A 57,671-nucleotide genomic window follows, 5' to 3' on the forward strand; every position below is an offset into this window, starting at 1 on the left:
GGAAACGCCCGGTCCCATTCCGAACCCGGAAGCTAAGCCCTCCAGCGCCGATGGTACTGCACTCGACAGGGTGTGGGAGAGTAGGACACCGCCGAACACCCGTTGTAAGAAGGGGACCCACCTGGTGGGTCCCCTTTTTGCGTTTGTACCGAAATCCGAAAGGACGCCCGTGTCGGAAGACAACAACGATCGTCGCCCCTCCCGAGGGGACGGCGGCAACCGCCCGAGCGAGTCCCGAGACCGCAACCCCCGCGCTCAGGACCGCCGCGGAGACCCGCGTCGCTCGGACGGTCCTCCTCGCAGACGCGGCGGTGAAGGTGGATTCTCCGGAGATCGGCGCGGAAACAGCGCATCGTCGGACCGTCGACCGCCGCGTCCCGACGAACCGGATCTGCCCGACGAGGTCGAAGCCGGGCAGCTCGAGCCGGCAGTGCGCCGAGACCTGTTGAGCTTGGACAAGAACAACGCCACTGCTGTGGCCCGTCACCTCGTGATGACCAGCAGACTGCTCGACGACGATCCGCAGTTGGCGCTACTGCACGCGCGCGCTGCTCGTCAGCGTGCCGGTCGTATCGCTGTAGTCCGTGAGACCGCGGGAATCGCGGCGTACCACGCTGGTGAGTGGGCCGAAGCGTTGTCCGAGCTTCGCGCTGCCCGACGCATGGCAGGCGGGCCGGGTCTGATCGCTGTGATGGCCGACTGCGAGCGCGGACTGGGACGTCCCGAGCGTGCTATCGAACTCGGTCGCAGCGACGAGGCGCGTGAGCTGACCGGTGAGGAAGCGTCGGAGCTTCGAATCGTCGTGGCAGGTGCGCGGATGGACCTGAACCAGTACGACCAGGCCGTCGTCACGCTACAGACCCCGGACCTCGACGCGTCGCGATCCGGAACCGCTGCCGCGCGCCTGTTCTACGTCTACGCCGATGCGCTGGTTGCGGCAGGTCGCGTCGATGAAGGTGTGAAATGGTTCCTCAACGCTGCCGCGGCCGATGTCGATGGTGAGACCGACGCCGAAGAGCGGGTCGAGGAGCTGTCCGGAGGCAGTCAGTGACGTTGCTACGCGACGCCCACGACGTTCTGCTGCTCGACCTGGACGGCACCGTCTACGCCGGCAAGGATCCCATTCCCGGTGCAGTCGAAGCATTGTCGGGTGGGGCCGAGAAGCAGTACTTCGTCACCAACAATGCCAGTCGTGCTCCCGAGGACGTCGCCGAACATCTAGGTAGTCTCGGCTTCGCTACCTCAGCAGAGTTCGTCGTCACCAGTTCCGAGGCGGCCGCTCGGGTACTCGCGGGCAAGGTGGACCCGGGTTCACGGGTGCTAGTCGTCGGCACCGACGCATTGGCGAACGAGATCACCAAGGTCGGTCTGGAGCCGGTCAGGTCTGCCGACGACGATCCCGTGGCCGTGGTGCAGGGGCACTCCGTCGATACAGACTGGAAGATGCTTGCCGAGGCTGTCCTCGCCATCCGTGCGGGTGCACTGTGGGTGGCTACGAATATCGACGCCACCTTGCCGACCGAGCGAGGACTCGTGTTGGGGAACGGCTCGATGGTCGCGGCGGTTCGCAACGCCACCGATATCGAGCCCATCGTGGCAGGCAAGCCGGCCGCCCCGATCATGCACGACGCCATCGAGCGCAGCGGAGCACGCGCGGCCCTGGTCGTCGGAGACAGGCTCGACACCGACATCGCTGGTGCGAACGAAATCGGTCTGCCGTCGCTGCTGGTGTTGACCGGCGTCAGTACCGCTGCAGAGTTGCTGCATGCGCCTCGGCATCTGCGCCCCACTCACATCGGCCTCGATCTCGGAGTCCTGAACAGGGACGAAGTGACGTCGAGCGTCGGCAGCAAGACCGGTTGGACGGTCGCCGTCGACGACGAGGTGCTCTCGGTGCAGTACGGCGGGGACGGTACGCCCGATGCGTTCGAGGGTGCGCTTGCCACACTGCACGTCGCCTGGTCCGGCTCGGCCTTCTCGGATATTCGCTTCGAGGGGGATGGACTTGGCGATCTGCGTTCGCTGCTCGGGTGCTGATACCGCGTTCGACAGCAGTGTTCCGAGAGCGGCGGCGATCGGGCGTACGTCGGACCCATCCGATAGCGTGAGAGGCGATGAGCGCGTCTATTCCACTACCAGGACAGCACCGGCCGAGCGGTGCAGGCGATGAGTCGTCTGCAGATCCGGACACTGTTCGCACCGAAGTTACCTCGCTGCTGAATCAACTCACGATCGAGTCGACTTCCCACGAGGAATCCGAGGCTGTGGATTCCGACGCCCTTGCGCGCGACGCGAGTCTGCTCGACCGCGCGCACGAGGTACTCGTGCGCGCGCTGACCACCGTCGACAAGACCTGACGTGGCTCGTCGCGCACGGGTCGACGCCGAGCTGGTTCGTCGTGGACTCGCCCGATCTCGCGAGCACGCTTCGGAGCTGATAGAAGCGGGCCGGGTGAAGATCGCCGGGACCGTGGCCTCGAAGCCCGCGACCGCGGTGGAACCGGGCACACCGCTGCTGGTGGCCGAGGAAGACAACGAGGTCTCGTGGGCCTCCCGCGGCGCGCACAAATTGCTCGGCGCTCTCGACGCATTCGAGCCACTCGGGTTGACCGTCGAACGTGCACGTTGTCTGGACGCCGGTGCATCCACCGGTGGCTTCACCGACGTGCTTCTCAGTCGAGGTGTGCGTGAAGTGGTCGCCGTCGACGTGGGATACGGGCAGCTGGTGTGGCGTCTGCAATCCGACGACCGCGTTCATGTCATCGACCGCACCAACGTTCGGTCGATCGATGCGGAGACGATCGGTGGACCGGTGGACGTGATCGTCGCAGACCTGTCGTTCATCTCGCTCAAGCTCGTTCTTCCCGCATTCGTTGCTTGCTCGAAGTCGGGTACCGACATGGTGTTGATGGTCAAGCCACAGTTCGAGGTCGGCAAGGACCGAGTGGGTTCCGGAGGTGTGGTGCGCGATCCTGCGCTGCGCGCCGAGGCCGTCGAGGACGTGGCGAAGGCGGCCGTCGCCTCGAATCTCACGGTGCAAGCTGTGGCGGCAAGCCCACTGCCGGGGCCGTCGGGCAATGTCGAGTACTTTTTGTGGCTGAGGGCAGGTGTGGGCGAGGACTCGCCACGCGCCGACATCACGGAACTCGTCCGGCTCGCGATCGAGGAAGGACCACAGTGACTCCGTCCCAGTCAGTACCGGAACGGGAGTCGACTCGAGAGATTCTTCTCGTCGCCCATCCAGGTCGACCGGACATCGCCGAAACCGCGCGTCGGGTGGGCAAGGTCTTCGACGAAGCGGGCATCTGCCTTCGTGTGCTCGTCGACGAGGTCGAGCCATCGAAGATCGAAGCCTCCGATACGGAGGAACACGACCATGTGTTCGTCGCGGACATGAAGCTCAACGTCGTCGAGTTCGGACCGGACGCAGCCGCCGGCTGCGAGATGGTCCTCGTGCTCGGTGGTGACGGGACCTTCCTGCGCGCAGCCGAGCTCGCGCAAGCGGCCTCGATACCGGTGCTCGGCATCAACCTCGGGCACGTCGGGTTCCTGGCCGAGGCCGAGGCCGACCACCTCGAAGGTGCCCTCGCTCGCGTCATCGCCGGGGATTACCGCATCGAACAACGCATGACGTTGGACATTGCGATTCGCGTGGGCGATCAGGTGGTCGATCGGGGCTGGGCACTGAACGAAGCGAGCATCGAGAACGGGTCGCGGCTCGGGGTGCTCGAGGTCGTGCTCGAAGTCGATGGGCGCCCGGTGTCCGCATTCGGGTGCGACGGCGTTCTGATCTCGACGCCGACGGGCTCGACGGCCTACGCGTTCTCGGCCGGTGGGCCTGTGGTCTGGCCGGAACTCGAAGCGATATTGGTCATTCCGAGCAACGCGCACGCTTTGTTCGCGCGGCCGCTCGTCACCAGCCCCGAGTCGATCATCGCGGTCGAGATCGATGCGGGTGGACACGCAGGATTCGTATTCTGCGATGGCAGGCGCACACTGAGCCTGCCGGCAGGTGCTCGCGTCGAGGTGGTGCGGGGAGCGTCACCGATCAAATGGGTTCGACTCGATTCGGCACCGTTCGCCGATCGCATGGTCAAGAAATTCGAACTGCCCGTTACCGGGTGGCGGGGGAGAGCGAGGTAGGAATGCTCGAAGAGATTCGGATCGACAGCCTTGGAGTCATTTCCGGTGCCAGCGCACAGTTTCACGAGGGGCTGACCGTGCTCACCGGCGAGACCGGTGCGGGTAAGACCATGGTGGTCACCAGTCTGCACCTGTTGTCGGGTGCCCGCGCCGACGCAGGCCGGGTTCGGCTCGGCGCACAGCGTGCTGTCGTGGAGGGGCGATTCAGTACCGACACCGCGTCGGAGCAGGTGATCGACGACGTCGACAAGGTGCTCGAGTCCTCGGGAGGTCAACGCGACGAGGACAATTCGATCATCGCCGTGCGTACCGTCAACTCGGACGGTCGCTCGCGTGCGCACCTCGGTGGGCGCAGCGTGCCCGCATCGGTGCTGTCGAACTTCACCGACTCGCTGCTGACCGTGCACGGTCAGAACGACCAGCTGCGGCTGCTGCGTCCCGATCAGCAACTCGGCGCGCTGGACAGATTCGCCGGGGATGCGGTGGCGTCCCTGGTGTCGAAGTACCGCACCGCGCGCAAGACGTGGCTCGACGCGCGCAACGAGTTGATCGATCGCACCGAACGCAGCCGCGAGCTGGCGCAGGAAGCCGATCGGCTGCAGTTCGGCCTGCAGGAGATCGATTCTCTGGCACCGGAGCCGGGTGAGGATCGCTCCGTGGCCGAGGATGTGCGTCGGCTGGGCGATCTCGATTCGCTGCGTGAGACCGCGGAAGGTGCCTCGGCAGCACTCGTCGGGAGCGCCGACGAGGCGTCGGACACGGCGTCCGCGCTGTACCTGCTGGGCGAGGCTCGCTCTCGCCTCGAGCATGCCGAGGACGCAGCACTGACCGAGCTGTTGCCGCGACTGAACGACGCGATGGCGATCGTGGGCGACATCGGGGCAGACCTCACCTCGTACTTGACGGATCTGCCGTCCGATCCGGGTGCCCTCGACACGATCCTGAACCGGCAGGCCGAGCTGAAGTCGTTGACGCGCAAGTACGCCGCCGATGTCGACGGCGTCATCGCCTGGGCGGAAGACGCCCGCGAGCGACTCTCGCACATCGATACCTCGGCCGATGCGCTCGCCGAGTTGAGCGCCAAGGTCGACGCGGCCGCGATCGACGTCGCGGCGGCTGCGTCGAAGCTCAGTGCGGCTCGAGCGAAGGCCGCCGTGAAGCTCTCGAAGGCGGTCAGCGTCGAGCTGGCGGGCCTGGCGATGGGAAAAGCCAAGCTGCAGATCGATGTTCGCGCACTTCCCGCCGGACCGTCCGACACTGCCCCGATCGTCGTCGACGGCACCGAATTGCATGCGGGCAGCAACGGCGTCGACGAGGTCGAGTTTCGTCTGTCCGCGCACGACGGTGCCCAGGCGCTTCCGATCAGCAAGAGTGCGTCGGGCGGTGAGCTCTCGCGGGTGATGTTGGCACTGGAAGTGGTGCTGGCGGGCTCGGACAAGGGTGCGACGATGGTCTTCGACGAGGTCGACGCCGGAGTCGGTGGTCGCGCGGCCGTCGAGGTCGGGCGCCGACTCGGCCGGTTGGCTCGCACACACCAGGTCATCGTGGTCACCCACTTGCCGCAGGTCGCTGCGTTCGCCGATACCCACCTGGTGGTCGACAAGACCGACGCCAAGAAGGGCGCGGCGAACAGCGGCGTCAGAACGTTGTCGTCGTCGGAGCGGGTCGTCGAGCTCGCGAGAATGCTCGCGGGGTTGGACGACACGGAGACCGGACGTGCGCATGCCGAGGAGCTGCTGGCCACGGCAAACGCCGATCGAGCCGCGTTGTAACTTTTGGTGCTGATGTGATCAGTGTGGTAGTTGTTTCGGCGCGCCTCCGTCGCCGGGCGTGTCGATCGGGTCATCATGGTCCTCATGAAGATGCCGGCTCTGCTGTCACGTAGTCAGGATTCGCTGCCCGGAATCACCGGTATCGCGCGAGTCGATCGCAACACGGCCAAGCTCCTCAAACGGGTCGGCCCGGGCGACATCGTCGTGCTCGACGAGCTCGACCTCGATCGCCTGACCGCAGATGCGCTCGTCGAGGCGGGGGTGCTGGCGGTGGTCAACGCGTCGCCGTCGATCTCCGGGCGCTATCCCAACCTCGGTCCCGAGGTCATCGTCGCCAACGGAATCACCTTGATCGACTCGGCCGGCACCGAAGTCTTCAAGAAGATCAAGGACGGCACCAAGATCCGCCTCAACGACGGCGGCGTCTACACCGGCGATCGTCGTCTCGCCAAGGGCGAGGAGCAGAGCGAAGCCGAGATCTCCGACAAGATGATCGAGGCCAAGACGGGCCTGGTCGACCATCTCGAAGCGTTCTCGGGCAACACGATCGAGTTCATCCGAACCGAGAGTCCGTTGCTCATCGACGGAGTCGGCGTGCCGGACATCGACATCGATCTCGAGGGCCGTCACGTGGTCATCGTCGCAGACGGACCCGGTCACGCCGAGGATCTGAAGAATCTCAAGCCGTTCATCAAGGAGTACTCGCCCGTCATCATCGGCGTCGGTGCGGGTGCCGACACCGCGATGAAGGCGGGTCATCGCCCCGACCTCATCGTCGGCGATCCCGAGGACGTCACTGCGCAGACGCTCAAATGCGGTGCAGAGGTTGTGCTTCCGGCGGATTCCGACGGACACGCGCAGGGTCTCGAGCGCATTCAGGATCTCGGTATCGGTGCCATGACGTTCCCGGCCACCGGTGCCGCTGCCGACCTCGCGCTGTTGTTGGCCGATCATCACGGGGCCTCGCTCATCGTGTCGGTGGGTAGCCCGGCCAGCCTGGACGAGTTCTTCGATCGTGGTCGACGCAACACCAATCCGGCCGCATTCATGACGCGTCTGAAGGTCGGCGCCAAGTTGGTCGACGCCAAAGCTGTTGCGACGCTGTACCGCAGCCGTGTGTCCGGCGGTGCGATCGCGCTGTTGATTCTGGCGGCGCTCGTTGCCGTAATCGTGGCGTTGGCCGTGTCCAACATCGGCGGTGAAGCGTTGGATTGGGCAATCGATCTGTGGAACCGGTTCGCTCTGTGGTTCCAGGGGTTGCTTTCGTGATTTCGCTTCGCCAACATGCCATTTCGCTGGCAGCGGTCTTCGTGGCCCTGGCCATCGGCATCGTGCTCGGTTCGGGTCTGCTCTCGAGCGGTCTGGTGTCGGGCCTTCGAGACGACAAGACCGGCCTCGAAACTCAGGTGGACGATCTGGAGGCGACCAACAATCGCCTGGGTGAGCAGCTCAACTCGGCCGACGGCTTCGACGCCGCGGTTTCGGGCCGAGTGTTGCGGGATACGTTGGTCGATCGCAGCGTCGTGGTGATCACCACCCCGGACGCCGACCCCGGGGACGTGGACGGAGTCACGCGGTCGATCGGAGCATCGGGCGCCACCGTCACCGGTCGGGTGTCGCTGACCGATTCGTTCGTCTCCGCTGCGAACGGCGACGATCTTCGGACGCGTTTGACCAACGTCATTCCGGCCGGCGTGCAGTTGCGCACCGGCGCGGTGGACCAGGGCAGTCTCGCGGGGGACCTGCTGGGTTCGGTGCTGCTGCTGAACGCCGAGACCGCCCAGCCGCAGTCGACTCCCGAGGAGCTCTCGCTGGCACTGGAGACGCTGCGCAGCGGCGGGTTCATCGCGTACGACAACGGTGCCGTCGCACCCGCTCAGTTGGCTGTGGTCGTCACCGGTTCCGGTACCTCGGACGTGGAGGACGGCAATCGCGGGGCCATCGTCGCCCGCTTCGCGGGAGCCCTCGATTCACGTGGTGCAGGCGCGGTACTGGCCGGTCGCTCCGGTGCGGCCGAGGGCAACGGTTCCATCGCTGTCGTGCGAGCCGATTCGGCGCTGTCGTCCGCTCTCAGCACGGTCGACAACGTCGACCGTGAAGCAGGACGGATCACCACCGTTCTCGCCTTGGCGGAGCAGCTGGACGGCGCGTCCGGCCGTTACGGCACCGGAGCCAATGCCAACGCCGTGACCGTCGGAGCGCCGGCGAGCTGATCGTCGGACGAACGCGCGTGTCGTTGGCGGTGAGGTAGGTACTGGTGTTACCGTGAAGTCCCGTGGGTAGCAGGCCCAATTTCCACGCTTCACCTCTCTTATCAGCCCCCTGATAGGAGCAAGCCCTGCAGACTCGTCACGGGAGCCTCATTGTCACGCCTTCAGTCGCGTTCCGACACCAAGCACATTTTCGTCAGCGGGGGCGTCGCGTCCTCGCTCGGAAAAGGCCTGACGGCATCGAGCCTCGGCCAGCTACTGACCGCACGCGGACTGCGCGTGACCATGCAGAAGCTCGATCCTTACCTCAACGTCGATCCCGGCACGATGAACCCGTTCCAGCACGGTGAGGTCTTCGTCACCGAAGACGGCTCCGAGACGGACCTCGACGTCGGACACTACGAGCGGTTCCTCGACCGTGATCTGTCCGGTTTCGCCAATGTCACCACCGGCCAGGTCTACTCGACGGTCATCGCCAAGGAACGCCGCGGTGAGTATCTGGGCGACACCGTTCAGGTCATCCCGCACATCACCGACGAGATCAAGCGTCGCATTCTCGCGATGAACGGCCCCGACCTACAGGGTCACCAGCCGGACGTCGTGATCACCGAAATCGGCGGCACCGTCGGCGATATCGAGTCGCAGCCGTTCCTCGAAGCCGCGCGTCAGGTGCGCCACGACGTCGGCCGAAACAATGTGTTCTTTCTGCACGTGTCGCTGGTTCCGTTCCTGGCTCCGTCCGGTGAACTCAAGACCAAACCAACCCAGCACTCCGTCGCGGCGCTGCGCAGCATCGGTATTCAGCCCGACGCATTGATCCTGCGTTGCGATCGCGACGTACCGCCAGGATTGAAGAACAAGATCGCGCTGATGTGCGACGTCGACGTCGACGGCTGCATCTCCACGCCCGACGCGCCGTCGATCTACGACATTCCCAAGGTGCTGCACAAGGAAGGCCTCGACGCGTACGTCGTTCGTCAGCTCGGTCTGCCGTTCCGTGATGTGGACTGGACCATCTGGGGTGGACTGCTCGAGCGTGTTCACCAGCCGCGTGAGACCGTGCGCGTCGGTCTGGTCGGCAAGTACGTGGACCTGCCCGACGCGTACCTGTCGGTCACCGAGGCGCTGCGTGCAGGCGGATTCGCTCATCGCGCGAAGGTCGAGATCAAGTGGGTCCCATCCGACGAGTGCTCGACGCCCGCCGGGGCGCAGGCCGCGTTGGGTGATGTCGATGCCGTGCTCATTCCCGGTGGCTTCGGTATCCGCGGTATCGAGGGCAAGCTCGGGGCCATCGAGTTCGCACGTACGCGCAAGATTCCGTTGCTGGGGTTGTGCCTCGGGTTGCAGTGTGTCGTCATCGAGGCGGCTCGTTCGGTCGGTCTGACGGACGCCAACTCCGCCGAGTTCGACCCGGACACCAAGGATCCGGTGATCTCCACGATGGCCGATCAGGAAGATGCCGTCGCCGGTGATGCCGATCTGGGCGGCACGATGCGTCTCGGTGCCTACCCGGCAACCCTGCAGAAGGGTTCGGTCGTCGCGGCGTCGTACGGCACCGAAAGCGTTTCCGAGCGTCACCGTCATCGCTACGAGGTCAACAACGACTATCGGGATCGAATTGCCAAGAGCGGCTTGGTGTTCAGCGGTACTTCTCCGGACGGCCACCTGGTCGAGTTCGTCGAGCTGCCTGCCTCCGTGCACCCGTTCTTCGTGGCCACTCAGGCGCATCCGGAGCTAAAGAGCCGGCCCACCCGTCCGCATCCACTGTTCGCGTCGTTGATCAATGCCGCGCTGAAGTACAAGGCTGCGGAGCGTCTGCCGGTCGACGTGCACGGAGATACGGGTCAGACGGAGGAATCGGACGTCGCCGCCGAGACCGTCGGATGAGCGAGCCTCGGCACGAGTTCACCACCCTCGATTCGTCGGTGCCGTACTCCGGCGCAATTCTCGCGCTCCGGCTCGACCAGGTGGCGATGCCGAACGGTCGTCAGGCCGAGCGCGAGGTGATCGAGCATCACGGCGCGGTCGGGATCCTGGCCGTCGACGACCGGGATCGTGTGGTGATGATCGAGCAGTACCGGCATCCCGTAGGTCGTCGATTGTGGGAGTTGCCCGCCGGTCTGCTGGACGAGCCGGGGGAGCAGCCGGTGGTTGCGGCTCAGCGTGAGCTCGCCGAGGAGACCGGGCTCGCCGCGCAGACGTGGTCGGTACTGGTCGATGTGCTTGCCTCGCCCGGGTTCACCGACGAGGCCGTGCGGATCTTCCTCGCGCAGGGCCTGACCGAGGTCGATCGGCCCGAGGCACACGACGAGGAAGCCGACATCGAGCTGTCCTACGTTCCGGTGGACGAGGCCGTCCGTCGTGCGCTGTCGGGCGAGATCGTCAACGCATCCGCCGTCGCGGGCGTTCTCGCGTTCGCCGCGGCGCGCGCTACCGGTACCGAACTGCGTTCGGCCGATGCGCCGTGGGCGGATCTGCCGACTGCCTTCGAGAAGCGAAAGAGTTCGCGAAAGTAGCCACCGTGATCGGCCAGCAGATTCAGACGTACCTCGACCATCTGGTGGTCGAGCGCGGGTCGGCACCGAACACGGTGTCGTCCTACCGTCGCGATCTGGTGCGGTACGAGCGGTTCCTCAGCGGCTACGGCATCACCGATCTGGCGAAGGTCGCCGAGAACGACATCACCGAGTTCGTGCTCTATCTACGGCGCGGTGACGACGAATTCCCGGCACTCGCAGCGAGTTCGGCGGCCCGGACGTTGATCGCGGTGCGCGGTCTGCACAGGTTTGCGCTCGCGGAGGGGATGGTCGAGCGCAACGTCGCGAGCGAGGTCAAGCCGCCGCAGCCGGCCAAGCGGTTGCCGAAGTCGCTGCCCGTCGATCAGGTAGTTGCACTGCTCGAATCGGCGTCGATCGCCGGTCCCGATGCCCCACGCGGACTGCGGGATCGGGCTCTGCTGGAACTGCTCTATTCCACCGGGGCGCGTATATCCGAGGCAGTCGGGCTCGACGTCGACGACATCGACACCGAGGCTCGCTCGGTGCTGCTGCGCGGCAAAGGCGGCAAGCATCGCATCGTGCCGGTCGGGCGACCCGCTGTCGAGGCCGTCGACGCCTACCTGGTGCGCGGCCGGCCGGGGCTGGTCTCCCGCTCGAATCCTGCCCTGTTCCTCAACGTTCGGGGCGGCAGGTTGTCTCGACAGAGTGCGTGGCAGGTGTTGCAGGATTCGGCCGTGCGGGCCGGGATCACCGCGGGGGTATCACCGCACGTCCTTCGGCATTCGTTCGCCACTCACCTGCTGGACGGCGGCGCCGACGTCCGCGTCGTGCAGGAGCTGTTGGGTCATGCGTCGGTGACGACGACGCAGATCTACACTCTCGTCACCGTCAACACTCTGCGCGAAGTGTGGGCAGGAGCGCATCCACGGGCCCGGTAGCACGAGGCCGGCTGTCGTGCGTCAGCGTGTCCGGTGACGATGCGCGAGCGTCAAGCGGTAGCGTTTGCGTGAACTACTCGAAGACGAACGGGACAGGGGAGCGCTGGAACGTGTCGACACCGCAGCCGCCAGCGGCGGAGTCAGGCTTGAATCATCCGCATCTCGACGGTGCCCTGTTCCAGACGCGTCAACCGGAATCCAGTCGGGAGACACACGACATCATTCCCGCGCCGAACGAGCTCGGGCCCACCGGTCGCAAGACCAGGGCCGTCCCCGATCCACAACCGCTGGCCAGTCACGGCCCGGCCAAGATCATCGCGATGTGCAACCAGAAGGGTGGCGTCGGCAAGACGACGTCGACCATCAATCTCGGTGCCTCGTTGGCCGGCTACGGCCGCCGCGTGCTGCTCGTGGATCTCGACCCGCAGGGCGCACTGTCCGCGGGATTGGGCGTCGCACATCACGAGCTCGATCTGACGGTCTACAACCTCCTCGTCGAAGCGAAGGTCTCCGCCGACGACATCATCATGCGCACTCGCGTCGAGAACCTCGATCTGATGCCCAGCAACATCGATCTCTCCGCAGCCGAGATTCAGTTGGTCACCGAGGTCGGCCGGGAGCAGACACTCGGGCGGGTGCTGCATCCTATTCTCGATCGCTACGACTACGTCCTCATCGATTGCCAGCCGTCGCTCGGTCTGCTGACGGTCAACGCGCTCACGTGTGCCGACGAAGTGCTGATACCCATGGAGTGCGAGTACTTCAGTCTGCGCGGACTGGCGTTGTTGAACGACACCGTCGAGAAGGTGCGCGATCGGCTCAACCCGAGGCTCACGTTGGCCGGCATCGTGGTGACGATGTTCGACGCCCGCACATTGCACTCGCGTGAGGTGATGACGCGAGTGGTCGAGGTGTTCGGCGACGTCGTCTACGACACGGTGATCACCCGTACCGTCCGATTCCCGGAAACCAGTGTGGCAGGTGAGCCGATCACCACGTGGGCTCCGAAATCCGGCGGCGCACAGGCGTACCGCGCCCTCGCGCGCGAGGTGATCTACCGGTCGGGTCCGTGACCGTCGACGCTGCCGACGAGGCCCCGATCGAGGTTCCGGCCGACGCGGATCCGTCGAAATTCCGGGTGCGGTTGCTCAACTTCGAGGGTCCGTTCGATCTGCTGCTGTCGTTGATCAGTCAGCATCGAATGGACGTCACCGAAGTGGCGTTGCACACCGTCACCGACGATTTCATCTCGTTCACCAAGTCGCTCGGTGCCGATGTCGGCCTCGACCAGACGACGGAATTCCTCGTCGTCGCCGCGACGCTGCTCGACCTCAAGGCAGCACGGTTGCTGCCCTCGGGCGACGTGGAGGACGCCGAGGATCTTGCGCTGCTCGAAGTTCGAGATCTACTCTTCGCCCGGCTACTTCAATACCGGGCCTACAAGCAGGTCGCTCTGCTGTTCGGTGAACTGGAAGCTGCTGCGCTGCGACGTTATCCGCGATCGGTGTCGGTGGAGGACAGGTACGCCGATCTGATTCCCGAGGTGCTGCTCGGCGTCGACCCGGCCACATTCGCCGACATCGCCGCTGCGGCATTTCGACCCAAACCGATTCCGCAGGTGGGGCTCGATCACATCCATCAGCACGCGGTCTCGATCCCCGAGCAGGCGGCGTGGCTGCTCGACAATCTGCAGGGCCGAGGCCTCAACGAGTGGGCATCGTTCTCGGAGTTGGTGCAGGACTGCGAGGTGCAGGTCGAAATAATCGCGCGATTCCTGGCGTTGCTGGAGCTGTTCCGCCAACAGGTGATCGCGTTCGAGCAGCCCGAGCCGCTCGGCGATCTCCGAGTGAGTTGGACCGGTAAGGACGAAGGACCCATCGTGGTCACGGAAGAGGACTACGCATGAGTGTCGACCCGGAGCTCGAGCCCGAGGACGGCGAGAATTCCGAGGAGCTCGACGACGCCACCCTCGCCTCGGCTCTGGAAGCTGTGTTGCTGATCGTCGATACCCCTGCCTCGGACGAGCAACTCGCCTCGGCGGTGGGTGCGTCGGTAGCGCGCGTGCGCGCAACCCTGAACGAGATGGCTGCCGCACTGACCGAACGAACCAGCGGAATAGACCTTCGCTACGCCGGTGACGGATGGCGTTTCTACACCCGAACCGCCTATGCGCCGTACGTCGAACGGCTGCTTCTGGACGGGGCTCGGTCCAAGCTCACACGCGCGGCATTGGAAACCCTGGCCGTGATCGCATATCGTCAACCGTTGACCCGCGCACGAGTCAGCGCCGTACGTGGAGTCAACGTCGATGGAGTGATGCGTACGTTGCTCGCCCGTGGACTGATCTCCGAAGCAGGAACGGACCCGGAGACGAACGGCACGATGTACTGCACCACCGAGTTGTTCCTCGAACGGCTCGGGCTCGCATCGCTCGGTGATCTACCCGAACTGGCACCGCTGTTGCCGGGTGTGGACCTGATCGACGAGATCAGTGACAGCATGGACACCGACCCGAGAACGACCCGCTCCACCAAGAACCGCGGATCGAAACCCGATCCGGCAGCCGAGCTCGACTCGGACGACTGATAGGTAAGACAAGTGAACAAGCCCGCTCGCCGTGATGGCACACCGGACCGTAACAAGAGACAAGACCCACGCAGGAAGCCGACCGCAGGTAGGTCGGACACTCCGCGTGACGCGCGCCGCGGAGATCGCACCCGCGACGCAGCGCCCCGTGACGGCGCTCCCCGTACCGGAGCCCCTCGCGCTGGCGCCCCTCGTACCGGGGGACCCCGTGCTGGTGCACCCCGCACCGGAGCTCCTCGTGCAGGAGCCCGGCCGGCCCCGCGCAAGGGCGTCGAGCAGGAATCCTTCGATTACAAGCCTGTCGAGACCGGCATCAACGACCGCAGCAACGACGCCGTTCCTCGCAAGAAGCCCTCGCGTCCCAAGCCGCCGAAGCCGCAGAAGAAGCAGGTTCCGTCGACCACGATCAGCAACGCCAAACCGGCGAAGCATCAGCACACCGATTCCTCACCGCGCAAGCACGTACCCGCCGGTGAAGGCGTTCGGTTGCAGAAGGTGCTCGCGCAGGCAGGCGTCGCATCGCGTCGTGCCGCCGAGGAACTGATCGCCGACGGCCGCGTCGAGGTCGACGGACGCATCGTCACCGAACAGGGCATCCGCATCGATCCCAACATCGCTGTGGTCCGCGTCGACGGCACTCGCGTGGTCGTGAAGGAAGAGCTCGTTCACCTCGCGATGAACAAGCCGCGTGGATGGCAGTGCACCATGTCCGACGATCTGGGACGCCCGTGCGTCGGCGACATCGTCTCCGAGCGCGTGCAGGCGGGGCAGCGACTGTTCCACGTCGGACGCCTCGATGCCGACACCGAGGGGCTGTTGCTCTTCACCAACGACGGTGATCTTGCTCACCGTCTGATGCACCCGTCGTTCGAGGTCTCCAAGACCTACCTCGCGACGCTGTTCGGCACCATTCCCCGCACTCTGGGCAAGCAGCTGCGTGAAGGCGTGACCCTCGACGACGGCCCGGTGAAGGTCGACGGCTTCCAGCTGCTCGACATCTCGGACGGCAAGTCTCTCGTCAAGGTGACGCTCCACGAGGGCCGCAAGCACATCGTGCGTCGGTTGTTCGACAAGGTCGGCTTCCCCGTCGGACGTCTCGTGCGTACCGACGTCGGCAACATCGTGCTCGGCGATCAGCGTCCAGGAACACTGCGTGTCCTCGGACGCGGCGAGATCGGCAAGCTCTACGAATCCGTGGGCCTGTGATGAGCGCGCTCGTGGTGGCGATGGACGGGCCTTCGGGCACCGGCAAATCGTCGGTATCGCGCAGGCTCGCATCGGCACTCGAAGCAAGCTACCTCGACACCGGTGCGATGTACCGCGTGGCGACGGTGTGGGTGCTGCGCTCGGGCGTCGAGCCCACCGATGCAGACGCTGTCGCGAAAGCTGTTGCAGCACTTCCCCTCGAGATCGGCAAGGACCCGCTGTCCGAGACCGTTCTGCTCGACGGTGAAGACGTCAGCGGCGAAATCCGCGGCGATGCGGTCACCAAGGCCGTCTCGGCCGTCTCCGCAGTGCCTGCGGTGCGCGAGCTCTTGGTGCAGATGCAGCGTGACCTCGCGAGCTCGTCGACGCGAATCGTGGTGGAGGGCCGCGATATCGGCACCGTCGTTCTTCCCGACGCCGACGTGAAGGTGTTCCTGACTGCCTCACCGGAAGCGCGGGCACAGCGTCGCAACAAACAGAACATCGAACAGGGTCGCGACGACGACTACGAATCCGTGCTCGCGGACGTGCAACGCCGCGATCACGCAGATTCGACGAGAGCAGTGTCACCGCTTCGTCCCGCCGAGGATTCGGTGATCGTCGATACCAGCGAGCTGGATCTCGACGGCGTGATCGAGCGTTTGCTGCTCGTGGTGAACGACAGAAGTGGAGCAGTCCAGTGAGTGAAGAATTCTTCTCCGGCGCAGCGGAAACCGCGGGCGACGGAACATGGAGTGACGAGGGCGAGTGGGAGTACGTCGACCTCAACGAAGGTGAAGACGGCGAAGATGCCGTAGCCGTACCGACTCTCGCCGTGGTGGGCCGACCGAACGTCGGTAAGTCGACGCTCGTCAACCGCATCATCGGACGACGCGAAGCAGTGGTCGAGGACGTCCCAGGCGTCACCCGCGACCGGGTGTCGTACGAGGCGAACTGGAGTGGTCGACGCTTCCTGGTGCAGGACACCGGCGGTTGGGAACCCGACGCGAAGGGTCTGCAGCAATCCGTTGCGCGCCAGGCCGAGTTGGCGATGAACACCGCCGACGCGATCCTGTTGGTCGTCGACGCGCGAGTCGGTTCGACGACGACGGACGAGGCAGTGGCGCGAGTACTGCGTCGCTCGAAGACTCCGGTTCTGTTGGTGGCCAACAAGGTCGACGACGGCCGCACCGAGTCCGAGGTTGCCGCGCTGTGGTCACTGGGTCTGGGGGAGCCGCTGTCGGTCTCGGCCACCCACGGGCGCGGTACCGGTGATCTGCTCGATCGCGTGCTCGAGGCCTTGCCCGAGACGCCGCGTGAGGGAATTCCCGGTGGGGGACCCAGGCGTGTCGCTCTGGTCGGTAAGCCGAACGTTGGCAAGTCCTCGCTGATCAACAAGCTGTCGGGCGACGAGCGCTCGGTGGTGCACGATGTTGCCGGCACCACCGTCGATCCTGTCGACTCGTTGGTCGAATTGGGCGGCAAGACTTGGCGATTCGTCGATACCGCAGGACTGCGTAAGCGCGTCAGCCATGCCAGCGGTGCCGAGTTCTACGCGTCGCTGCGCACCAAGTCCGCCATCGAGGCCGCCGAGGTCGCGATTCTGCTTCTCGATGCCTCACAGGTGATCTCGGAGCAGGACATGCGTGTGCTGAGCATGGTCTCCGATGCCGGCCGCGCGTTGGTGTTGGCGTTCAACAAGTGGGATCTGGTGGACGACGATCGTCGTCAGCAGCTCGAGAAGGAGATCGATCGTGATCTCGCTCGGGTGCCGTGGGCGCAGCGTGTGAACATCTCGGCACAGACGGGCCGTGCGGTACAGAAGCTCGTGCCTGCACTCGAGACGGCTTTGGAGTCGTGGGACAAGCGAGTGCCCACCGGACGCCTCAACACGTGGCTCAAGGAAGTCGTGGCGGCCACACCGCCGCCGATGCGTGGCGGACGTCTGCCGCGCATCATGTTCGCAACGCAGGCCAGCACGCGGCCGCCGACGTTCGTGCTGTTCACCACGGGCTTCCTCGAGGCCGGCTATCGCCGATTCATCGAGCGGCGTCTGCGTGAGGAGTTCAACTTCGACGGCAGCCCCGTGCGTGTGTCGGTGCGTATCCGCGAGAAGCGGGAACGGCCGGGCAAGGGCAACAACCGCTGACGTAGTCCGGTACCGCCCCTGAGCAGGCGATTTCCTCTCAGGGGTAGGGCTGGGGTAATCTCAGCAAGCGCCTTTCGGGGCGCGGCGGGCTGTGGCGCAGCTTGGTAGCGCACTTGACTGGGGGTCAAGTGGTCGCAGGTTCAAATCCTGTCAGCCCGACAGATTGATGCAGTTCAGAGGCGGTTTCGGAGAAATCCGGAGCCGTCTTTTTCAGTCCGCGTGCTGCGGGAGTGTCACTTCTCGGTACCTACACGATCGAACTCGGCGCTGAGGCGCTGTCCAGGTGTATCCGCTGGTGTCCGGCGATCTGCGTGCGTCGGTCGAATGGACCTGAGCGGACGGAGCCACTTTGTTCAGCTGGTTTGCTCCTCGTGGAGCTACTGGGTCCATAGGGTCCGTGTCGAGCTGCAACTCGGACGAATCGGTGGCTCCGGTTCTTGTTTCGTCCAGATCCGCTGTAGCGCTGCCGCAGGGGTTCGATCCGGTTCCGTCAGCGGTCAGTGCTGATGCTTTGTCGGGCGAGGGACGTCGATGCGGGAAATGTTGGTTTTGTGTTCGTACAGAGCGAGGTCGGCTCGGGTGAGCATGTCCTCGAGAGTCGACTCGCCTGTGTTGTGTGCGATTCCGACGCTCAATTCGATCGAGAGGGTGGAGTCGTTCAAGTCGATGGGTGCGCGGGCTGCACGGCGTAGTCGTCGGCGGAGTTGTTCGGGCTCGTTCGTCGTCAGTGGTTCGTCATCGTCGAACATCGCTATGACGAATTCGTCGCCCCCGATCCGGCCGAGGACAGTGTTGGAATTGCACAGGTCGGCGAGTCGGGCGGCGGTGATGCGTAGAACGTGATCGCCGACGAGATGGCCGTGGGTGTCGTTGATGGTCTTGAAGTTGTCGACGTCGATGAACAATATTGCTGTGGGGAGCGATATTTCGGCGCTGACCCTCTCGATTCGTTCGAACAGAGCAGATCGGTTCAGCACTCCTGTGAGGTCGTCGAGTCGGGATTTGGCGAGAAGTTCTCGGTATGCGTCGAGTAATCGTGTGGCTCTGTGAACTGCATCGGTGATGTTGCGGAAACTGACTGCGACAACGTCCTCGACGTAGTTGGCGGTCACCTCCATGATCGTGTCGGGGCGAAAAAGTGCGGGTGCTTCGATGCTGACCTCGCCGCAGGTGAGCAGCGCGTCGCGGTGAAGGTTGTCGAAGTAGGAGCCCTGGGTATCGGGGAGCGCGTCGTGCAGATGTCGTCCGATGAGCTGATCCCGGGCGATGCCGAGGTGCCGTTCGGTTTGCGTGTTGACGTAACGGATGATCATGTCGCGGTCGAGAATCGCGAAGCCCAGCGAGACGGAGTCCAGAACTGTACCGAGGCGTTCGCTCGTATCGATAAGCGGTCGGACCTGTGAAACCACTCCGGTCAGAACCGTCGGATGGCCATCGGGCGCGGTTTCCACGGCGACACTTCGAGTGAGAATGTGGCGAACGGTGCCGTCGGAGAGAACAACCCGGTAGATACACTCCGCACCGACGTCGGCGCTTGCGTCCTCGTAGAGTTGGACCAGCAGGTGCGCGTCGTCCGGGTGCACACGTTCGTGCCAGATCTCGATTGCAGGCCGGGGATCGAGGCCCGCCTCGAAGATGTCGGCGGCACGGGCATCCCATTCGAGCCGCCCGGTGTCGATGAAGTATCGGGTGATGCCTATCGATGCGTTCGGCGTCTCGATCCCCGAAACGTGATCGGGCCCCAGGTTGTCCTCACGATGTCGATCGCCCACGACAGCACGTCCGTTCCAGCTGCAACTGATCCGATAGGGAGTCTGCTCCGTTCTTCCCGATCGCGCCCGAGCTTTCGAGCGATCGGCCTCAGCCAGAGCTCGGAGGCTGGACGCGTAGGTTGTAGCGTCGTCCCTTCAGCGGGGTGTCCTCGCTGTCTGGGTACGAGGCCGTGTCGGGTCGGTGGTTCCGACACTTTTCGCAGCGGTGTATCGGTGTGGTGCGTGGGGCCTTCGGTGGATCCGCGTGGAGCAATCGATGTTCGAGCGTGTCCCTACTCGGTTCGACCGAGGGCGGATTGACCTGGACCGATCCGGGCGAGAGCGCCTGGTCAGCAGCTGTGTGTTGCGTCCGGGTGGGTCCATCGACGTAAAGATCGATCCAGCTGGGGGTCAAGTTGTCGCAGGTTCGAGTCCTGTCAGCCCGAGAGAGCAGATCGAAGGCGGTTCCGAAGAATTCGGGACCGCCATTTTTCGCGGCGTCTCTGCACGACGAATCGGTTCGGTCCGAGCCGGGTCCTGGACCCACGACGAGCCAGGTCTTCAACCGAGACGTGGCTGCTGCGGAGGTCGTGGAAACCATCGCCCGGCAGTCCTCACTGGCACTGACGGGCGACGGTACCGATGAGTCCCGCAGAGTGTCAGTGACCGATGAAGGTGTCGATCGCGGAGGCGACCGAACCCGGATCGACAAGATTCGCGAAGTGCGCCTGTCCAACCAATACTTGTTTCGATACGTCGCGGAGTCTCGATTCCAGATGGTCGGAGGCCCCTACCAAGTGCGCTGGGCTGTTTTCGCCCACGAGAAGCAAGGTTCTGGTTTGCAGTTCGCCGTATTCGGGCACGACCGAGACACACGCGTCGATTTCGATCAGTTCGCGAGTCCAGGTGGGTGCCAATGTGAGGAATTGCGCCCACAACGGTGTTGCCGCAATGGCTTCGGTCTCGGCTGCGGGCACGCGAATGAAATGCTCCATCGCGATTCGCATCGCCGCATCGTTGTCGGATTCGGCGATCGCGGCAGCGTACGGGGCGAGGTGTTCACCCGCGACCGGACCGTCCACCGGCAGTGGTGGTTCGTACAGCACGAGAGCTGCCGGCTCGGAACCACGTCGAGCGGCTTCGAGGGCGCATATTGCGCCGTAGGAGTGGCCGACCAGAGCCGGAACGGTACCGGTCGACTCGGTGACCCGGGCGAGGACGGCCGCGATGTCGGTGCCCTCGGTCGCGAGTGTGTACTCCGGTGCATCGCCGCTCAGGCCTCGTCCTCGGCGGTCGACAACGAAAACGCGGTGGTCGACGGCCAGATGTGAGGCTACCTGTAACCACGACTGCGCTGTCGAGATGCTGCCGTGAACTATCACGACAGGTGAACCAGATCCGAGGCAATGTACTCCGATCGGCGTTCCGTCGGCCGACGTGACCGTCTCGGTCGTGATGTCGTCAACGAGCGAATCAGGTTGTGCTATGCCAACTCTCCTTACTGTGATGTGGAAACCGAGTTCATCGGTGGCGGGCAGAGTCCACGGACAGGAGTGCTGACCCGACCTTTGCAGACCCTGACCGCGTCAGGACACGGCTCGCCGAACTCGAAGTTGTGGATGCATTTCGGCGAATGATCGTCCCCAGCTTCGAGTTCGGCGCACATCGCTGTCGGTCAGAACGGGAACGGGTGGGCGTGGTCGCGAACGGTAAGCCACTGCCATTGAGTGAACTCGTCCCAACTGCTCTGGGTACCGAATCGTGCACCATTGCCGGAGGCACCGGTTCCACCGAACGGGGCATACGCGTCGTTGTTCAGAGTCTGGTCGTTCACGTGGACGATCCCTGTGGTCAGGCGGTCGGCGAGATGGCGGCCGCGGTCGGCCGATCCCGTCTGGATCGCGGCCACGAGACCGTATTCGGTGTCGTTGGCGACCGCGACGGCTTCGTCCTCGTCGCGCACGACGACGACGGGAGCCACCGGACCGAAGATCTCTTCCCGAAACGCGGCCATCGACGAGGTGACCCCTGCGAGCACCGTCGGCTCGTAGAACAACTCGCGATGCCTTCCACCGGCTCGAACCTCCGCCCCGGCCGCCACGGTCTCGGAGACGATACGGTCCACGTTCTTCAACTGCGTCTCGTTGATCAACGGTCCGAGCGCGACCTGCTCGGTGAACGGGTCTCCCACCGGGAGGTTCTTCGCCCGCGCGGCAAGACGATCGAGGTACTTGTCCGCCACGGACTCGAGCACGATGTGTCGACCGGCCGTCATGCAGACCTGCCCCTGATGCAGAAACGACCCCCACGCACCCGCTGAACTGGCCGCTTCCAGATCGGCGTCGTCCAGGACGATCAGTGCGTTGTTGCCGCCGAGTTCGAGCGAGACGCGTTTGAGCGTGCGTCCGGCCGCCTCGCCGACCTTCCGGCCGACAGCGGTGGAGCCGGTGAACGAGACCATGCCGATGCCGGGATGTTCGGCGACCGCAGCCCCGGGCTCGGCGTCGCCCGGCAGCACGTGGAACAGGCCCTCCGGCACCCCGGCCTCCTCCAGGAGACGGGCGAACAACACACCACCCGACACCGCAGTCTGCACGTCCGGCTTGAGCACGACTGCATTTCCGAGGGCCAGTGCGGGAGCGACTGCGCGAATCGACAGGATCTGCGGAAAGTTCCACGGACTGATGACGCCGACGACGCCGATAGGTACGCGACGGCCGATACTGGAACGGCCGGCTTCGCTGGTGGGCAGCAGATGGCCGTAGGGCTGGGTGGGCAGAGCTGCCGCTTCCCACAGCTCGCTCAGTACGAGACCGACCTCGAACGCAGCCTTGCCCGGTACCGATCCACCCTCGCGGATGAGCCATTCCTCGAACTCACCGCAGTGTGCCTCGAGCAGTTCCGCGATGTCCCGGATCACAGCAGCGCGCTCGTGGCCGGGGGTGGCTGCCCACGCCGGCTGCGCGGCCCGGGCCCTGGCCACGGCATCGTCGACGTCGTCCGCATTCGCCAGCCCGATCTCGCCCAGACTCGCACCGGTCGCCGGTTCGGTCGTACTCGTTGTGCCGCCACCACCGGCACGCCACCCGCCGCTGTGGATTCGGCCGTGCCAGTCGGTACCCAACAATGTATTGCTCACGCTGATTCTCTTTCCCTCGGAAGCTTTTTGTTCTCGAAATACATTGCCGGTCAACCGATCAGGTCCGCGGCCTTCTCCGCAACCATCACCGTCGCGGCATTGGTGTTCACACACACGACCCTCGGGATGACGGACGCGTCGACCACGCGCAGGCCGTCGATGCCGTGCACCCGAAGATCAGGCCCGACGACCGACTCAGGGCCGGTTCCCATCGCGCAGGTACCCACGGGGTGGTAGTAGGTCCCCGTGCCTCGGGCGACGTAATCCCGCAGTGCTGCAACCGAATCCACCTCGACGCCGGGAAGCACCTCCGTCAGACCCCACGCCGCGAAGGCGTCGGTCGCAGCAATGTTGCGGGCCACAGCAATAGCGTCGACCAGTCGGTCCACGTCCGACGGTGCGGTCAGATACGCCGGATCGATCAGTGGTAGATCGTCCGGGTCGGCTGTCGCCAACCGAACGCTGCCGCGACTGTCGGGCACGGTGGTGACACCGAACGTGATGCTGTTCGCCGGGGCGACCAGGGTCGGCTGGTGGAACGGCACGTGAATGAACATCAACTGCATGTCCGGACCGTCGAGCTCGTCATCGCTGCGCCACAGCATGGACACCTCGGCGTGATTCGTGGACGCGGGCGGAATCGGTTGCGCCGCTTCGTACACCACACTGCACAGGGGGTGGTCGTGCAAGTTTCGCCCCACACCCGGTAGATCGTGTACGACGGGAATACCGAGCTCCTGCAGTTCCTCCGCCGGGCCGATTCCGGACAGCAGCAGCAACCGCGGCGAATCCACTGCACCCGCGCTCAAAATGACGTCCTGTCGAGCCGACGCCGTCATCGGCTCGCCGTCACGTCGGTATCTGACGGCGACGCAGCGGCCGTCTTCCACCACCAGGCGCTGCGCCCGCGATCCGGTCGACACGGTGAGGTTGGGGCGATGCGCCTCGACGGGTGTCAGGTAGGCCGACGCCACGCTGAGCCGGGCACCGTCCGAGATCGCCAGATCGTGCCACCCCGCGCCCTCTTGTTCGGTGCCGTTGAAGTCGTCGGTGATGGGATGACCGGCCTCGGTGGCCGCATCGAGAAACGTCCGAGACACCGGATTCGGCGAGGACGACGGTGCCGGACGCAACGGGCCCTTGTCTCCGCGAACCTTCGGGTCTCCACCGACGACAGTCTCGGACTTCATGAAGTACGGCAGCACTGCGTCGTACGACCACGATTCCCCCGCCACCTGCGCCCAGGTGTCGAAGTCGTTCCGGTGTCCGCGTAAATGGACCATCGCATTGATGGAGCTGCTTCCGCCGAGGGTATGACCGCGCGGCCAGTTGTGCGCACCGCCGCCGGCCGCCTTCTGTGGAACCGTGTTGTAGGAGTAGTCGACGTTGCTTCCCCAGAGCGACGGCCAGGCGGGGGGAACTGCGAGGTCCGGGTGATCGTCGCGGCCTCCGCTTTCCAGCAGCAGCACTGTGACATCGGGGTTTTCGCTCAGTCGTGACGCCAGCACGCAGCCGGCCGATCCGCCGCCGACAATCACGTAGTCGAATGCTTCGTCCATCTCGTTCGATCCTTTCACCAGTGGCCGGCACCACACCGGTAGACCTCAGTGTGCGGAGCGAGAGGGTGTTGCGGTTGACGATTGCCGCCGCAGTTCTTGACGATTCACGCCGAGTATCGGCGGATCCGTTGCCGGACAGCGCCGTTGGTCGACCGGAAGTCAGCGAAGCGCGGTACGTTCTGCTGACGGGCTGATGCCGAATCTGCGCTTGTACAGTCGACTGAAGTGCGCCGCGTCGGAGAAGCACCAACGCCCGGCAACAGCGCCGACCGTGGACCTCAGTGCTCGGGCCGCAAGTAGATCTCGGCGGGCACCGTCGAGTCTCATATCGCGGATAGTGGTTGTGACAGTTGCGATTTCGTCGTCGAACAACCTGTCGAGACTACGCGGTGACATGGCGAATGCCGCAGCAACGGAATGGTGACACAGGTCGGGGTCCAGGAGGTGTTGCCCGATGTAGGTGAGGACGGCCAGCTTCCTCGCGTGCGCACCTGCATCGTCGACGTCGATGTGATTGCCCGCAGTGAGGGCACTGCTGATGAGGCTGAGCCCGGCGTCGGCGAAACGCAGGGCCGAGCCGGAATCGACCGCGTCGTCCTCGGCCTGCGCGAGTGCTGCCCGGACGAAGGAGTCGAGTACCGCGCCGGGGCCGGAGCCGGCGTCATGTGCGCGTTGCATCGTGGCATCGATCAACCTGTGCGGCAGCCGAAGTGCACTGGGCGGGAATGCCATCACCGCGCATCGCCAGTCGCCCTCCAGCCGCAGATCGTATGCTCGTCGCGTGTCGTAGATCCCGAGCTGACCCGGACGAATGACCAGTTCGCGGTCGCCCTGTCGCACGATTGCTCGACCCCGAAGTTGCACGCACACCTTCACCGCATCGGTGGGTCGTCTGCGCACAGCCGAGCGGGACCGTCGCACCGTCTGCGGCGAGCCTGCGACCTCGAATGCGCCCAGCTCACCGACCGTGGTGCCCTCGATCAATCCGGTCAACGGTCGGTCGTCGATGCACTCGGGAACCAGTCCGGCGAACGCGTCGCCGAGCTCGTCCCGCCACCGCTCTTCCCGCCACTGCTCACCCTGGCAGGTCATCGCTCACACCGCGGAGATGTCCGACGGATGCCGGGCGAGTGGGCTCACGTCGATACTCATGTACGGAAACAGCGGCAGATTCCACAGAATCTCGTGCAGTCGCTCGTTGTCCCGTACATCGAAGATACTGAGGTTGGAGTACCGACCTACGAGTCGCCAGATGCTCACCCACTCGCCGTCGCGCTGCAGCTGCTGCGAGTACGCCTTCTCCCTGGCAAGGGTGTCGGTTCGTACGTCCGCATCGAGATCCCGCGGCAGCGCGACGTCCATCTTCACTGCAAACAGCATGTCTCTCAGTCCTTGTCGAGTACGAAGTCGTACGTCACTTCTTGGCCACCGTCGACGTCCTTCGGGTCGAGAATCAGTTCCGGCTTGACGGCGTTGGCGACGTCGTCGTCGTTGTGAGCGTCACCGGGGAAGTAGAGCTGAGTGGTGATCTGCTGGTAGCCGTCGGCCGCGACCTTCAGGTGAAGGTGCGCCGGGCGCCACGGGTGCCAGCCTGCGGCAGAGATGAGTTTGCCGCACGCCCCGTCGGTCGGTATCTGGTAGGGCGCAGGCTTCATGGTGTGGATCCAGAATTGGCCCTGATCGTCGGTGGTCACGGTGCCGCGCAGATTCCATTCGGGGATTCCGGGTGCGAACTGCGAGTAGAAGCCGTCTGCGTCGGCGTGCCAGATTTCGATGACGGCATGCGCCAGTGGTGTTCCGTCCACTGCCTTGACCTGGCCCTGGAACAGCAGCGGGGTGCCCTTCTCGCCGTCGCGGGTGGGCAGGATCGCGGCCGATCCGAGCTCGGGTGCACCGGGGACGTAGTACGGGCCTTCGATGGTGCCCTTGCTGCCCTCTCGGGATTCACCGGCAACCTCTTCGACCACGTGCTCGACCCAGACGTCGAGGAACAGCGGCCACTCACCGGTCTGCCCGACGTCGATGAGCCACGCCTTGAGTGCATTGTACTCGTCATAGGTCACCTTGTGTTCACGGACCGTGTCGTTGACCGCCGAGAGTATCTGCCGTGCAAGCAGACTGACGCGTTCCGGTGGCGTCCCCGCTGCGCTCGACGCTTTGTCGGAGGTGAAGCGCTGGGTGGCGTTCGCACCCGATGCGGCGGCGGTCGCCACCTCGCCGGTCAGGTTGTTCGTTTCCGCGTGATCGACACTCATGTCTGCTCCTTGTGTGGAAAATGTGTTGTGGGGCTGGAAATCATTGGTCGGTACGGTATTTGGCGAGTTTGTCCGGGTCGATGCGCACACCGAGCCCGGAGCCCGGCAGGACACTGAGCGTGCCGTCTCGAATCTCGAGGCTTTCGGTGAGCAGGTCGTCGCTCATGTCGAGGAAGTTCGACAGCTCGCCTGCGCGGCGCGACGATAGGTCGAACGCGGCACCGAAGGCCACGGTGCACGCCGTCCCGAGTTGTCCGTCGATCTGGTTGCCCATCACCACGTCGACGCCGAGCCCCTCGCACAGATGGTGGGTCCGCTGGGACGTCGTGAATCCGGTGCGCGCAGTCTTGATACTCACTGCCGTTGCGGATCCACCGAGAATTTCACGGGTGACCTCGGCCGGGGTGGTCGCGGATTCGTCTGCTACGAAAGGGACGTCGAGCTGCTGGACCAACCACCGACGACCGAGAACGTCGTCGGCCGGGCACAGTTCCTCTGCCAGCGTCAGCCCCAGGTCGGACATGTCCTTCATAGCGCGTGCAGATTCGGCTGCGGTCCATCCACGATTGCCGTCGACATACAACTCGACGGTATCGCCGAGCCCTTCTCTGAGCGCACGGACGACAGCGGTGTCCAGAGCTACGGGTCGACGCCCCACCTTGACCTTGAACACCTCGATTCCGTAGGTCTCGCGCATTCTGGTGGCTTCGTCGACCATCGCCGCCGGAGTATCGAATCCGAGCATGTGACTCACCCGCATGCGGTCGGCGTATCCACCGAGCAGTTCGGTCACGGGCAGGTCGAGCGTCTGCCCGAGCGCGTCCCAGATGGCCATGTCCACTGCGGACTTCGCTACTGGATTGCCCACGGTGCGTGCAAGTTTCGCATGTACCACCTCGCGCTCGAAAAGGGTGAGGCCGATGATCGCGGGGGAGAAGACGGTCTCGATCACCGCAGTCACACCGCGCTGGGTCTCGCCGTAGGTGAACGGCCGGGGCGGAGCATCGGCGACACCCACCACGCCGTCGTCGGTGTGCACCCGAACCAGTACGTGGTCGGCCGCAGCGACCTCACCGCTGGCGAACTTCAGCGGTTTCCGGTACGGGATCGAATACGGGATCGCGTCGACGGCGACTATCTTCACGACATGCCCTTCGGCTCGGAGGAAACGGCTGATTCGAGGCGCGGCAGAACACCCGCGTCCTCTAGGGCACGGACGAGTGCGTCGACGAGTGCAGAAGGACGGTCTCTGTGCCAGGCCATCGCCAGATCGATGGTGCTCGCGCCGGCGATGTCGCGGAATACGACACCGTTCAACTGCAGGGCGCGAACGGATTCCGGAACCAACGCAATACCCAGTCCCGCAGCGACGAGTGCCAGCAGGACCGACGTATCCGGAGCCTCGTGTTCACGACGGGGGCTGAAACCCGCTGCGCGACAACTTGTCACCACAGCTTCGTTGACGACCGAATGAGTGTCTGCGTACATGACGAAGTCCTCGTAGGCCAGATCGGCGACCTCGAGCGCGGGTTCGGTGGAGAACCGATGGTCGACGGGCAGTGCAAGCACAAGCGATTCCGTGGTGATCGTGCGCAACTCCAGATCGTCGCCCGCAACAGGGGGCCGCAGTACGGCGACGTCGAGGTGTTCCGAGCGCAGACCCTCGACCTGTGCCGGGGTGAGCAGGTCGCCATGAATTTCCAAGGCGATGCCAGGCAGTCTCTGCTTGATCGCTCGTGCGATCGGCGGTAATCGGTCGAACGCGGCCGTACCGGTGAAGCCGATGCGCACCAACCCGTATCGGCCCTCGGCAATCCGTCGCACTCCGCGCGCGCTCTGCTCCAGGCTGTCGAGGTTCCGCAGCGTTTCTCGGTAGAAGAACTCTCCCGCCGGAGTCAGACTCACCTGGCGCGTCGTCCTGGCCAGCAACGTCACACCCAACTCGGCCTCCAGTTGGCGAACCGATTGCGACAGCGCAGGTTGAGCCAGATGTAGCCGGGTGGCGGCCTGCCCGAAATGGCGAGTCTCGGCGACTGCCACGAAGTGATACAGGTGCCGCAGTTCCATGGCCGAGCCTTTCCGTGCGTTCGAGGTGACTCGGACCACACTAAGGGTCTGATCCATCGTTGACAAAGACCTATTTGCGCCTGATTGATAAGCAACGGTGATCAATAGGACCCCAGGTCGGGCCTAGGTAAAGCCCTGGTGTGACGGCAACCACTCCCTGACACAGTCGCTTTCAGTCGAACTCGAAGCGCCTGGAGGAACCCGATATGACCGACATGCTGGATCACGTGCAGAACACGATCGAGGGAGCGGTGATCGACGATGCAGCGGCGGGCATCTACCGCGCCAACCGCTGTATCTTCACCGACGAGGAAGTCTTCGAGCTCGAGATGAAGCACATCTTCGAAGGCAACTGGATCTACATCGCCCACGAGAGTCAGCTTCCGAACAACGGTGACTACTTCACCGTGCACATGGGCCGCCAGCCCGTCGTGATCACACGCGACAAGGACGGCGAGCTGCACTGCCTCGTCAACGCGTGCGCCCACCGCGGTGCCATGCTGTGCCGTCGCAAGACCGACAACCGTCCGACGCTGACGTGTCCGTTCCACGGCTGGACGTTCCGCAACGACGGCACCTTGCTCAAGGTCAAGGATCCCGACGGTGCCGGCTACCCCGACACGTTCGACGTCGACGGGTCGCACAACCTCACCAAGGTTCCCCGATTCGAGAGCTACCGCGGATTCCTGTTCGCGAGCCTCAACGACGACGTCTCGACCCTTGCCGAGCACCTCGGTGACACGACGAAAGTCATCGACATGCTCGTCGACCAGTCACCCGAAGGCCTCGAAGTTCTCCGCGGATCCTCGTCGTACACCTTCGACGGGAACTGGAAGGTGCAGGCAGAGAACGGGGCGGACGGGTATCACGTCAGCGCCGTGCACTGGAATTACGCCGCGACCACCTCTCGCCGCAACAACGGTGAATCCAAGAACACCACCAAGGCGCTCGACGCAGGCGGCTGGGGCAAGTCCGGCGGCGGCTATTGGTCGTACCCCAACGGACATCTCTGCCTGTGGACCTGGGCGGCCAACCCCCAGGACCGCCCACTGTGGGACCAGATGGATGCGTTGAAGCAGAAGTTCGGCGACGCCAAGGGGGAGTTCATGGTCAAAGGTTCGCGCAACCTGTGCCTGTACCCGAACGTCTATCTGATGGACCAGTTCAGCACGCAGATCCGGCACTTCCGGCCGATCGCGCCCAACAAGACCGAGGTCACCATCTACTGCATCGCTCCCAAGGGGGAGAGCAAAGAGGCTCGCGCACACAGGATCCGGCAGTACGAGGATTTCTTCAATGCATCGGGCATGGCCACACCCGACGATCTGGAGGAGTTTCGCTCGTGCCAGCTGACGTTTCAGGCGACCAATGCGCCGTGGAACGACATGAGTCGCGGCGCAGAGCACTGGCTGACCGGTCCCGATCCGGTGGCCGAGGCCCTCGACATGCCCGGTGTCATCTCTGCGGGTGTGAAGAACGAAGACGAGGGCCTGTTCCCTGTACAACACGGCTACTGGCGCAAGACCCTGCTCGCGGCCCTCGACAAGCAGCGCGCGGCCGACTCCGCACCCGTTGCAGCACAGGAGGTCTGACATGACTGCCACCGTCGACAATCTCGATACCGAGCGTGCCGCCTCATCGCGGTTGATCACGCAGTCCTCCATCGAGCAGTTCCTCTACCGCGAAGCGCGCTACCTCGACGATCGCGAGTTCGAGAAGTGGCTCACGTGTTACGCGGACGACGTCGAGTACTGGATGCCTTGCTGGGACGACAACGACCTGCTCACCGAGGATCCCCAGACCGACATCTCGCTGATCTACTACGAGAACAAGGGTGGCCTGGAAGATCGCGTCTTCCGTATCAGGACCGAACGGTCCAGCGCCACGTCGATTCCCGAACCTCGGACCAGTCACAACATCAGCAACGTCGAGGTGATCGAACGGCGGGGAGATATCGTCGACGTCCGATTCAACTGGCACACCATGTACTTCCGCTACAAGACCATCGATCCGTACTACGGAACCTCGTTCTACACGATCGACTTCTCCGGCGACTCGCCGCTCATCCGGCGCAAGACCGTGGTGCTGAAGAACGACTACATCCATCACGTCGTCGACATCTATCACTTCTGAATCGTCTTCCGTAATCCCGAGGAGTTCCATCGTGAGTCATTCCGTCGCACTGTCTTTCGAGGACGGTGTCACCCGCTTCATCACCTGCGAGGACGAACAGACCGTCGCCGACGCCGCCTATCGCTCGCGGATCAACATCCCTCTCGATTGCCGGGACGGTGCGTGCGGAACCTGCAAGGCCTTGTGCGAATCGGGGGAGTACGACGGCGGTACCTACCTCGACGACGCGCTATCGCAGTCCGAATCGGACGAGGGCTACTGCCTGCCCTGCAGCATGAAGCCCACCTCCGATCTCGTACTGCAGATCGCCAGCACATCGGCGGTGGCGAAAACCCAAGCGGCAACGCATGACACGGTCGTGACCGCCGTGGAGAAACTCTCTCCGACGACGGTCAGGCTCGCCGTCGAGGCACCGGCAAATGGCTCACTCGCCTTTCTTCCGGGCCAATACGTGAACATCACCGTCCCCGGGTCCGAGGAGACCAGGTCCTATTCCTTCAGTTGCGTGTCGGGATCCGACGAGCTGGAGTTCCTGGTCAAGCTCACCCCGGGTGGCCTGATGTCCACCTACCTGAACGACACGGCGGCCGTGGGGGACAAGATCTCGTTCACCGGCCCACACGGCAGTTTCTTTCTGCGCGAGGCGCAGCGGCCTGCGCTGCTGTTGGCCGGCGGGACCGGGCTGGCCCCGATCCTGTCGATTCTGCGTACCCTGGCGGCCGAATCGAGCAATCGTCCAGTGCATCTCGTGTATGGAGTCAGCACCGACGACGACGTCGTCCAGCTGGACGAACTCGCCGATCTGGCAAGTGCGCTCGACTCGTTCACGTGGGATCACTGCGTCTCGGATCCCCGCACCACGGCTACGAACAAGGGGTACGTCACCGCCCTGTTGACCGACGCACACCTCAACGGCGGCGATGTCGCCGTCTACCTCTGCGGTCCGCCTCCGATGGTCGAGGCCGTCCGAATGCACTTCACCGAGGCCGGCATCGAACCGACCGGCTTCTACTACGAGAAGTTCGCGCCGTCCTCGGCAGCTGTGAAGGAGAGTCTCGACGACACCGATTCTGCGACGGAGGTTCTGGCGAACGACGACCGGCAACAGACCATCGACGCGGCAATCGCCACAGTCGATGCCGACGTCGTACCTGCAGCATCGGCCGACCTCGAACCCGCTCTCGACGGCAGGAGCATCTTCGGACGAGCGGTGTTCGGCAGTCGCGTAAGGGAACCTCTGCACGAGCGAAACACGGGCTTCTCGGCGTCCGACGAGGCGGAAACCATGCGCGCGATCGCAGGTCAGCGCGTCGCCGTGGCCGGCTCGACGGCCGACCGGGGCGGGTTGGACGAGAGCCTAGACCTGGCCCTGACCCCGGAGGCGCACTCCGTTGCAGCGCAACGTATCTGGCCGCCGCGAGATATTCAGCCGCTCGTCGTGCGGAGTTCCGAAGTGACCCCGGTGTCTGCCTCGAATTCGGGGTACGAGATCGGCGAGGAACATCCCTCCGTGCATGAGTCGGACGCGGTGTTCGAGGCCAGGCGCGCCCTCGAACTCGGTGCCCTCGAACTCGTGATCGGCCGACTGTCATCGCAGCAGATCTCCGGCTACCGATTGCTGGCGGAGACCACCACCCGCTACGTCGACGGAGATCGGTTCGTCGACGCCGCCGCCTACACCGAGACCAACGCTGCCTTCCACGACTATCTCTTCACCCAAACGGGCAACGAGCACCTGCTGCAGGCCTACCGAGCTCTCGGGGTGAAAGCGGCCATGGAGGACGTGCTGCGCAACGCGACCTGGTGCGATCCGCTCTGCGCCCAGGACCACTTGGACATCGTCGACGCGTTCGAGGCCGAGGACCGTGAGCGCGCACGGACACTGATCGCCGATCACGCCGACCGGTCGAAGGCGACGATGAAGCGCGCCATGCACGAATCCCGGACGAACAAACGTCCCAGGTTCGTCAGCCCGGGCCGATTCACAGGCAAAGTCGTCCTCGTCACCGGTGCCGCTCAGGGCATCGGTGAGTGCGTCGCCCGACGGATCGGTGCCGAAGGAGGATCACTGATCCTGGCCGACCGGTCCGAGTTGGTCGGCCAGCTCACCGAGGAACTCGAACGAGACGGCGTCGAGGCCGCCCCCGTGATCGCAGACCTAGAAACCTGGGAAGGCGCTTCGGCGGTGGTGGACGCCGCACTCGCTGTACACGGACGCGTCGACGTGTCCGTTCACGTCGTCGGCGGCACCATTTGGGCCAAACCGTTCGCCGAGTACCCGCCCGAGCAGATCGAGAAGGAAATCTCCCGGTCGCTGTTCCCGACGCTGTGGTCCTGCCGCGCCGTGATCCCGCACATGATCGAACGCGGCGGCGGCACCATCGTCAACGTCTCCTCGGTCGCCACCCGCGGCATCCACCGGGTTCCCTACGCAGCTGCGAAGGGGGGCGTCAACGCCATCACGGCGACTCTGGCCCTCGAGGCGGCACCGCACGGTGTTCGGGTGGTTGCCACGGCCCCCGGCGGTACCGACGCACCACCGCGACGCGTCGCTCGTGGACCCGCACCCTCGACGGAGCAGGAGAAGGACTGGTACCAGGCCATCGTCGACCAGACCGTGGACTCCTCGTTGCTCAAACGCTACGGAACACTCGACGAGCAAGCCGCAGCGATCTGCTTCCTCGCCTCCGACGAGGCGTCGTACATCACCGGTACCGTGCTCCCGGTCGCCGGCGGCGACCCGGGCTGAGTCATGACCGTGTTGGTTCGATCGCCGGACGCACTCGTACGCCGCGGATACGGTGACGTCATGTCCCCTTCACCGTTGATCGGCCGCGGTGAACTGCTGGACGTCCTGATTCGGGCGCTCGACGGCTGCGCGACGACGTCGACCTTTGTGGTGCTGACCGGCCCGGCGGGCATCGGCGCATCGTCGATTCTGCGTGAAGTCGAACGGACGGTCGGCAGCGAGGGGCAGCGCACGGTGGTGCGCCGCGCAGGTGCAGTGCCGTGGGAAACGCACGTGCCGTTCGGCCTCGTCACGCAACTCGTCCCGGGCGTCCGGATCGAAGGGACGGACCCGGTCGAATGGGGACACCGCATCGCCGACGCGTTGGCGACGGACGCCGTGACGATCCTGCTGATCGATGACGCGCACGACTGTGACGCGGACTCTCTCCGTGCACTCGCCTCCGCCGTCAGGCACCACCGATCCGCGAGACTCGCGGTCGTATGTACTCGAAAGCCGTTGCCCGACGGCTTCATCGAGTCGCACCGGGTTCTCGATCGCGCAGCCGACCTGTCCGTGCCGGTACCGGCGCTGACGGTGTCGGCCGTTGCCGAAATCGCCGCACTGCAGGGGATCATCCTGTCACCGTCCTCGGCTGCTCACCTGACGCGTCACACCGGTGGGCGTCCTCGACACGCCCTGGCGCTGCTGGACGAGGTGCCGCGCGAGACCTGGAAGGGTGTTCGCCCCGACCTGCCTGCGCCCGCCTTCGTGGAGGCAGACGTTCGGACCACTCTTGCTCTCTGCACCGTCGAGGCTCGGCGTCTGGCCTCGGCCGTCACCGTTCTCGAAGGCGGCCGACCGTTGACCACGGTGTGCGAGGTTGCCGGTATCGACGATCCCTGGCCTGCTGTCGATCTCGCAGAACAATTCGCCCTGGTGACCGTCCGACGCAGCTCCGCGGCGACCATCCTCGAAGTTCGAGATCCGACGGTCCGTGCCGCGGTGCTCGCGACGATGAGCAGAGTCGAGCGCGCGCAAGTGCACCGAGCCGCTGCAGCAGCCGAGGCCGACCCGGCCGATCAGCTTGCGCATCTGGTCGAAGCTTCGCCGCTGCCCGACCCGTTGGTGTCGGACCGACTGGACACGCTCGCCGGATCTCGGGCAGGGAAGGGGGAATGGGCAACGGCAGCAAGGCTTTACCTGCTGTCCAGTAGGTCGACACAGGACCCGGGCGAGCGAGAGGATCGCTTGGTTCGCGCGGTGGACGCCCTCATCGGTGCGGGGGACATGCGCACGGCCTCGGACTACATTGCCGAGATCGAAAGTCTCCGCGAGACCCCAACTCGCAATGCCGTTCTCGGATACCTGGCCATCCTGCGGGGCCGCCCCAACGAAGCCGAAGCTCGCCTGACTCGGGCATGGCAGCTGGTCCGGACGCGACACGACCCCGAGGTCGCCGCAGTGATCTGTCATCGACAGGTGCTGCACAATCTGGCGCGCTGCGACGGTGCCAATCTCGTGCGCTGGGCAGACCGTGCAGTCGAACTCGTCGGAGCCGACCACGCAACCGCAGTGGAGGCACAGTCCATTCGAGGTCTCGGGCTGGCGGGCACAGGGCGTGTCGCAGAAGCACTGAGCAGCTACCGAGACCTGTGGGGTCACGCCAGTACCGGGGCCGTCGGACAACGGGTGCAGATGGGTGCGGGCTGGCTCCACTTCGCAACGGACCACATCGATCTCGCGCGCTCCGAACTCGAAGCCGCAGCACCGACCGACTTCCTCGGCGGTTCGACGCGAATCTCGTTGTGGGCTCACGGCTGGCTGGCGCGCACCTACTTCGTCACCGGCGAGTGGGATGCGGCGCTTCGGTTGGTCGGAGCTGGTTCCGACCTGGCCGACCGTTCCGGTGCCGCATTGATCGTTCCGCTGCTCCAGTGGACCGCGACGCAGATCCACGCACTACGCGGAGACTGGGTGGCCGCCGCAACCAGCGCACACCGCGGTGATTCCGGCGCCCGCGACTACGAGATCATGAAAGTGCCAGCGGCTCTCGGTCGTGCAGCCATCGCGGAGGCTCGAGCGGACTATGCAGGGGTCCTCCGCGCTCTCTCCCCGTTGACCGAGCAGTGGGCTCACGCCGACGTATCCGAACCCGGTTTCTGGGCTTGGCCGGATGTGTACGCCAACGCGTTGATAGTCGAGGGCCGACTCGACGAGGCGGACGAGTTTCTGATTCCACACGAGGCCAGAGTGCGCGATCGTGGTCACCGGTCAGCACACGCACGCCTTGCCTGCGCTCGTGGCAGGCTGCACGGCGCAATGGGCGATCTCGATTCTGCCCGAGCATCATTCGAGGACGCCCTCGCTTCGTTGGCACCGCTGCCCCTGACATACGACCGCGCCCGAGTCAACTACGCCTACGGGCAGACTCTGCGCAGAGCCGGGAAGCGGCGCGAGGCCGATGCCGTCGTCAGCGCGGCACGCGAAGGCTATCTGGCACTGGGGGCAACCACATACGTACGACGGTGCGACCGTGAACTCAAAGCCGGTGGTGTGCATGCCGTTCTGAAGGACAGAGCTCACGATGCACTGACCCCGCAGGAGGACGCCGTCTCGACCCTGGTCGCCACAGGGATGACCAATCGCGAGGTAGCGGCCGAATTGTTCTTGTCGGTCAAGACCGTTCAGTTTCATCTGACCAGGGTGTACGCCAAGATGGGCATCCGTTCGAGAGCCGAACTTGCCGCCACGCGGTCGACCGATGAGACCTCGGCAACATGATTGGGATACAGCAGCTTTCGTAATACCGAGGTAGGCGCTAGGTAAAGCCCTGGTGTGACTCGACGCACAGTCTGGAACAGTGAAATCACCCGCTCGGCCGTCAGCGCCGATGCAGTCTCGACGCGGTACCACCCGACCGAAAAGGATCCCCGATGAATGCCCCGGACACCACCACCGACTCCAGTTGGGCCAGTGACCGACACCGCCGAAGTGTGTTGTGGATCGTTGCTCTGTCCACGGCAGCAATTGTTTTCGACGGCTACGACCTCGTCGTCTACGGTACCGTGCTGCCGACTCTCCTCGCCGATTCCGCTCAGCTGGGCGCGCTCGATCCCGAGACTGCGGGCGCACTCGGTTCCTACGCCCTGATCGGAGTCATGGTCGGTGCGTTGACGGCCGGTGCTTTCGGTGATCGGATCGGTCGTCGCAGAACGATGTTGACATGCATCGTGTGGTTCTCGGTGGGGATGGGGGCGACCGCCCTCGCACAGAACATCACGATGTTCGGCATTCTCCGGTTCCTGACCGGAATCGGAGTGGGTGGCCTCGTCGCCACCGTCGGTGCCATGATCGCCGAATTTGCACCGCCCGGACGACGAAACCTGTTCAATGCCATCGTCTACAGCGGCATTCCCGCAGGCGGTGTGCTGGCATCGCTGGCCGCGATCACTCTGCAGGATTCGATCGGCTGGCGCGGCCTTTTCTGGATCGGTGCGCTCCCTCTGTTCGTGCTGTTGCCGCTGGCGTTGCTTCGTATGCCGGAGTCACCGCGGTGGCTGTTGGCGCACGGGCGCACCGCCGACGCCCAGCAGATCTGCGCTCGAACCGGCATTCCCATGCCCGAGGCCGAGACACCGATCGCCGGGGATCGCGTCGGGTTTGCCGCCCTGGCCCGCAAGCCGCTGCTGCGCCCGACGGCCCTCCTCGGACTGATGAGCTTCTCCGGCTTACTGCTGACCTACGGCCTCAACACCTGGCTTCCACAGATCATGTCCGAGGCGGGATACAACGCGAAGGGCTCGCTGTCATTCCTGCTGGTGCTGAACGGCGGTGCCATCATCGGCGGGCTTATCGCGTCCCGTGTCGCCGACCGCACCGGACCGCAACGCGTCATCGCGGTCACCTTCTGCCTCGCCGCACTGTCGTTGGTTCTGTTGACGTTGAACTTCCCGCTCGGTGTTCTACTCGTCGCCGTTGCCGGTGCCGGCATCGGTGCCATCGGCACCCAGGTCCTGATCTACGGATTCGTCTCGAATTACTATCCCACCACCGCCCGCGCAGCAGGTGTTGCGTGGTGCGCCGGATTCGGCCGGCTCGGTGGCATTCTCGGACCGCTAGTCGGCGGGATCTTGCTCGGAGCCGGTATCGCGTCGTCCACAGCGTTCTACATCTTCGCTGTCGTAGCGCTGCTCGGAGCGTTCGTCACAACCGCTGTCCCCGCGGTTCGGGCACTGCGACAGTCCGATCGAGCATCCCACGAACCGGTGAAAGTGGCCGAATGACAGATATTTTCGACAAGCCTGCCGCCGGCGAGTTGCCGGAGCGTCGCCCGCCGAGTCTGCGTGTCCTTCGCGCCGACTTCGGCGGGCAGTACGTCGGTGCGGGAGCAACCGGTGTGTTGTTCAGCGCGACCGGCCCAGTTGCGGTCATCATGGGTGCCGCAGCTGCAGGCTCGCTCACCGCCGCGCAGACTGCGTCGTGGGTATTCGGAGTGTTCGTGCTCAACGGCTTTCTCACCGTGGCGGCGAGCTGGGTGTACCGAATGCCGCTCAGCTTCTTCTGGACCATTCCGGGAACTGTTCTGGTCGGTCAGTCGTTGGCGTCGTTGACCTGGCCGGAAGTCGTCGGGGCGTACCTCGTCACCGGGATGCTCATCATCGTGCTCGGAGCTACCGGCGTGGTCTCGAAGCTGATGGCCTTCCTGCCGCACAGTGTGGTGATGGCCATGGTTGCCGGTGCGTTTCTGTCGTTCGGAACTGGACTCGTGCAGTCTGTTTCGACCGATGTGCTCGTCGCAGGCAGCATGGTCGTGGCATGGTTGGCGCTGAGTCGCTCCGACACCTGGTCGAAACGGGTGCCTCCGGTCCTCGCAGCACTGGTCGCCGGGCTCGTTGCTCTCGCAGCATCCGGTGGGTACACCGCACCGAGCGGTCCGGCAGCCGAGTTGCCCCTCGTCGGTCTGCCCGAACTCGTTGCACCGTCGTTCAGCGGGGCGGCAATGGCTCAGTTGGTGATACCTCTCGCCATCACCGTGGTCGCGGTGCAGAACGGACAGGGCGCTGCTGTACTGAACTCCGCGGGTCACCGGCCGCCGATGACCGCCGTCACCGTCGCCTGTGGCGTCTGGTCATTTCTGGTCGCGCCGCTGGGGGCGGTGTCGACATGTCTTGCCGGTCCCACCAATGCCTTGCTCGTTGCTGTGGGCGAGCGATCGCGGCAGTACACCGCGGGAATGACCTGCGGCGTGTTGGCTATCGTCGTGGGTCTGCTCGCGCCGCTGTTGGTGCGAGGGCTGGCCGTGGTACCCGCAACATTCATCGCCGCTCTCGCAGGATTGGCCATGCTGGAGGCTCTGCGCGGTGCCTTCACCGCCGCGTTCTCCGACTCGACCGGTCGGCCGACTCTCGCACCCTTGATCACTCTGTTGGTGACCATCTCCGGCACCGATGTCGGAGGACTCGGCGCACCGTTCTGGGGACTGGTCGCAGGTGTTGGGGTGACTTACCTACTGGACCGTCGACGCCAGGCGTCGCCGACGGCTGCGAATTCCGCGCGATCGATCGAAACCGAGCGTCGGCGCTGACTCACATCGGTTCTGGGTCCGCCGGTCGCAGACCGATTCCGTTCAGGGAGTAAGAAGTGTCACGACTGCGCGGCCACTGTCGGTAGGCATCTGGACTGTGCGCTTGCTCAGGTTGAGCCCGAGGTGTACAGGTGCCGACATCCTGCGGTCGGGTGTTGGTCCGAGGGATCACTGATCTAGGGCATCATGGGTCCATGAGCGATCTCGAGTACCTCGCCACTTTGCTTTCCGCGCTCGATGGAGAGATCGCGCGAATCTCTGCCGCCGAATCGGGCTCCGACGAACAGGCATCGGCCATCGACGACGCGGCCGATGCCGTCTTCCGGTTGCGCGAGAAGGTCAAGGCCGGGTACCCCGGCAAGAAGGCCTATTACATCGCGGCGTCGACCGATCCGAATGGGATCAGGGTCGAGGGTATTTCGGCGCTACCCAGCAAACGCGCCCACGAACTGGTTCGAGACGGAGGTTGGATGCACGCGGATTCCAGTACCGTCCTCGAAGCTCTCGATGACGACCGGCTCAGTCGGTACCAAGCCATCGCTGGACGCGGTGTTGCGCAAACATTTCGAGACTCACGCGAATACTTGGCAGCGGCAACGGGACTTGCCGACAAGTAGACCTATCGGATCGTCCGTGGACGAAGAGCGAGATCGCTCGTGTACGAGGATCACATACTGAATGCCCCGCTGAAGTCGAGGGGTGAGGCCTCGAGGTGTCGACCGCGGGGAGTGGCGTCGATGAGTTCGCCGTCGTGGACAACAATTTCGCCGCCCACGATCACGGTGACCGGCTTCCCTCGAAGTCGGTGTCCCTCGTACGGGGTGTAGTCGGTCGCCATGTGGAGTGATTCGGTGGTCACCGTCCATTCCAGTTCGGGGTCCCAGATCGCGATGTCGGCGTCGGACCCCGGCATCAGTGAGCCCTTGCGTGGATAGAGGCCATTGGTGCGCGCTGGATTCGCCGAGGTCAACTCCACGAATCTGCTGGCCGTCAGACCCAATCCGTCCACGTAGTGCGAGTAGATCACCGGGAGACGCGTCTCGACTCCGGGGAGTCCGTTGGGCATATGCCGCACGTCGTGGCTGTGCACCTGCTTCTGTGCGGTGTCGTAGCAGCAATGGTCGGAACCGATGGTGGTGACGTGCCCGGTGAACAGGTGACGCCCGAGTTCCTCGACCACCTCGGCCGAGCGCAGCGGTGGGCAGCAGACAAATCCTTCCGGTTGCTCACCCTCGTAGGCCGAGTCGTCGAGGATCAGATGGTGGGCGACCGATTCGGTGAAGGCAACAAGTCCTCGTTTGCGAGCGTCCGCGACCAGTTCGACGGCAGCCGGAGTGGACTGATGCACGAAGTAGACCGGTGCACTCTGTGATTCGGCGATCGCGAGAATGGCTGCGACCGAGGCGGTCTCGGCGAGCTCCGGCCGCGTTCGCGACATGTGTGCGGCATCGACACCGTCCGATGCCGCCGCGAGGTTCTGCGCATCGGTGACGATCGCGTCGGATTCGCAGTGGATGATGACCATTCCGCCGAGGTCGCGAGTGGTCTGCATCGTGTTGAGGATGGTGTGTTCGTTGGCCATCGTCTCACCGGCATAGGTGGTGAACATCTTGACAGTTCGGATGCCGGCGTCGGCCAGCGTCTTCAGTTGGTCGGCCGTGGTGTCGGTCCACTCGACGACGCAGGCGTGCAGAGCCGAATCGCACAGTCCGCTCGACGCTTTCGCGCGCTGTACCTCGGCGGCGTCCAGCGGCTGTTGGCCTGGACGGGGGATGGCGAAGTCGATGATCGTGGTGGTGCCGCCGAACACGGCCGCCGTCGTGCACTCCAAATACGAATCGAGCGAGGTGAATTCGCCGGAGGTGAACCCGACGTGGCAGTGTGGATCGACTCCACCCGGCATCACCAGTTTCCCGGTTGCATCGATGACCTCTGCTGCCGCGTCGACCTTGCTCCCTGGGGTGAGCACCGCAACGACTCTGCCGTCGTCGATGAGCAGGTCTGCCGGAGCGGCCCAGTGGGATTCGACGACCATCCCACCGCGCACGACCTTCATCGTGTGCTCGCGAGGTAGGCCAGCCATCCGCCGCGGTCACTGATGTCGGTGACACCGGCGGCCGTCAGATGGCTCTCGCGCATTCGCATCGACAGGGAGCCCGAGCCATCCGCCAACTCGATGACCCCGAGTTCGAGTTCCTTCGGTTCCCGGGGAAGGAGCTCGTCGCGCAATACGTCGTACTCGACCTCGTAGAGCTCGCCCGGTACCACGTATCCATCGGTTGTCACCGGGTGCAAACCGGGAAATTCGTTACGCACGGAGAAGAATCGGTATTTCGGTGCGGTATCGATTTTCCCCACGAATCGCGCCTTGTGCAACGCGTCGTTCAGGGTGCCGCCGGACATCGCCTGTCCGTTGACGAACATCGTGACCAGTGCCATTCAAAGCCTTCTTTCAGTGAGCGTGGATTCGGACGAGTCGGTTCGGAGAGAACGCTGTTACGTCGAGCTCTGGTTTCCTACCGTGCACCAGCTCGGTGAGGATGTGTCCCCAGAGCGGTGCGAAGGTGAAGGAGTAGGTGCCGCCTGCCACGAATAGTCCCGGGGCGCCGGCGAGTTCTCCGATGACCGGCATTTCGTCGGGCGTGGTGACCACGGGCCCGGTCCATGTATCGAGGAGCGCATTGTGGCTCAGCGCAGGCAGAAGCCGTCGAACCTGCTCCAGGTTTCCCGTGGTGCTGTCGGATCTGCTCGGGGCCGGCTCGCTGTCGTGGAACGCACCTGCAGGCCAGCCGCCGCCGAGGACGAGGCGTCCCGATCGATTCTGCTTGATCGACATTCCTTCCCCGACGTGCTGTACGAGCACTTCGAGCGTCCGGGGCGCGGCTTTCAGCGCGTGCATTTGCAACGACGTCGGGACGAGTTCGAGCGATATCCCCGCCATCGCGGCGATCGGTGCCATCCACGGACCTGCAACGTCTATCACCACAGGTGCAATCCACGTCCCACCATTGGTGTCGACGGTCCAGACGTCACCGTCGTGGGTCAGTCCGATCACCGGTGTCGACGGGTGTACAGACGCACCCTCGGCCGCGGCCTGTCGCAACAGGGCAGGGCCTGCGAGGTCGGGTTCGGCGAATCCGTCCCACGGGCACCAGGTTGCGGCCTGAATGCTCGGGCCGAGCAGAGGTAGCGCCTGCCGCGCTTCGTCACCGCTCAGTACCTCCGTCGGAATCCCCGCATCGCGTTCCCATCGGTGCTTCGTGATGAGGGCGTGGACCTGCTCTTCGGTCTCGGCCACCATGAAGCCGCCGCACCGGTTCAGCCCGAGACCAGGCACGGTCTCGTCCAGCGTGTTCCACAATGTGCTCGTCGACTTCTGCAACGGAAGTAGCTGTTCGACGTCGACGGCTCGGCTCTGCCCAGGCCTGCGGGTGTGAATCGTCTGGATGTGCAGGTTGCCCGCGGTCGTACCCGAGCCGGCGGTGTTGGGCAGGGTGCGATCGAGTACAGCGACGCGGGATCCCGCGCGGGTGAGGGCGAGAGCCGTTGCTGCGCCGACGATTCCGGCTCCGATGACAACGACGTCGACTTCAGTTCGCATGCACAGCTCCTAAGGTCGCGTAGGCATCGTCGATACCCGATTCGACGATGACCGATTGCAGCGAGGCAAGCGTGTCGGCGTCGGTGACCGGAAGCAGTGGTTCTCGCACAGTGCCTCCTGGTTGACCGAGAAGGTTCATCACGGCCTTCAACTGAGGGATGGGGGAGGCGTAGACGCCGCTGTAGTCCGAGGCGATGAGCCGGCCCGAAAACGCGCGGTAACGATCGACCCACATGCGCGCGGTGTCGGCGTCCCGTGCAGCGACGGCCTCGTAGAACGGCACCGCGAAGGGCGCGCCCACCCCACCTCCGTCGATGTTGCCGTCCCCGCCCAGCTCGAGCAGCGTGGCAAGGCCGCGTCGATGCAGAAAACTCCCGAATACACGGACGCGGTCTGACACGGCCTCGACGGTGTCGAGCATGGCGAGCCAATCACCGGTGCTGTCTTTGATCGCGACGACGTTGTCCAGGTCGGCGAGTCGAGAGAACAAGTCGGGTGAGGTTCCCATGTCGACCGCAACGCCCCGTGGCCAGTTGTAGGCCATGAACGGCAGTGATGTTGCGGTGCTGACGCTTCGGTAGTACTGGAATGTCTCTTCCGCCGAGGTGTGTACGTAGGGCGGAGGCGTCGCCAGTATGCCGTCCGCGCCGACGGAAGCAGCGTGCTTCGCGAGCGCGGAGGACTGCGCTGCTGTGTACGCGCTGACACCGATCACGACAGGGAAGCGGCCTGCGACTGCATCGATCGATGCTTCCGTTACGGTCTTTCGTTCGTGGTCGCTCTGGCTGAACCATTCGCCTGTGCTGCCGTTCACGAGTACACCGTGAACTCCCGTCTGCGCGTAGAGATTCATCAAGTCGAAAATTGCCTCGGTATCGACGGCACCCGACTGCGTGAACGGTGTGGGGGCAGCGGGCCAGTAGCCGGACCACGCGACATCATCGCGATTCATGGGAGTGCCTTTCGGGCTCGGGACGATCGACGACGCGTCGTACCCGCATTTATGGGATCGATTGCATAGACTGCCTTCGAGGTGGTCGAGTCGTCAAGCCGGAAACGTACTTGTAACGCGACCACGGTCGAATATGTCTGTCCTAGGCGTGAAGCAAGAGAACGGAGAACCGATGGCGGTCACCTTGATCGACGTTGCGAGCGCTGCTGGGGTTTCGCGCAGCACGGCATCACGCGCGTTGAGTGGATCGTCGCTGATCTCGGCGGAGACACGGGCAGCGGTGGAGGATGCGGCCCGGGTTCTCGGGTATCGGCCGAACAGGGCCGCGAGCGCGCTGCGCTCCAACCGGTCGCATTTGATCGGTCTGGTCATGAACAACCTGCTCAACGCGACCTTTCACACTGTCGCCGAGGTCGTCCAAAAGAGGGCAGCAGCCAGTGGATTTCAGGTACTGCTCTGCATCACCGATGCCGATCCGGCGCGCGAGGACGACGTACTGGCCATGCTGGGCGAGCACGGCGTCGACGGAACCATCGTGATCGGCAGCGGTCGAAGTGCTGCGGCGTCGAATGCGCTTCTGGAGCAGGGCCGAGCGGTGGTCAACCTGATCCGTTCGGTGAAGGGGAGCTCTGCGTCGACGGTGCTGGCAGATGACGTAACGGGTGCTCGCGACGCGACAGCGCACCTGATCGAGCTCGGGCACAGTCGTATCGGGTATGTCGGTGGAAACGAGGATGCGACCTCCGGACGTGAGCGCTACGAGGGCTATCGACTGGCGCTGGCCGACGCAGGTATTCCGGTCGACGAGACGATCGTCCGGAAAGGCCCGTTCACCACGGAGTTCGGTGCCGAAGCGATCAATTCGTTACTGGATGCACCCCCGGCGATGACTGCTCTCTATGCGGCCAACCACGAGGCTGTCTTCGGCATCCTGCCCACGCTCGTCGGCAGAGGAGTGTCGGTGCCGGACGAGTTGTCGCTGATCTGCCACGAGGACATGCCGTGGCTCGCGATGTGGCAGCCGGCAATCACAGTCGTCGACAACGGTGCCGCTCAGTTGGCGAATGTGGCAATGGACCTGCTGTTCCAGCAGATCAAGGGTTCACTCGAACCCGATGGGCGCACGTATCGAATCGGTGCTCGTCTGGTGGAGCGGTCGTCGTGTGCCGCACTGTGATCGGTGAGCGCGATCACCTGGAACGGTTAACAGTTGATGTACCGCGTGTCGGCAGTGTTAACCGCGTTGACGCCTCCGAATTCGTCTGCGACGCTTGATGCAATCGATCCCAAAGGATCGATTCTTCTCGAACAACTCCCTCGTCGTCGCTGCCGCCCCGTCCTCGAACGTGTAGTGCTGCAGTCGATATGGAAAGGCTCGCTCAATGCGTAAGTTAACAGGAATCGCCGCTATCGCTGTCGTGGTGGCCGGCCTCACTGCCTGTAGTTCCTCGGACGATTCCGTAGCCGCGCCGACGGACTGCACACCCACGCTCGGTGCTTCGGACCTTGCCGAAGAAGGCGTACTGACGATGGCCACCAACGCGACTCTTCCGCCGATGCAGTACGTCGATCCGAACGGGGACGTGATCGGCATGCGTGTCGACCTCGGTAAGGAGATCGCCAAGCGCCTGTGTTTGACGCCGAAGTTCGTCAACATCGAGTTCGAGGCACAGATTCCCGGTGTGCAGGCCGGCCGTTGGGACATGATCGACACCGGAATGTTCTACACGCCTGCACGTGCCGAGACCATCGATCTCGTTCCGTACGAGGTGCAGGCAGTCTCGATCTCGGTGCCGTCGGGCAACCCCGAATCGATCTCCAGCGTGGACGACCTGGCGGGCAAGACCATCGGGGTCGAAGCGCCCGGATACGAATTCGACACGCTGACCGCCATGGCCGAGCAGTTTGCGGCCGAAGGAAAGCCGGCACTGACAGTGCAGACATTCAAAACCAATGCCGATGCCTATCAAGCGCTTTCGGCAGGCCAGCTCGACGGCACGTCCATCGTCGAGTCGGTCACGTCGTTCTACCAGGAAGACGGACGATTCGAGACAGCCGTCGGTGGAATCAACGAGGCACCTCTGGCCATGGGATTCGCCAAGGACAGCAAATCCTCCGCAGAGGTGGCGCGTGTGCTGTCGGAGATGAGGAGCGACGGATATCTGCCCGAACTGTTCGAGCAGTACGACGTCACCGGATACGACGGCGATATTGCCGTGAGCACCGGTCCTCTCGACAGCTGATCCGACCAACGTAAGTCGAAAGGCACCCACATGTGGTCCTGGGACGCATTCTTCTCCATCCTGACGAGCACCCAGCTGCTCGAGGGCGCGTGGGTCACGATCTGGCTCACCGTAGTCAGCATGATCCTCGGACTCGCTCTCGCAGTGGTGGTCGCCTCCGCGCGATCATCCAAGCTCGCACCCCTGCGGATAGTCGCCGGGTTCTACGTGTGGCTGATGCGCGGCACGCCTCTACTGGTGCAGTTGGTGATCATCTATACCGGACTTCCTCAGGTCGGCATCAAATTGGGCGTGATCGAGGCGGCACTCGTGGGCCTGGTTCTCAACGAAGCCGCATACCTGTCGGAAATAGTCCGTTCCGGATTGCTCTCGGTTCCGACCGGACAGACCGAAGCGGCACGAGCCCTCGGCATGTCGCCCACGAAGGTCTTCCGCGTGGTGGTTCTCCCACAGGCGCTACGGGTGATGATTCCTCCACTCGGCAACAGCTTCAACGGGTTGCTCAAGACCACAACTCTGGTGTCGGTCATCTCCGTACAGGAATTGCTGAGACGGACCCAGTTCCTGGTGCAGGTGAATTTCCGAGTGCTGGAAGGGCTCTGCGCCGCAGCGCTGTACTTCCTGGTGCTGACGACTCTGTGGGGGTTGATTCAGAAGATGATCGAAGTACGGGTAGGGCGTGGATACGACCGCAATTACCGTCGTAAGGGCGGTCCGTCGAGTAAGAAGCTCGACGACAGCGCAATGAAAGCCGAGGCCGTGAACCGATGACCAGTGCGACGTCTACTACCAGGAAGGCCACGACGATGGTCGAGGTCAGGAAGATGACCAAGGCCTACAACGATCTCGTCGTCCTCGACGACATCGATTTCACGGTGGACAAAGGGGAAGTGGTCCTGCTGCTCGGGCCGTCGGGAAGTGGAAAGAGCACCTTGCTGCGCACGCTCAACTGCCTCGAAACGATCGAATCCGGGACCGTCCGAGTATGCGGCGAGATGATGGGCTTCTCGGAAGGGGCCAAGCGAACGCCGCTGTCGGAGGCGCAGATCGCCAAGCAGCGGCACCACACAGGAATGGTGTTCCAGAGCTTCAACCTGTTTCCCATGATGACGGCGCTGGACAACGTCGCATCGGGTCCACGTCATGTCCTCGGCACGCAGAAGGACAAGGCGCGCAGGCAAGCTCAGGAACTGCTCGACCTCGTCGGCCTTGCGGACAAGGGGGAGAACTACCCGTCGCAACTGTCCGGTGGACAGCAGCAACGCGTGGCGATCGCCCGAGCGTTGGCGATGAAGCCTGAAGTGATGCTGTTCGACGAGCCCACGTCTGCCCTCGATCCCGAGATGGTCAACGAAGTGCTCGACGTCATGCTTCGATTACGCGACGAGGGTATGACGATGGTGGTGGTCAGCCACGAAATGGGCTTCGCGAAAGCGGCCGCAGACAGGGTCGTCTTCATGAGCGACGGGAAGATCGTGGAAGAGGCACCTCCGCGCGAGTTCTTCGACAATCCAAAAAACGCTCGTACACAACAGTTCTTGAGTCGTATCCTCTGACCGGCCTAAGCGGGGCCAACCATGCGTGCCGTAGGCCGAATGAATGAATGTCGGGCGTCTTCGACTCACACCGTCACGCTGTGAATAGGGTGAGCAGTCGGAGTCCGATTTGTCCGACAGGAGCGTGTCAGCGTGAGTTCACCCATTCTCGTCAAGGGTCAGAACATTTCTCTGCCGGACGACGTGACCGAACTGGATGTCATCGTGTCCTGGGTAGACCCGGAGCGAGATCTCGATGCGTCTGCATTGCTGGTGAATTCGAGCGGGCACGTTCGGTCCGATGCAGACTTCGTCTTCTACAACCAGCCGGAGTCCGCGGACGCGACCGTACGCTACCGCGGGAGCAGTAGCACCGACGAAGGCAAACAGGAACGAGTGTCGATCCATCTCGATTCTCTCGCAGCCGAAGTCGAGAAGGTGGTCATCGCGGGTAGCTCCGACGATGTTCCGTTGGGTGACTTCGGAAAACTGTCGATGCAGGTGCGGGATCAAGCAGGTTCGGTGCTCGGGGAGTTCCTCACTGCCGATGCGTCGTCGGAACGAGCATTGGTGTTCGGGGAGGTGTACCGACGGAACGGCGTGTGGAAACTACGCGCGGTCGGTCAGGGCTGGGAATCCGGATTGGGTGGTTTGGCCCAGGACTTCGGCGTCGACGTCGACGACGGCGAGCCCGAAGCTTCGGCGAATGAAGTTGTCGTGGTCGAGGTCGCCGACTCGCACGTGCTGGCCGTCGATACGACCGGTGAGATCGTCGACGTCTCGGTTGTCGATGTCGAACCGCCGAAACGCGGCGTTCGCACCAAGAAGCCCGTTGCCAAGAAGGTCGCGCCGCCTCAGTTCACCCTGGCCGGGGGAGAGGGGTGGCAGACGGCTCGCCTGTTCTCCGTGTCCGGTGTCGGATCCGGTGAGGAGCAGGAGAAGAGGGCCACCTCGGCGCTGATCGCGACGATGCAGGCGGTTCGTCCGTTCGCTCGCGCAATCTGCGCACATGCCGGAGCGCCGTCCGGTCCCTTCGAGGGTTACCTCGAAGTGCAGTTCGTCAAGGGCGAGGGCAAGGTCATCCCCGACGGTGTGTTTCGAGTATCGCGCGCGGGCCAAGTGTGGACAGCGTTGCTGGAAGTGAAAACCGGCACCGGCAAGCTACAGAAAGAGCAGCTCGAGAATTACCTCGATGTCGCAAAACGACATAAATACGAGACCGTTCTGAGTTTGTCCAACGACATTCCGGCCTCCGCCGGTGAGCTCCCGGTCCAGGTGAACAAGACCAAGCTGAACAAGGTCTCCCTGCGGCATATCTCCTGGTCCGAGGTCATTCACGAGGCTCGGATGTTGTTGTCGCACGGCGACCTTGCGGATCCACTGCAAGTATGGATTCTGAGCGAATTCGTCCGGTATCTGACGCACCCGAAGTCAGGCGCGACGGAGTTCGTCGACATGGGTCGCCACTGGGTTGCAGTTCGCGACTCGGTCACCGCAGGAACGCTTCGCTCCGGCGATGTGAAGGCCTTGTCGGTGGCGAATACATGGGCGTCGCTGTCCAGGCACCTGGCCTTGCGGATGACTGCCGATCTCGGCGTTCCGGTGAAGCATCACCTTCCGAGGAAGTTCAGCGGAGATCCCCAGGCGCGCAACGAGTACATCGTCGAGCAACTCGTTGCCTCCGGGTGTCTCTCGGCCACATTGCGCATTCCTGATGCCGCCGGAGATGTCACTGTCGAAGCGGACCTGCGTACCAACAAGATTCAGTGCAGCACCGCAATCGACGCGCCGACCGACGGGACCGCGCTCCGACGAGCATCATGGCTGCTCAAGCAATTGAAGAACGCTCCTGCCGACATCCTGGTCGAAGCCGTGTTCGCAGACCCAGGCGAAATATCCTGCGAGAACTTGGCGACAGTGCGCTCGGACACCAAATCGTTGACCGCGGGCCGGATCAGCGAACTGCAGTACTTCACGCTGACGTCACCGACCAAGATGGGTAGCAAGCGCTCGGGCTCTGCGGCCAGCTTCATCGGAAGTGTGACCGACGGCCTCGATTCCTTCTACCGCGACGTCGTGCAACCGCTGAAGCCATGGGTCCCGTCGGCCCCGGAATCGTCGTCCACCGACACTGCGGTCGACTGACTGCGCGACTGTACGAGTTGCCGACGTCGTCACGGATCCGGGCCCGCAGTGAAGTTCAGTCGACTATCGCAGTCGCCTCGACCTCCACGAGTACGTCCGGTTCGAAGAGGTAGTCGACTCCGATGAGCGAGGCGGGCGGCATGGGAGTCGGAAGTCCTATGTCGACTGCGACCTGTTCGACACCTGTCATGAACTCGCCGATCTTCTCCGGTGCCCAATGGGTGACATAGAAGGTCAATCGCACCACGTCGCTGAATGTCGCACCCGCACCTGCCAATCCGATGGCAGTATTTCGCAGCGCGTGTGCAACCTGACCCGCAAGGTCGCCAGGGGCCACCGGGGCACCGTCGACGCGGCGTGCGATCTGGCCACTGACGTGTACGTGGCGCGTTCCGGTACCTACGGCTACATGGTGGTAGGGCACGTGCTGAGTCATGCCTTCCGGGCTGGAATAGATGACGGACATCGGCTTCTCCTCGATGGTTGCGGTCAGGTATAGCATTGATACCTGGTGCACGAAAGTTACTTCAAGGAGACTTGGTTTCATGACCGATACCCCGGCCGTGCAGGACGAACTCACCATCAGCGCGCCCCATCGCGAGTTGCTCGATCAGGTACTCGACAAATGGTCGCTGGCGGTGCTCGACGTACTCTGCGAACAACCCTCCCGCTTCAACGAACTGCGTCGCGCCATCCCGAACGTGACACAGAAATCGCTCACCGCGACATTGCGCAAACTCGAACGAAACGGTGTCGTCGAAAGGGTCCTGCTCAGTTCGCGTCCCGTCGCCGTCGAGTACCGAATCACGCGACTGGGGAAGACCCTTCGGATGCCGATCGACGCCATCTTGCAATGGGCTACCGACCACATGCCGGAGATCGAACGAGCTCGCGCGGACTTCGACCTCCTGTGACGACGGTCCGAGTCGGCAACTCGAGATGCAGTGTCACTCGAACTCGAGATGGCCGAAGATTGAAGGTGGCGAATTCTGGGCAAGCGGTAGTCATGACAGAGAATTCCAAGGTCACAGTCGAACGCACCATCGAAGCACCCGTCGACGCGGTATTCGATGTGCTGTCCAATCCCGAGCGGCATCAAGCTCTCGATGGATCCGGGTTCGTCCGGAGCGTGGACCACGCCGATCGCATTCAGAAGGTCGGCGAGAAATTCACGATGAACATGCAGGGCGATCACATGGGCGGCGAGTACCAGACCGACAATGTGGTGAGCGGCTACATCAAAGACAAGCTGCTCGCATGGAAGACGGCGCCCGCCGGCAACGAGCCTCCCGGCTGGGAATGGCTGTGGGAGCTCGAATCTCAGGGCCCCAACGAGACGCTGGTCCGCCACACCTACGACTGGTCCAAGGTCACGGACAAGAAGTTGCTCCAGCAGATCAAGTTTCCGCTGGTGACCGAAGATCAGTTGAACGACACACTTGCTCGACTGGCAGTCGAAGCGACGTCCTGATCTCGAGCCGCAGGTCTGAGGTCAGCCGAAGAACGTTGTGCTGTCGATATTTTCGATCGGCATCCAACGTCGTGGAACGTCCTTCGCCGTAGTCGCTGCCGAAAGATCGACTCCACGGACGGCCAATGCGGACGTCGGCATCTGATCGACGATCAGACTGATGGCGTACGTAGCGGCCGTTACGTGGAGGCAAGGGTCGATTCTTCCGGAGCAGGTACAGGACGTTCCGGTGGCGTCGGGAACCGGCGACAATCTTCCCGCTATAAGTTCGGCGTGAACCTCGTCGGGGAGGTCACCGCTGCTCGCACCTCCGCGCGTGTGGCGGGCGAGAATGCGCATCACCGACTTTCGTTCCGTCGCCGTGTATCGGGGCAGTGAGAGCACAGCCGTCTCACTCTTCGTGCCCGCGGACACGACGCAGCGAAACTCACCGATCTGGTTGCGGTTCACGACAACCGAATCGGTGCGCACAAGACTGCGCGCCCGCGGGAGCATCGGGTTCGGCCGAGTGACAGCGATGGGCTCGACGCGCCGGATCCACTCTTTCCCCCACGGAGTCGACCCGAATACCGCGGCCCGAGGTGTGGTGGCCATCAGCGCGACACCGTCCTCAGTGACAGCGTCTCGCGCAAAGTCGAATCATCGAGTGCCGCCAGGGCCAACTCGTTGTTGCTCTCGGTCAAACCGGCTATCGCCTTCTTCCGGGTATGAAGTGATGCGATGTGCTCCTCCAGAGTTCCCTCCGTCGTCAGTGCCATGACCGTCACCGGCGACTTCTGTCCGATTCGGTGCACTCGGTCGGTGGCTTGCGCTTCGACCGCGGGGTTCCACCATCGGTCGTAGTGAATCACCGTGTCGGCGCGGGTGAGGTTGAGCCCGTACCCCGCCGCGCGCAGACTGAGAACCATGACGGGGGATCGGTTGCCGTTCTGAAACTGCTCGACCATCTCGTCGCGCTTGTCCACGTCGAGTCCGCCGTGGAAGAACGGAATCGGAGCTCCGGTGAGGTTCTCGAGGTGCTCGGCCAGTATTTCCCCGGTTCGGCGGTACTGCGTGAACACGAGCGCAGCTCGCGAGGACTCGGTGAGCTCCTCGACGATGTCGGTGAGCCTGTCGAGTTTGCCGGAGCGATCGGCCAGGCGACTCACATCGCCCTTGACGAGCCCAGGATGGTTGCAGATCAGTTTGAGTTGGGTGAGCAGCGCCAGTACTGCCGTTCCCCGTCCACGGTCGGTGCCGAAACCGGTGTCGAATGCTTCCTCGACGGCCGAGTTGTACAGCTGCGCCTGCTCATTCGAGATCGGACACAGAACGTCGATGTGGTGCTTCGGCGGCAGATCCGTTGCAACCTCGGCCTTGGTCCGGCGGATGACGACCGGCGCGATCGCGCTCGACAGTTGTGCGAGTGCGGTCGCCGAACCTCCTTGCTCGATGGGTGCCGAGAATCGTCGGGTGAACCGAGCCCGGGTTCCGAGCAGTCCAGGATTGGTGAGATCGATCAGTGCCCAGAGTTCGTCCATTCGGTTTTCGACGGGAGTGCCGGTCAGGGCTATCCGCGTGGTGGACTTCAGCCGACGTGCCGCGCGAGCAATCTTGGTTCGCGAGTTCTTCATCACGTGCGCCTCATCGAAGAACACAGTGCTCCAGGATATTTCGCTCAATCGATCTGTGTCGGTGCGCAGGGTGGGGTACCCGGTGACGGTCACCGAGCCTGGTTCGGCGCAGTGCTCGAGGGTGCGGGACGGTCCGCGGTACACGTTGACGACCAATTCGCCGTCGGAGAAGTTCTCGATCTCACGGCGCCAGTTGCTGATCAGCGACGTCGGGCAGACGACCAGGTAGCTGCCCTCGCCTCGCCGCGCTCCGACGATCATGTGTGAAATGGCCTGGAGCGTCTTGCCCAGCCCCATCTCGTCGGCGAGAATTCCGCCGCCGCCGATCTCCTGAACCGTCGGCACCCAAGACGCACCGTGCAGTTGATAGGGCCTCGGAGTGAAGGTCGACGCACTCTCGGTCAGATCGTCTTGCATGCGCAGGCTGGCGCGGAGCGCGTCAGCGGCACCATGTGCAGTCAGCACGCTGGAGCCGCCGGCATTGGGAACAGCGTGCGCCGCAGGCGGGAGTGCATCGACGAGCTCTCGTGGAACCCCGCTCGCGTCGGGATTGTGCTCGACGTGGTTCAGGATCGCCAACCATCCGCGTGCCGACATGCCTTCCGCAGAGCCGGCTGCGGTTCGGAGCTCGCCACCGTTCGCCGCCACGAGTTGCGCGTCCACAGTGCGCACGGCAACGGTGCCGTCCGCGCCGGGAACCGCGAGCTCGACGGGAGTGGACTCATCTCCAGGCGTCGCCCCCGGTGTGCTGCGCCAGACGGCGAAACAATGACGCTGCGGCAGATAGGTGACGTGCGGAGCGGGGTCCATGTCGGCGGTCGAAAGCATGCACCCTCCGGCGAAGTTCACTGCCTCGGCTGGGTCCGAAGCTGCCAACACCGTACGCCGTCCGGTGACATTGTGCCGCATCCGGAAATGGCTTGACTTTTCCCAAAATTACTGTCCTACAGTGCCATCGGATAAGACCCCGCGATGGATCGGATCAGGATTGCTCGCCAGAACACCACCACGTCGTGCGGCCGCCCACCGTTCCGCGGGCCATCGGCGCACCACATCGAGGGCACGTCGCATCCGTTTTTCGGAACGGAATGATCTCCCCGGTGTGTACGCCACCCTTCTTTATCGCTGATCTGATCGCGCGGCGCAGAACAACGCGGAGCTCGTCGAGTTCCTCCGTCGTGAGTGTCTTGGCGCGCCTGGACGGGGATTGCTCGCTCTGCCACAGCACCTCGTCGGCCAGTAGATTGCCGACGCCTGCAATGGCGGACTGATCGAGTAGTCGGGCTTTGAGAGGTGCACCACTGGAACCGATTCGGTGACGGAAGTCGTCGCGGGTGATCTCCGCGGCATCCGGGCCGAGAGCGTCGATATCGGGTTCGAGTCGAACCCGGCCGAGGCGGCGTTTGTCGAAGAGTCGGAGCTGTCCACCGTCGTCGAACGTCATGGAGAAGCGCGTCCACTCGGGCTTGTCGGTCGGGCGCTCACCGACATGAGGGTCGCCACCCCCGTACTGCGACGTGCGTTCACCGTCGGGAGCGGTGACGATGACGCGTCCACCCATCCCCAGGTGGATGCCTAGGGTCGGACCGCCCGAGCCGTCGGCCGTGACGGTTTCGCACCACATGGCCTTGCCTCGTCGACGCGCCTCGGTGAGTTTCCCGCCCTTCAGTGCCCGGGCGATATCGCCTGGCATGTGCGGTCGGCACTCGAACGTGTCGGTGTCGTCGATGTCGACGATGACGCGATCGAGGGCTTTTTCGACGACCTGTCGGGCGTTTTCCACTTCGGGTAGTTCCGGCATGGATCCGGTGTACCCAATTCGCGGGCGCTATGCGCGGGTGCCGTCATCGGTCTTTCGACTCGTTCGTGTCCCCTTCGGGCACCAGCGGTCCCAGTTCGGCGTCGAGGACCTTCTGCACGACGCGCATCGCCGCCAACGCAGCGGGCGCACCGCAGTACCCAGCCGTGTGGACGACGGTTTCGGTGATCTCGGTTCGGGTGAGGCCGTTGCGCAGAGCTCCGCGCACGTGGCCCGCGAGTTCCTCGTGGGCACGCAGCGCGATGAGGATTCCGAGGTTGAGCAGGCTTCGGCTGCGGTGATCGAGGCCGGGCCGCGTCCACACCCCGCCCCACACGGTGTCGGTGACGAAGTCTTGCAGTGCAGCGGAGTCGGTGTTCGCGGCATGGGCAAACGCCTTCACGACGTACTCGTCTCCCATTACATTTCGGCGGACCTCGAGTCCGTCCTCGAATCGCGAGCCCATGCTCCGATTCGTGGCTTCGTCGTCGATCATCGTGTTTCCTCTCCCTCGTGCGCGGTGTCGACAGATCATGGCAGGGGGCCGTAGGGGAATTGCCGGCGGAGGCGAACTCGGCCACGGTCTGTCAGCGCAGAGAGGCCGGCCCACCGCTACGGTCGTCGCGCGAAGGCTGTGTGTCGTCGGAGACATGCTCTGCGCGAGTCGCTTCGAGAAACAGCTCGAGAAACGAAGAATGCGCGCCACGTTCCTGCGCCGTACTTCCCTCTCGGGGGTCTTTCGATGCCTTCGACATAGCGATTCGCGTTCCTCCCGTGTCAGCGAACAACAATCTCAGATTCTGAATAGTCAAGCAACTGAGACAGTGAGTACATTGCGCGGCACGAAGTGAACGATCGAGGAAAAAGCTGCGATCGAGCAACTCATAACGGTATGGATCAGTGGCGAGGATGCCCGGAAGCTGCACCGCATCGGCAGAGGGGCTGTTCGGTTCGGCGTGACAGGCACCCGGGGTCTGGCCGTCGGTAATCCGAAACCGTCGGTTTCCGCCTCGTCAGCGTGCTGGCGATCGACTGTCTGCCGGTAGGCGCGACGAGAACCTTGTTGTCGACACGCGTCGCCGACACAGCCCGAATTTCGGCCACGGCGTCGGTTGTGACGCAGGTCCGTTCGCGATCCAGCTCGCGGCTGTCGGCATCGAGAGCGACCGAGCGTGCATCGCCGGCCGTGCCCGCGAACGGAACGTCACATCCCAGCGGCGGTGGGCGGCTCGATCAGCATTCTCTTGATCACCTTGCCGGTCGCGGTTCGGGGCAGTTCGTCGAGGAAGGTGATGTCGCGGGGAACGCAGAAGCGGCTCAAACGATTTCGAATGTAGGCGCGCACCATGTCCGCATCGAGGCCGGCCGACCCACGGCCGACGACGAATGCGGCCAAACGCTGTCCGTATTCGGGGTCGGGCACACCGACGACCGCGACCTCGCCGACCTGCGGCAGATTGGCGATGGCATCCTCGACGGGGCCCGGAAAGACGTTCTCGCCTCCGGAGATGATCATCTCGTCGTCCCTGCCGCAGACGAACAACCGTCCGTTGCAGTCGATGTACCCGAGATCGCCGGTATCCATCAGGGCAGCTCCGCGGGCGGACGCCGTCGACGGCGGCGCGGCGTTGGTGTACCCGTCGAACAGCATGTCGTTGCCGACGAATATTCGGCCGAGGGTCCCCATTGGAACAGCAGTACCGTCCGCGTCGAGCACCGCCACAGTCGTACCGAGGGGAGGCCGTCCGGCGGTCGCCGGCGCAGCGCGGAGGTCTTCGGGAGTCGCGATCGTGGCCCACGAGACCTCGGTGGACCCGTAGAAGTTGTAGAGGACGTCACCGAAGACGTCCATGAAGCGGCTGACGGTCGATCCTGTCAATGCCGATCCACTGCACGCGACGACCCGGAGGCTCGAGGTGTCGTAACGTGAGCGCACCTCGTCGGGCAGGTCGAGTATCCGTTGCAGCATGATCGGAACCGCGATCAACGAAGTACATCTGTGCGCCTCGATCGCCCGCAGGCAGTCCTCTGGATCGAATCGGTCCAGGAGGACCACAGTGGCACGCAGGGGAGTACTGATCTGCAATGCCGCCAGCCCCCAGCTGTGGAACATCGGTGCCGCGATCAACATCCTCTCGTTCATCCGAAGGGGCATGCGAGACAGCATGGCTGCCACGGTTCCGAAGCCCTTCGGCGTGGGACGAACCGCCCCTTTCGGTGAGCCGCTGGTACCGGAGGTCAACACGACAACCGACCCGGGGCGGTCCGGCCTGGTGAACGTGGCGGACGGGGCTGCGACGAAATGCTCGAGGGTGCGGCGACGCGGAACGGCGGTATGGGAAGACAGACTCACCCGAGTCACGTGGTCGGGCAGATAGCGCACCATCGAATCGAACTCGTCGTCGACGAACAGCATTCGGAGCTGGTGGCGGGCGGCGATCGTCTCGATCTGTCGGGCAGCGAGACCGGTGTTGAGAAGCACCACCTCGACTCCGAGCATGCCGCACGCGACGGTGCACTCGATCATCGCCGAGTGGTTTCGAGCCAGAATCCCGACGGTGCTTCCGGGACTGATTCCGGACGCGTCGAGACCCGCTGCGATGCGGTGCGATCGGTGGTGGATCTCCGCGAAAGTACGGGTTCCTCGGTCGTCTATCAAGGCGATCTCGTTCGGCGACTTCGCTGCAGCGGCCGCGAAACCACCGCCAAGGGTGAAACCCCATTTGGCCAGCGAGTTCAGCTGTCGGTACGCGCGGTCGGGACGTGCAGCACGAATGACACCGGTTCCCACCATCGTCTTCATGATCGCCAGCGGTAGCGACCGCGAATCGCCGGTGTTGGTCACGATCGACGTCGAAGTGCCGGAGAGAGAGTTCTCGAGACGGCGAAGACCACCCATCACCCAATCGACCACTGCGCGGTTGTTCTCGGGCTGGGGTGAGTAGGACCCGCCGAGCCCCGCCCTGAAGACGGTGACATCGATCTTGGTCTCACCGGCCGCGCGCGCAGTCAGGGTGAATCTGACGAATCCGCCGGACTCGACATGCTCGATGGTGATGATCGGCCGGTTGCGTCTGTCCACCACCAGGTCGAGGGCGTGCTCGACACCATTGACTCCGCACAGGTAGCCGGCCGTGGACTCACGGAGTGTGCAGTGGTCGAGCCCTGGGAAGTAGCGTGGAAACAACTCGACCGCGCTCAGGACACCGCATACCTGCTCGATGTCGTGCTCGAAGACCATGTTGCAGTCGATGACGTCCGAGACCATGTTCCACCCCCGTGCCTTGCCGAGTCGACGGCAACGCCGACGCAGCACCGACCAGGGGATGGCGGCGCGCACCTGGAACGGGTCATCCGCCTGGATGAAGTCGTCATCGTAAACCCGGTGCACGGTTGTGCGGGCGAAATCGGCCGAAGTCGATCTCGAATCGTTCGACTTCTTCTGTACAGAGCGTCAGAACTGAATGCCGAGCGACCACGCGAACACCGTGTACGCGGCGATGGTGATCAGTGAGATGGCGATCAGATTGAGCCAGAAACCGCCTCGCATCATCTGGCCGATCGTGATGTAGCCACTGGCGTAGGACACCGCGTTCGGCGGAGTCGCCACGGGC

The 57,671-nt window shown here is 64.0% G+C and carries 51 protein-coding genes, 1 tRNA gene and 1 rRNA gene (1 of these 53 running past the window's edge); 33 read left to right on the top strand and 20 right to left on the bottom strand.

Annotation, left to right across the window (positions count from 1 at the left end; all coding sequences use genetic code 11):
* From rrf to CH273_RS17945, 19 genes are all read left to right on the top strand, one after another.
* Nucleotides 1-97, top strand: a 5S ribosomal RNA gene (gene rrf / locus CH273_RS17855); the annotation flags it as partial.
* Nucleotides 98-169: 72 nt separating this feature from the next.
* Entirely contained in the window at nt 170-1,051 is an 882-nt protein-coding gene (locus tag CH273_RS27950) for a hypothetical protein (RefSeq protein ID WP_082322671.1), read from the top strand.
* Entirely contained in the window at nt 1,048-2,037 is a 990-nt protein-coding gene (locus CH273_RS27955) for an HAD-IIA family hydrolase (protein WP_032398199.1), read from the top strand. The genes CH273_RS27950 and CH273_RS27955 overlap by 4 nt, the downstream gene beginning before the upstream one ends.
* 77 nt (nt 2,038-2,114) lie before the next feature.
* On the top strand, nt 2,115-2,357 hold the full coding sequence (locus CH273_RS17870) for a hypothetical protein (RefSeq protein WP_032398198.1): 243 nt from the start codon (nt 2,115-2,117) through the stop codon (nt 2,355-2,357).
* A 1-nt stretch (nt 2,358) separates the two neighbouring features.
* Nucleotides 2,359-3,180 (top strand): TlyA family RNA methyltransferase, encoded by an 822-nt coding sequence (locus tag CH273_RS17875; RefSeq protein ID WP_032398197.1) that lies wholly within the window; start codon nt 2,359-2,361, stop codon nt 3,178-3,180.
* Entirely contained in the window at nt 3,177-4,142 is a 966-nt protein-coding gene (locus tag CH273_RS17880; protein ID WP_032398196.1) for an NAD kinase, read from the top strand. Before CH273_RS17875 ends, CH273_RS17880 begins: the two co-directional genes overlap by 4 nt.
* A gap of 2 nt (nt 4,143-4,144) precedes the next feature.
* Nucleotides 4,145-5,914 carry a DNA repair protein RecN gene (gene recN, locus CH273_RS17885; RefSeq protein WP_032398511.1) on the top strand — a complete coding sequence of 590 codons (1,770 nt, stop codon included), beginning with the start codon at nt 4,145-4,147 and terminating at the stop codon, nt 5,912-5,914.
* 84 nt (nt 5,915-5,998) lie between these two features.
* Nucleotides 5,999-7,183: a putative cytokinetic ring protein SteA gene (gene steA, locus CH273_RS17890; protein WP_032398510.1), complete on the top strand. Its 1,185-nt coding sequence runs from the start codon at nt 5,999-6,001 to the stop codon at nt 7,181-7,183.
* The gene (locus tag CH273_RS17895) at nt 7,180-8,127 is read left to right on the top strand and encodes a copper transporter (protein WP_032398509.1); all 948 of its coding nucleotides are present in this window, start codon (nt 7,180-7,182) and stop codon (nt 8,125-8,127) included. Before steA ends, CH273_RS17895 begins: the two co-directional genes overlap by 4 nt.
* Before the next feature lie 150 nt (nt 8,128-8,277).
* On the top strand, nt 8,278-10,011 hold the full coding sequence (locus CH273_RS17900; RefSeq protein WP_032398195.1) for a CTP synthase: 1,734 nt from the start codon (nt 8,278-8,280) through the stop codon (nt 10,009-10,011).
* Complete coding sequence (locus CH273_RS17905) at nt 10,008-10,640, top strand: NUDIX domain-containing protein (RefSeq protein WP_032398194.1); 633 nt, start codon at nt 10,008-10,010, stop codon at nt 10,638-10,640. Before CH273_RS17900 ends, CH273_RS17905 begins: the two co-directional genes overlap by 4 nt.
* Nucleotides 10,641-10,645: 5 nt before the next feature.
* A complete protein-coding gene (xerD, locus tag CH273_RS17910) occupies nt 10,646-11,560 on the top strand; it encodes a site-specific tyrosine recombinase XerD (protein WP_032398193.1) in 915 nt (304 codons plus the stop codon).
* Nucleotides 11,561-11,706: 146 nt separating this feature from the next.
* Nucleotides 11,707-12,633 (top strand): ParA family protein, encoded by a 927-nt coding sequence (locus CH273_RS17915; protein ID WP_371828399.1) that lies wholly within the window; start codon nt 11,707-11,709, stop codon nt 12,631-12,633.
* The gene (locus tag CH273_RS17920; protein WP_032398191.1) at nt 12,630-13,466 is read left to right on the top strand and encodes a segregation and condensation protein A; all 837 of its coding nucleotides are present in this window, start codon (nt 12,630-12,632) and stop codon (nt 13,464-13,466) included. The genes CH273_RS17915 and CH273_RS17920 overlap by 4 nt, the downstream gene beginning before the upstream one ends.
* On the top strand, nt 13,463-14,146 hold the full coding sequence (gene scpB / locus CH273_RS17925; RefSeq protein ID WP_032398190.1) for an SMC-Scp complex subunit ScpB: 684 nt from the start codon (nt 13,463-13,465) through the stop codon (nt 14,144-14,146). Before CH273_RS17920 ends, scpB begins: the two co-directional genes overlap by 4 nt.
* 12 nt (nt 14,147-14,158) lie before the next feature.
* Complete coding sequence (locus tag CH273_RS17930) at nt 14,159-15,352, top strand: pseudouridine synthase (RefSeq protein ID WP_082073686.1); 1,194 nt, start codon at nt 14,159-14,161, stop codon at nt 15,350-15,352.
* A complete protein-coding gene (gene cmk, locus CH273_RS17935) occupies nt 15,352-16,035 on the top strand; it encodes a (d)CMP kinase (RefSeq protein WP_032398189.1) in 684 nt (227 codons plus the stop codon). The genes CH273_RS17930 and cmk overlap by 1 nt, the downstream gene beginning before the upstream one ends.
* Nucleotides 16,032-17,480: a ribosome biogenesis GTPase Der gene (gene der / locus CH273_RS17940; RefSeq protein ID WP_032398188.1), complete on the top strand. Its 1,449-nt coding sequence runs from the start codon at nt 16,032-16,034 to the stop codon at nt 17,478-17,480. Before cmk ends, der begins: the two co-directional genes overlap by 4 nt.
* An 85-nt stretch (nt 17,481-17,565) precedes the next feature.
* Nucleotides 17,566-17,639, top strand: a tRNA-Pro gene (locus tag CH273_RS17945).
* A 338-nt stretch (nt 17,640-17,977) separates the two neighbouring features.
* On the opposite strand, the gene CH273_RS17950 is transcribed toward CH273_RS17945, so the two are convergent.
* The 9 genes from CH273_RS17950 to CH273_RS18000 form a co-directional block, all read right to left on the bottom strand.
* The gene (locus CH273_RS17950; protein ID WP_032398187.1) at nt 17,978-19,252 is read right to left on the bottom strand and encodes a GGDEF domain-containing protein; all 1,275 of its coding nucleotides are present in this window, start codon (nt 19,250-19,252) and stop codon (nt 17,978-17,980) included.
* 638 nt (nt 19,253-19,890) lie between these two features.
* A complete protein-coding gene (locus tag CH273_RS17960) occupies nt 19,891-20,613 on the bottom strand; it encodes an alpha/beta fold hydrolase (protein ID WP_230597026.1) in 723 nt (240 codons plus the stop codon).
* 293 nt (nt 20,614-20,906) lie between these two features.
* The gene (locus CH273_RS17970) at nt 20,907-22,370 is read right to left on the bottom strand and encodes a benzaldehyde dehydrogenase (protein WP_032398183.1); all 1,464 of its coding nucleotides are present in this window, start codon (nt 22,368-22,370) and stop codon (nt 20,907-20,909) included.
* A gap of 50 nt (nt 22,371-22,420) precedes the next feature.
* Complete coding sequence (locus CH273_RS17975; protein ID WP_032398182.1) at nt 22,421-23,929, bottom strand: GMC family oxidoreductase; 1,509 nt, start codon at nt 23,927-23,929, stop codon at nt 22,421-22,423.
* Nucleotides 23,930-24,088: 159 nt separating this feature from the next.
* Nucleotides 24,089-25,021: an AraC-like ligand-binding domain-containing protein gene (locus CH273_RS17980; protein ID WP_032398181.1), complete on the bottom strand. Its 933-nt coding sequence runs from the start codon at nt 25,019-25,021 to the stop codon at nt 24,089-24,091.
* Nucleotides 25,022-25,024: 3 nt separating this feature from the next.
* Nucleotides 25,025-25,309 carry a muconolactone Delta-isomerase gene (gene catC / locus CH273_RS17985; protein ID WP_032398180.1) on the bottom strand — a complete coding sequence of 95 codons (285 nt, stop codon included), beginning with the start codon at nt 25,307-25,309 and terminating at the stop codon, nt 25,025-25,027.
* A 5-nt stretch (nt 25,310-25,314) separates the two neighbouring features.
* Nucleotides 25,315-26,184 carry a catechol 1,2-dioxygenase gene (gene catA / locus CH273_RS17990; protein WP_052050388.1) on the bottom strand — a complete coding sequence of 290 codons (870 nt, stop codon included), beginning with the start codon at nt 26,182-26,184 and terminating at the stop codon, nt 25,315-25,317.
* A gap of 40 nt (nt 26,185-26,224) precedes the next feature.
* Nucleotides 26,225-27,328 (bottom strand): mandelate racemase/muconate lactonizing enzyme family protein, encoded by a 1,104-nt coding sequence (locus tag CH273_RS17995; protein WP_032398179.1) that lies wholly within the window; start codon nt 27,326-27,328, stop codon nt 26,225-26,227.
* On the bottom strand, nt 27,325-28,251 hold the full coding sequence (locus CH273_RS18000) for a LysR family transcriptional regulator (protein ID WP_032398178.1): 927 nt from the start codon (nt 28,249-28,251) through the stop codon (nt 27,325-27,327). Before CH273_RS18000 ends, CH273_RS17995 begins: the two co-directional genes overlap by 4 nt.
* Nucleotides 28,252-28,457: 206 nt before the next feature.
* Between CH273_RS18000 and benA the strand changes: the two genes are divergently transcribed.
* From benA to CH273_RS18035, 7 genes are all read left to right on the top strand, one after another.
* Nucleotides 28,458-29,843 (top strand): benzoate 1,2-dioxygenase large subunit, encoded by a 1,386-nt coding sequence (benA, locus tag CH273_RS18005; RefSeq protein ID WP_032398177.1) that lies wholly within the window; start codon nt 28,458-28,460, stop codon nt 29,841-29,843.
* 1 nt (nt 29,844) lies between these two features.
* Nucleotides 29,845-30,384, top strand: coding sequence for a benzoate 1,2-dioxygenase small subunit (benB, locus tag CH273_RS18010; RefSeq protein WP_032398176.1), 540 nt, complete (start codon nt 29,845-29,847; stop codon nt 30,382-30,384).
* Nucleotides 30,385-30,415: 31 nt separating this feature from the next.
* Entirely contained in the window at nt 30,416-33,133 is a 2,718-nt protein-coding gene (benC, locus tag CH273_RS18015; RefSeq protein WP_032398175.1) for a benzoate 1,2-dioxygenase electron transfer component BenC, read from the top strand.
* Between the two features lie 60 nt (nt 33,134-33,193).
* Nucleotides 33,194-35,896: a helix-turn-helix transcriptional regulator gene (locus tag CH273_RS18020; protein ID WP_052050521.1), complete on the top strand. Its 2,703-nt coding sequence runs from the start codon at nt 33,194-33,196 to the stop codon at nt 35,894-35,896.
* Between the two features lie 152 nt (nt 35,897-36,048).
* Complete coding sequence (locus CH273_RS18025) at nt 36,049-37,398, top strand: MFS transporter (RefSeq protein ID WP_032398174.1); 1,350 nt, start codon at nt 36,049-36,051, stop codon at nt 37,396-37,398.
* Entirely contained in the window at nt 37,395-38,699 is a 1,305-nt protein-coding gene (locus CH273_RS18030; protein ID WP_082322669.1) for a benzoate/H(+) symporter BenE family transporter, read from the top strand. Before CH273_RS18025 ends, CH273_RS18030 begins: the two co-directional genes overlap by 4 nt.
* 194 nt (nt 38,700-38,893) lie before the next feature.
* The gene (locus tag CH273_RS18035; RefSeq protein WP_032398173.1) at nt 38,894-39,316 is read left to right on the top strand and encodes a hypothetical protein; all 423 of its coding nucleotides are present in this window, start codon (nt 38,894-38,896) and stop codon (nt 39,314-39,316) included.
* A gap of 50 nt (nt 39,317-39,366) precedes the next feature.
* On the opposite strand, the gene hydA is transcribed toward CH273_RS18035, so the two are convergent.
* From hydA to CH273_RS18055, 4 genes are read right to left on the bottom strand one after another with little or no spacing between them, the layout of a single operon-like run.
* Nucleotides 39,367-40,755, bottom strand: a complete 1,389-nt coding sequence (gene hydA, locus CH273_RS18040; protein WP_032398505.1) for a dihydropyrimidinase — start codon at nt 40,753-40,755, stop codon at nt 39,367-39,369.
* Nucleotides 40,752-41,138: an allophanate hydrolase-related protein gene (locus CH273_RS18045; RefSeq protein WP_032398172.1), complete on the bottom strand. Its 387-nt coding sequence runs from the start codon at nt 41,136-41,138 to the stop codon at nt 40,752-40,754. Before CH273_RS18045 ends, hydA begins: the two co-directional genes overlap by 4 nt.
* A gap of 13 nt (nt 41,139-41,151) precedes the next feature.
* Nucleotides 41,152-42,300, bottom strand: a complete 1,149-nt coding sequence (locus CH273_RS18050; RefSeq protein WP_032398171.1) for an NAD(P)/FAD-dependent oxidoreductase — start codon at nt 42,298-42,300, stop codon at nt 41,152-41,154.
* Nucleotides 42,290-43,252 carry a dihydrodipicolinate synthase family protein gene (locus tag CH273_RS18055; RefSeq protein WP_032398170.1) on the bottom strand — a complete coding sequence of 321 codons (963 nt, stop codon included), beginning with the start codon at nt 43,250-43,252 and terminating at the stop codon, nt 42,290-42,292. The genes CH273_RS18050 and CH273_RS18055 overlap by 11 nt, the downstream gene beginning before the upstream one ends.
* Before the next feature lie 172 nt (nt 43,253-43,424).
* Here CH273_RS18055 and CH273_RS18060 point away from each other — a divergent pair, with 172 nt between their 5' ends.
* From CH273_RS18060 to CH273_RS18080, 5 genes are all read left to right on the top strand, one after another.
* Nucleotides 43,425-44,429 (top strand): LacI family DNA-binding transcriptional regulator, encoded by a 1,005-nt coding sequence (locus tag CH273_RS18060; RefSeq protein ID WP_032398504.1) that lies wholly within the window; start codon nt 43,425-43,427, stop codon nt 44,427-44,429.
* Nucleotides 44,430-44,634: 205 nt separating this feature from the next.
* Nucleotides 44,635-45,495, top strand: a complete 861-nt coding sequence (locus tag CH273_RS18065; protein WP_032398169.1) for an ABC transporter substrate-binding protein — start codon at nt 44,635-44,637, stop codon at nt 45,493-45,495.
* 30 nt (nt 45,496-45,525) lie between these two features.
* Nucleotides 45,526-46,266 (top strand): amino acid ABC transporter permease, encoded by a 741-nt coding sequence (locus CH273_RS18070; protein WP_032398168.1) that lies wholly within the window; start codon nt 45,526-45,528, stop codon nt 46,264-46,266.
* Nucleotides 46,267-46,301: 35 nt separating this feature from the next.
* A complete protein-coding gene (locus tag CH273_RS18075; protein ID WP_032398167.1) occupies nt 46,302-47,051 on the top strand; it encodes an amino acid ABC transporter ATP-binding protein in 750 nt (249 codons plus the stop codon).
* Nucleotides 47,052-47,183: 132 nt separating this feature from the next.
* Entirely contained in the window at nt 47,184-49,175 is a 1,992-nt protein-coding gene (locus CH273_RS18080) for a TerD family protein (protein WP_032398166.1), read from the top strand.
* A 55-nt stretch (nt 49,176-49,230) separates the two neighbouring features.
* Here CH273_RS18080 and CH273_RS18085 read toward each other — a convergent pair whose 3' ends face one another.
* Complete coding sequence (locus CH273_RS18085; RefSeq protein ID WP_032398503.1) at nt 49,231-49,641, bottom strand: RidA family protein; 411 nt, start codon at nt 49,639-49,641, stop codon at nt 49,231-49,233.
* A gap of 79 nt (nt 49,642-49,720) precedes the next feature.
* Here CH273_RS18085 and CH273_RS18090 point away from each other — a divergent pair, with 79 nt between their 5' ends.
* Both CH273_RS18090 and CH273_RS18095 read left to right on the top strand, forming a co-directional pair.
* Nucleotides 49,721-50,089 carry a winged helix-turn-helix transcriptional regulator gene (locus CH273_RS18090; protein ID WP_032398165.1) on the top strand — a complete coding sequence of 123 codons (369 nt, stop codon included), beginning with the start codon at nt 49,721-49,723 and terminating at the stop codon, nt 50,087-50,089.
* A 92-nt stretch (nt 50,090-50,181) separates the two neighbouring features.
* Nucleotides 50,182-50,646 (top strand): SRPBCC family protein, encoded by a 465-nt coding sequence (locus CH273_RS18095; RefSeq protein WP_032398164.1) that lies wholly within the window; start codon nt 50,182-50,184, stop codon nt 50,644-50,646.
* A gap of 21 nt (nt 50,647-50,667) precedes the next feature.
* On the opposite strand, the gene CH273_RS18100 is transcribed toward CH273_RS18095, so the two are convergent.
* The 6 genes from CH273_RS18100 to CH273_RS18125 all read right to left on the bottom strand — a co-directional run.
* On the bottom strand, nt 50,668-51,240 hold the full coding sequence (locus CH273_RS18100; RefSeq protein WP_143546253.1) for a hypothetical protein: 573 nt from the start codon (nt 51,238-51,240) through the stop codon (nt 50,668-50,670).
* Complete coding sequence (locus CH273_RS18105) at nt 51,240-53,087, bottom strand: DEAD/DEAH box helicase (RefSeq protein ID WP_230597025.1); 1,848 nt, start codon at nt 53,085-53,087, stop codon at nt 51,240-51,242. The genes CH273_RS18100 and CH273_RS18105 overlap by 1 nt, the downstream gene beginning before the upstream one ends.
* 154 nt (nt 53,088-53,241) lie before the next feature.
* Nucleotides 53,242-54,060: an Fpg/Nei family DNA glycosylase gene (locus tag CH273_RS18110; protein WP_032398162.1), complete on the bottom strand. Its 819-nt coding sequence runs from the start codon at nt 54,058-54,060 to the stop codon at nt 53,242-53,244.
* A gap of 43 nt (nt 54,061-54,103) precedes the next feature.
* Nucleotides 54,104-54,553 carry a carboxymuconolactone decarboxylase family protein gene (locus CH273_RS18115; RefSeq protein ID WP_082322667.1) on the bottom strand — a complete coding sequence of 150 codons (450 nt, stop codon included), beginning with the start codon at nt 54,551-54,553 and terminating at the stop codon, nt 54,104-54,106.
* Nucleotides 54,554-55,261: 708 nt separating this feature from the next.
* Nucleotides 55,262-57,325 carry an AMP-binding protein gene (locus tag CH273_RS18120; protein ID WP_032398500.1) on the bottom strand — a complete coding sequence of 688 codons (2,064 nt, stop codon included), beginning with the start codon at nt 57,323-57,325 and terminating at the stop codon, nt 55,262-55,264.
* A 186-nt stretch (nt 57,326-57,511) separates the two neighbouring features.
* A protein-coding gene (locus CH273_RS18125; RefSeq protein ID WP_032398499.1) for an SLC13 family permease crosses the window boundary here: on the bottom strand, nt 57,512-57,671 show its final stretch. It continues 1,445 nt past the right edge of the window; 160 of the gene's 1,605 nt are visible here — the last part of the coding sequence; its start codon lies off the right edge, out of view; the stop codon is at nt 57,512-57,514.

Source organism: Rhodococcus sp. 05-339-2, from assembly GCF_002258965.1.
GTDB lineage: Bacteria > Actinomycetota > Actinomycetes > Mycobacteriales > Mycobacteriaceae > Rhodococcoides.

What these genes read in the sequence shown, in the direction of transcription:
- CH273_RS18085 (WP_032398503.1), bottom strand. Translation starts at nt 49,641, where the DNA reads ATGTCCGTCATCTATTCCAGCCCGGAAGGCATGACTCAGCACGTGCCC.
- recN (WP_032398511.1), top strand. Translation starts at nt 4,145, where the DNA reads ATGCTCGAAGAGATTCGGATCGACAGCCTTGGAGTCATTTCCGGTGCC.
- CH273_RS18030 (WP_082322669.1), top strand. Translation starts at nt 37,395, where the DNA reads ATGACAGATATTTTCGACAAGCCTGCCGCCGGCGAGTTGCCGGAGCGT.
- CH273_RS18060 (WP_032398504.1), top strand. Translation starts at nt 43,425, where the DNA reads ATGGCGGTCACCTTGATCGACGTTGCGAGCGCTGCTGGGGTTTCGCGC.
- CH273_RS18020 (WP_052050521.1), top strand. Translation starts at nt 33,194, where the DNA reads ATGTCCCCTTCACCGTTGATCGGCCGCGGTGAACTGCTGGACGTCCTG.
- CH273_RS18065 (WP_032398169.1), top strand. Translation starts at nt 44,635, where the DNA reads ATGCGTAAGTTAACAGGAATCGCCGCTATCGCTGTCGTGGTGGCCGGC.
- steA (WP_032398510.1), top strand. Translation starts at nt 5,999, where the DNA reads ATGAAGATGCCGGCTCTGCTGTCACGTAGTCAGGATTCGCTGCCCGGA.
- CH273_RS18110 (WP_032398162.1), bottom strand. Translation starts at nt 54,060, where the DNA reads ATGCCGGAACTACCCGAAGTGGAAAACGCCCGACAGGTCGTCGAAAAA.
- CH273_RS17975 (WP_032398182.1), bottom strand. Translation starts at nt 23,929, where the DNA reads ATGGACGAAGCATTCGACTACGTGATTGTCGGCGGCGGATCGGCCGGC.
- CH273_RS18025 (WP_032398174.1), top strand. Translation starts at nt 36,049, where the DNA reads ATGAATGCCCCGGACACCACCACCGACTCCAGTTGGGCCAGTGACCGA.
- hydA (WP_032398505.1), bottom strand. Translation starts at nt 40,755, where the DNA reads ATGAAGGTCGTGCGCGGTGGGATGGTCGTCGAATCCCACTGGGCCGCT.
- CH273_RS18095 (WP_032398164.1), top strand. Translation starts at nt 50,182, where the DNA reads ATGACAGAGAATTCCAAGGTCACAGTCGAACGCACCATCGAAGCACCC.
- CH273_RS18045 (WP_032398172.1), bottom strand. Translation starts at nt 41,138, where the DNA reads ATGGCACTGGTCACGATGTTCGTCAACGGACAGGCGATGTCCGGCGGC.
- benA (WP_032398177.1), top strand. Translation starts at nt 28,458, where the DNA reads ATGACCGACATGCTGGATCACGTGCAGAACACGATCGAGGGAGCGGTG.
- catA (WP_052050388.1), bottom strand. Translation starts at nt 26,184, where the DNA reads ATGAGTGTCGATCACGCGGAAACGAACAACCTGACCGGCGAGGTGGCG.
- CH273_RS17905 (WP_032398194.1), top strand. Translation starts at nt 10,008, where the DNA reads ATGAGCGAGCCTCGGCACGAGTTCACCACCCTCGATTCGTCGGTGCCG.
- CH273_RS18090 (WP_032398165.1), top strand. Translation starts at nt 49,721, where the DNA reads ATGACCGATACCCCGGCCGTGCAGGACGAACTCACCATCAGCGCGCCC.
- CH273_RS18070 (WP_032398168.1), top strand. Translation starts at nt 45,526, where the DNA reads ATGTGGTCCTGGGACGCATTCTTCTCCATCCTGACGAGCACCCAGCTG.
- CH273_RS18035 (WP_032398173.1), top strand. Translation starts at nt 38,894, where the DNA reads ATGAGCGATCTCGAGTACCTCGCCACTTTGCTTTCCGCGCTCGATGGA.
- CH273_RS18050 (WP_032398171.1), bottom strand. Translation starts at nt 42,300, where the DNA reads ATGCGAACTGAAGTCGACGTCGTTGTCATCGGAGCCGGAATCGTCGGC.
- CH273_RS18055 (WP_032398170.1), bottom strand. Translation starts at nt 43,252, where the DNA reads ATGAATCGCGATGATGTCGCGTGGTCCGGCTACTGGCCCGCTGCCCCC.
- CH273_RS18120 (WP_032398500.1), bottom strand. Translation starts at nt 57,325, where the DNA reads ATGGTCTCGGACGTCATCGACTGCAACATGGTCTTCGAGCACGACATC.
- scpB (WP_032398190.1), top strand. Translation starts at nt 13,463, where the DNA reads ATGAGTGTCGACCCGGAGCTCGAGCCCGAGGACGGCGAGAATTCCGAG.
- CH273_RS18115 (WP_082322667.1), bottom strand. Translation starts at nt 54,553, where the DNA reads ATGATCGACGACGAAGCCACGAATCGGAGCATGGGCTCGCGATTCGAG.
- CH273_RS17870 (WP_032398198.1), top strand. Translation starts at nt 2,115, where the DNA reads ATGAGCGCGTCTATTCCACTACCAGGACAGCACCGGCCGAGCGGTGCA.
- benB (WP_032398176.1), top strand. Translation starts at nt 29,845, where the DNA reads ATGACTGCCACCGTCGACAATCTCGATACCGAGCGTGCCGCCTCATCG.
- catC (WP_032398180.1), bottom strand. Translation starts at nt 25,309, where the DNA reads ATGCTGTTTGCAGTGAAGATGGACGTCGCGCTGCCGCGGGATCTCGAT.
- cmk (WP_032398189.1), top strand. Translation starts at nt 15,352, where the DNA reads ATGAGCGCGCTCGTGGTGGCGATGGACGGGCCTTCGGGCACCGGCAAA.
- CH273_RS18075 (WP_032398167.1), top strand. Translation starts at nt 46,302, where the DNA reads ATGGTCGAGGTCAGGAAGATGACCAAGGCCTACAACGATCTCGTCGTC.
- CH273_RS17980 (WP_032398181.1), bottom strand. Translation starts at nt 25,021, where the DNA reads ATGACCTGCCAGGGTGAGCAGTGGCGGGAAGAGCGGTGGCGGGACGAG.
- CH273_RS18100 (WP_143546253.1), bottom strand. Translation starts at nt 51,240, where the DNA reads ATGGCCACCACACCTCGGGCCGCGGTATTCGGGTCGACTCCGTGGGGG.
- CH273_RS18000 (WP_032398178.1), bottom strand. Translation starts at nt 28,251, where the DNA reads ATGGAACTGCGGCACCTGTATCACTTCGTGGCAGTCGCCGAGACTCGC.
- CH273_RS18105 (WP_230597025.1), bottom strand. Translation starts at nt 53,087, where the DNA reads ATGCTTTCGACCGCCGACATGGACCCCGCTCCGCACGTCACCTATCTG.